The 56,929-nt window shown below is 69.5% G+C and carries 45 protein-coding genes and 3 pseudogenes; 33 read left to right on the top strand and 15 right to left on the bottom strand.

Features of this window, described 5'->3' with window-relative positions; all coding sequences use genetic code 11:
* Positions 1-182: 182 nt before the first annotated feature.
* The 5 genes and pseudogenes from KAK07_RS25340 to KAK07_RS13330 all read right to left on the bottom strand — a co-directional run.
* A pseudogene (locus tag KAK07_RS25340) lies at positions 183-407 on the bottom strand (IS5/IS1182 family transposase); the annotation flags it as partial.
* A gap of 413 nt (positions 408-820) precedes the next feature.
* On the bottom strand, positions 821-1,351 hold the full coding sequence (locus KAK07_RS13345; protein ID WP_210861310.1) for a hypothetical protein: 531 nt from the start codon (positions 1,349-1,351) through the stop codon (positions 821-823).
* Positions 1,348-2,118, bottom strand: a complete 771-nt coding sequence (locus tag KAK07_RS13340) for a DUF1353 domain-containing protein (protein ID WP_210861308.1) — start codon at positions 2,116-2,118, stop codon at positions 1,348-1,350. The genes KAK07_RS13345 and KAK07_RS13340 overlap by 4 nt, the downstream gene beginning before the upstream one ends.
* Before the next feature lie 188 nt (positions 2,119-2,306).
* Positions 2,307-3,228, bottom strand: a pseudogene (locus KAK07_RS13335) (IS5 family transposase).
* Between the two features lie 67 nt (positions 3,229-3,295).
* Positions 3,296-5,512 carry a hypothetical protein gene (locus tag KAK07_RS13330; protein WP_210861307.1) on the bottom strand — a complete coding sequence of 739 codons (2,217 nt, stop codon included), beginning with the start codon at positions 5,510-5,512 and terminating at the stop codon, positions 3,296-3,298.
* A 74-nt stretch (positions 5,513-5,586) separates the two neighbouring features.
* On the opposite strand from KAK07_RS13330, the gene KAK07_RS13325 reads away from it, so the two are divergent.
* Both KAK07_RS13325 and KAK07_RS13320 read left to right on the top strand, forming a co-directional pair.
* Positions 5,587-5,754, top strand: coding sequence for a hypothetical protein (locus tag KAK07_RS13325; protein WP_210861305.1), 168 nt, complete (start codon positions 5,587-5,589; stop codon positions 5,752-5,754).
* Between the two features lie 90 nt (positions 5,755-5,844).
* On the top strand, positions 5,845-6,210 hold the full coding sequence (locus tag KAK07_RS13320; RefSeq protein WP_210861303.1) for a hypothetical protein: 366 nt from the start codon (positions 5,845-5,847) through the stop codon (positions 6,208-6,210).
* A 107-nt stretch (positions 6,211-6,317) separates the two neighbouring features.
* On the opposite strand, the gene KAK07_RS13315 is transcribed toward KAK07_RS13320, so the two are convergent.
* Together KAK07_RS13315 and KAK07_RS13310 are read right to left on the bottom strand one after the other, a co-directional pair.
* The gene (locus tag KAK07_RS13315; RefSeq protein WP_210861302.1) at positions 6,318-7,022 is read right to left on the bottom strand and encodes a M15 family metallopeptidase; all 705 of its coding nucleotides are present in this window, start codon (positions 7,020-7,022) and stop codon (positions 6,318-6,320) included.
* A 259-nt stretch (positions 7,023-7,281) separates the two neighbouring features.
* A complete protein-coding gene (locus KAK07_RS13310; RefSeq protein ID WP_210861300.1) occupies positions 7,282-7,797 on the bottom strand; it encodes a DUF6933 domain-containing protein in 516 nt (171 codons plus the stop codon).
* A 146-nt stretch (positions 7,798-7,943) separates the two neighbouring features.
* Between KAK07_RS13310 and KAK07_RS25920 the strand changes: the two are divergent.
* The 4 genes and pseudogenes from KAK07_RS25920 to KAK07_RS13295 form a co-directional block, all read left to right on the top strand.
* Positions 7,944-8,249, top strand: a pseudogene (locus KAK07_RS25920) (nucleotide pyrophosphohydrolase); the annotation flags it as partial.
* Between the two features lie 36 nt (positions 8,250-8,285).
* Positions 8,286-9,479, top strand: coding sequence for a PIN domain-containing protein (locus KAK07_RS25785; protein ID WP_375141227.1), 1,194 nt, complete (start codon positions 8,286-8,288; stop codon positions 9,477-9,479).
* Between the two features lie 22 nt (positions 9,480-9,501).
* Positions 9,502-10,488, top strand: coding sequence for a helix-turn-helix transcriptional regulator (locus KAK07_RS13300; protein ID WP_210861298.1), 987 nt, complete (start codon positions 9,502-9,504; stop codon positions 10,486-10,488).
* Between the two features lie 78 nt (positions 10,489-10,566).
* Positions 10,567-12,531: an amidohydrolase gene (locus tag KAK07_RS13295; RefSeq protein WP_210861296.1), complete on the top strand. Its 1,965-nt coding sequence runs from the start codon at positions 10,567-10,569 to the stop codon at positions 12,529-12,531.
* Positions 12,532-12,564: 33 nt separating this feature from the next.
* Here the strand turns inward: KAK07_RS13295 and KAK07_RS13290 are convergent, their stop codons facing one another.
* Complete coding sequence (locus KAK07_RS13290) at positions 12,565-15,360, bottom strand: PhnD/SsuA/transferrin family substrate-binding protein (RefSeq protein ID WP_210861294.1); 2,796 nt, start codon at positions 15,358-15,360, stop codon at positions 12,565-12,567.
* A gap of 93 nt (positions 15,361-15,453) precedes the next feature.
* Positions 15,454-16,221: a peptidoglycan-binding domain-containing protein gene (locus tag KAK07_RS13285; RefSeq protein WP_210861292.1), complete on the bottom strand. Its 768-nt coding sequence runs from the start codon at positions 16,219-16,221 to the stop codon at positions 15,454-15,456.
* A 250-nt stretch (positions 16,222-16,471) separates the two neighbouring features.
* Between KAK07_RS13285 and KAK07_RS13280 the strand changes: the two genes are divergently transcribed.
* From KAK07_RS13280 to KAK07_RS13250, 7 genes are all read left to right on the top strand, one after another.
* Positions 16,472-18,574, top strand: a complete 2,103-nt coding sequence (locus KAK07_RS13280) for a hypothetical protein (RefSeq protein WP_210861291.1) — start codon at positions 16,472-16,474, stop codon at positions 18,572-18,574.
* 43 nt (positions 18,575-18,617) lie between these two features.
* Positions 18,618-21,989, top strand: coding sequence for a patatin-like phospholipase family protein (locus KAK07_RS13275; RefSeq protein WP_210861289.1), 3,372 nt, complete (start codon positions 18,618-18,620; stop codon positions 21,987-21,989).
* Positions 21,990-22,223: 234 nt separating this feature from the next.
* Complete coding sequence (locus KAK07_RS13270; RefSeq protein ID WP_210861287.1) at positions 22,224-22,967, top strand: DUF3348 family protein; 744 nt, start codon at positions 22,224-22,226, stop codon at positions 22,965-22,967.
* Positions 22,964-25,135: a DUF802 domain-containing protein gene (locus tag KAK07_RS13265; protein WP_210861285.1), complete on the top strand. Its 2,172-nt coding sequence runs from the start codon at positions 22,964-22,966 to the stop codon at positions 25,133-25,135. The genes KAK07_RS13270 and KAK07_RS13265 overlap by 4 nt, the downstream gene beginning before the upstream one ends.
* The gene (locus KAK07_RS13260; protein WP_210854140.1) at positions 25,135-25,776 is read left to right on the top strand and encodes an OmpA family protein; all 642 of its coding nucleotides are present in this window, start codon (positions 25,135-25,137) and stop codon (positions 25,774-25,776) included. The genes KAK07_RS13265 and KAK07_RS13260 overlap by 1 nt, the downstream gene beginning before the upstream one ends.
* Complete coding sequence (locus KAK07_RS13255) at positions 25,773-26,300, top strand: DUF2894 domain-containing protein (RefSeq protein ID WP_210861277.1); 528 nt, start codon at positions 25,773-25,775, stop codon at positions 26,298-26,300. Before KAK07_RS13260 ends, KAK07_RS13255 begins: the two co-directional genes overlap by 4 nt.
* Before the next feature lie 91 nt (positions 26,301-26,391).
* On the top strand, positions 26,392-26,826 hold the full coding sequence (locus KAK07_RS13250; protein WP_210861275.1) for a cupin domain-containing protein: 435 nt from the start codon (positions 26,392-26,394) through the stop codon (positions 26,824-26,826).
* A gap of 10 nt (positions 26,827-26,836) precedes the next feature.
* On the opposite strand, the gene KAK07_RS13245 is transcribed toward KAK07_RS13250, so the two are convergent.
* Positions 26,837-27,502 (bottom strand): glutathione S-transferase family protein, encoded by a 666-nt coding sequence (locus tag KAK07_RS13245; protein WP_210861273.1) that lies wholly within the window; start codon positions 27,500-27,502, stop codon positions 26,837-26,839.
* Positions 27,503-27,613: 111 nt separating this feature from the next.
* Between KAK07_RS13245 and KAK07_RS13240 the strand changes: the two genes are divergently transcribed.
* Positions 27,614-28,843 carry a polyhydroxyalkanoate depolymerase gene (locus tag KAK07_RS13240; protein ID WP_210861271.1) on the top strand — a complete coding sequence of 410 codons (1,230 nt, stop codon included), beginning with the start codon at positions 27,614-27,616 and terminating at the stop codon, positions 28,841-28,843.
* On the opposite strand, the gene KAK07_RS13235 is transcribed toward KAK07_RS13240, so the two are convergent.
* Positions 28,837-29,679 (bottom strand): class III extradiol dioxygenase family protein, encoded by an 843-nt coding sequence (locus KAK07_RS13235; RefSeq protein WP_210854135.1) that lies wholly within the window; start codon positions 29,677-29,679, stop codon positions 28,837-28,839. The genes KAK07_RS13240 and KAK07_RS13235 overlap by 7 nt on opposite strands.
* Before the next feature lie 19 nt (positions 29,680-29,698).
* Positions 29,699-30,043: a protocatechuate 4,5-dioxygenase subunit alpha gene (locus tag KAK07_RS13230; RefSeq protein ID WP_210804429.1), complete on the bottom strand. Its 345-nt coding sequence runs from the start codon at positions 30,041-30,043 to the stop codon at positions 29,699-29,701.
* An 84-nt stretch (positions 30,044-30,127) separates the two neighbouring features.
* Here KAK07_RS13230 and KAK07_RS13225 point away from each other — a divergent pair, with 84 nt between their 5' ends.
* Genes KAK07_RS13225 through KAK07_RS13215 form a run of 3 tightly spaced genes read left to right on the top strand, consistent with a single transcriptional unit; the run spans position 30,128 to position 32,179 of the window.
* The gene (locus KAK07_RS13225; protein ID WP_210861269.1) at positions 30,128-31,033 is read left to right on the top strand and encodes a LysR family transcriptional regulator; all 906 of its coding nucleotides are present in this window, start codon (positions 30,128-30,130) and stop codon (positions 31,031-31,033) included.
* Between the two features lie 50 nt (positions 31,034-31,083).
* A complete protein-coding gene (locus KAK07_RS13220) occupies positions 31,084-31,512 on the top strand; it encodes an MbcA/ParS/Xre antitoxin family protein (protein ID WP_210854133.1) in 429 nt (142 codons plus the stop codon).
* The gene (locus KAK07_RS13215; protein WP_210861267.1) at positions 31,472-32,179 is read left to right on the top strand and encodes an RES family NAD+ phosphorylase; all 708 of its coding nucleotides are present in this window, start codon (positions 31,472-31,474) and stop codon (positions 32,177-32,179) included. Before KAK07_RS13220 ends, KAK07_RS13215 begins: the two co-directional genes overlap by 41 nt.
* On the opposite strand, the gene KAK07_RS13210 is transcribed toward KAK07_RS13215, so the two are convergent.
* Positions 32,180-34,555, bottom strand: a complete 2,376-nt coding sequence (locus KAK07_RS13210; RefSeq protein WP_210861265.1) for a heavy metal translocating P-type ATPase — start codon at positions 34,553-34,555, stop codon at positions 32,180-32,182.
* A 100-nt stretch (positions 34,556-34,655) separates the two neighbouring features.
* On the opposite strand from KAK07_RS13210, the gene KAK07_RS13205 reads away from it, so the two are divergent.
* The 3 genes from KAK07_RS13205 (at position 34,656) to KAK07_RS13195 (ending at position 37,562) form a co-directional block, all read left to right on the top strand.
* Positions 34,656-34,850, top strand: coding sequence for a heavy-metal-associated domain-containing protein (locus tag KAK07_RS13205; RefSeq protein ID WP_210804424.1), 195 nt, complete (start codon positions 34,656-34,658; stop codon positions 34,848-34,850).
* Positions 34,851-34,949: 99 nt separating this feature from the next.
* Positions 34,950-36,527, top strand: coding sequence for an ABC transporter substrate-binding protein (locus tag KAK07_RS13200; RefSeq protein ID WP_210861262.1), 1,578 nt, complete (start codon positions 34,950-34,952; stop codon positions 36,525-36,527).
* Between the two features lie 105 nt (positions 36,528-36,632).
* Positions 36,633-37,562, top strand: a complete 930-nt coding sequence (locus tag KAK07_RS13195) for a hypothetical protein (RefSeq protein ID WP_210861254.1) — start codon at positions 36,633-36,635, stop codon at positions 37,560-37,562.
* Between the two features lie 18 nt (positions 37,563-37,580).
* On the opposite strand, the gene KAK07_RS13190 is transcribed toward KAK07_RS13195, so the two are convergent.
* The gene (locus KAK07_RS13190; RefSeq protein ID WP_210854128.1) at positions 37,581-40,124 is read right to left on the bottom strand and encodes an ABC transporter permease; all 2,544 of its coding nucleotides are present in this window, start codon (positions 40,122-40,124) and stop codon (positions 37,581-37,583) included.
* Between the two features lie 83 nt (positions 40,125-40,207).
* On the opposite strand from KAK07_RS13190, the gene KAK07_RS13185 reads away from it, so the two are divergent.
* From KAK07_RS13185 to KAK07_RS13160, 6 genes are all read left to right on the top strand, one after another.
* Positions 40,208-41,047 (top strand): dioxygenase family protein, encoded by an 840-nt coding sequence (locus tag KAK07_RS13185; protein WP_210861252.1) that lies wholly within the window; start codon positions 40,208-40,210, stop codon positions 41,045-41,047.
* Between the two features lie 77 nt (positions 41,048-41,124).
* Positions 41,125-42,579, top strand: a complete 1,455-nt coding sequence (locus KAK07_RS13180) for a PhoX family protein (RefSeq protein WP_210861251.1) — start codon at positions 41,125-41,127, stop codon at positions 42,577-42,579.
* 19 nt (positions 42,580-42,598) lie between these two features.
* On the top strand, positions 42,599-43,201 hold the full coding sequence (locus KAK07_RS13175; protein ID WP_210861249.1) for a GNAT family N-acetyltransferase: 603 nt from the start codon (positions 42,599-42,601) through the stop codon (positions 43,199-43,201).
* A gap of 61 nt (positions 43,202-43,262) precedes the next feature.
* Positions 43,263-44,288, top strand: a complete 1,026-nt coding sequence (locus KAK07_RS13170) for a GGDEF domain-containing protein (protein WP_210861247.1) — start codon at positions 43,263-43,265, stop codon at positions 44,286-44,288.
* Between the two features lie 89 nt (positions 44,289-44,377).
* Positions 44,378-45,088, top strand: coding sequence for a toll/interleukin-1 receptor domain-containing protein (locus tag KAK07_RS13165; protein ID WP_210861245.1), 711 nt, complete (start codon positions 44,378-44,380; stop codon positions 45,086-45,088).
* Positions 45,085-45,789, top strand: a complete 705-nt coding sequence (locus KAK07_RS13160) for a pYEATS domain-containing protein (protein WP_210861243.1) — start codon at positions 45,085-45,087, stop codon at positions 45,787-45,789. The genes KAK07_RS13165 and KAK07_RS13160 overlap by 4 nt, the downstream gene beginning before the upstream one ends.
* A gap of 9 nt (positions 45,790-45,798) precedes the next feature.
* On the opposite strand, the gene KAK07_RS13155 is transcribed toward KAK07_RS13160, so the two are convergent.
* A complete protein-coding gene (locus KAK07_RS13155) occupies positions 45,799-46,875 on the bottom strand; it encodes a BMP family ABC transporter substrate-binding protein (protein ID WP_210854121.1) in 1,077 nt (358 codons plus the stop codon).
* A 249-nt stretch (positions 46,876-47,124) separates the two neighbouring features.
* Between KAK07_RS13155 and KAK07_RS13150 the strand changes: the two genes are divergently transcribed.
* The 7 genes from KAK07_RS13150 to KAK07_RS13120 are packed head-to-tail and all read left to right on the top strand — an operon-like array spanning position 47,125 to position 56,819.
* Complete coding sequence (locus KAK07_RS13150) at positions 47,125-48,726, top strand: ABC transporter substrate-binding protein (RefSeq protein WP_210854120.1); 1,602 nt, start codon at positions 47,125-47,127, stop codon at positions 48,724-48,726.
* A gap of 59 nt (positions 48,727-48,785) precedes the next feature.
* Positions 48,786-49,796: an ABC transporter permease subunit gene (locus tag KAK07_RS13145; protein WP_210861241.1), complete on the top strand. Its 1,011-nt coding sequence runs from the start codon at positions 48,786-48,788 to the stop codon at positions 49,794-49,796.
* A 7-nt stretch (positions 49,797-49,803) separates the two neighbouring features.
* Complete coding sequence (locus tag KAK07_RS13140) at positions 49,804-50,685, top strand: ABC transporter permease subunit (protein ID WP_247664360.1); 882 nt, start codon at positions 49,804-49,806, stop codon at positions 50,683-50,685.
* Positions 50,682-51,653: an ABC transporter ATP-binding protein gene (locus tag KAK07_RS13135; protein ID WP_210854117.1), complete on the top strand. Its 972-nt coding sequence runs from the start codon at positions 50,682-50,684 to the stop codon at positions 51,651-51,653. The genes KAK07_RS13140 and KAK07_RS13135 overlap by 4 nt, the downstream gene beginning before the upstream one ends.
* On the top strand, positions 51,650-52,606 hold the full coding sequence (locus KAK07_RS13130) for a dipeptide ABC transporter ATP-binding protein (RefSeq protein WP_210854116.1): 957 nt from the start codon (positions 51,650-51,652) through the stop codon (positions 52,604-52,606). The genes KAK07_RS13135 and KAK07_RS13130 overlap by 4 nt, the downstream gene beginning before the upstream one ends.
* Complete coding sequence (locus KAK07_RS13125) at positions 52,606-54,765, top strand: S46 family peptidase (protein ID WP_210854115.1); 2,160 nt, start codon at positions 52,606-52,608, stop codon at positions 54,763-54,765. The genes KAK07_RS13130 and KAK07_RS13125 overlap by 1 nt, the downstream gene beginning before the upstream one ends.
* Positions 54,762-56,819: a S46 family peptidase gene (locus KAK07_RS13120; RefSeq protein ID WP_210854114.1), complete on the top strand. Its 2,058-nt coding sequence runs from the start codon at positions 54,762-54,764 to the stop codon at positions 56,817-56,819. Before KAK07_RS13125 ends, KAK07_RS13120 begins: the two co-directional genes overlap by 4 nt.
* Positions 56,820-56,929 lie beyond the last annotated feature (110 nt).

Genomic DNA, 56,929 nt, shown 5'->3' with positions numbered 1-56,929 from the left:
GCACTTTCACGAAGATTACATCCTCTATCGAGATGAGGGAGCCATGCGTATATACGTCGGGGCGAATCTCGTCGATCAGCGAATCGTGGGATTTGTCGAAGGCGTCGCAGATGACACGGGTGTAGTGGTCTGAGGCGTTGCGGCGCACCAAAGCTTCTTAGTCCGTCCTGACCAACTCGCTTTCAGCCGCCCGCGCCACGGGCACTCAGGCTGTCTGACGCGAGTACGTTGCGGGCGACGAATATGAGCCAGGCAACGAGGGCCAAGCAAAGCGCCCGCAGGTGCCGCAGGATCATCCTCAGGTTGTGCCCGGCGCCGCACAGCAGCGCATGAAGCGCGTCACCATCAGCGCCCTTGAGCCAGTTCTTGCCCAGCAGCCCGTCGGGCTTAATGTGGCCGATCGTCGGCTGCTGCTGCGGGCGATCGGCCGTCTCGGCTTGGCCGGCGTTTAATGCGCCTTGGCGTTGCTGGCATTCGTCGTACATCGGGTCACTGACGCCATGGCGATGGCGCTTGTGGCACCATCGCTGTCAACGCTGCGTCGGGGTTGGGGCTCCGTCGAGTTCGGCAACTGAAATTCGCAGGCCCGACTACATCAAGACCACAAACTCGAAGCTCAGCACCCGCTGATCGCAATCACTCGAATTGGTTTGTATGTCCAAATCGTTCCCCTCGGAAAGAGCCTCGAAAACCACATGGGCGACTGGTTGATAGTCAACCCAATGCGGGCGGAACCTCGCATTAATACTCGCCATCGTTGCTTGTGGTGGTGCGATTTATCAGATTTTGGTGGGCGAAATTGTTGGGGTGAAACGTTAGGCTATTTTCTCCTAACTTCGAGCGGTTTCGCTGACGGAATCTGAATTGCTGCACCTTGGCCCCTTAAGGCAGTCAATATATAGCCGGCCTCGTCAGGTCTGAGGTCTCTGATTGTTGAGCTTAGCGAGCCGTCGCTTGCATTATAACCGTACTGTTTTCGCAGGAAGGCGAGATACTTGACGTTGGCGTCAACCTCTTGATCAAGTTTGACTAGGATGCCTAAGTCATCACTACTGATGACTGCCTGTCGGATGATTTCTGAAATTTTTATCTTGGCTTCTTTGAATTGGCCGTTCAACATGTGTCCAAGTGCCACATTGTATGCGCCTTCAAAGCATTTACACTGTTCTTCCAGTTTTCGACTATGAAACAAGAACTTTCCATATTCTCCTAGTATCCAGGCGGAATCGGCTTTGGCCTCATGATCTTCCGGTTCTGCGTTCGCTATATTTGAAAAAGACGCAATTGAAAGTGTGAAAATAATCTCAGTAAGGATCAGTGAGATGCGCTTGATGTTTGAAAGTCCGCTCACTTTGTTTCATCCCTTATGTGCTCAAGGTCTTTGATGCTGAGATTTCTAATGTCCTCAGGTGTTAAACTTCTTGATTCTATAATTTTTCGCAGCTGATCAAAGTTGGATTCATCGAAGGTGCTCTTGGTTGGGTTGCCAATAATAATCAGATCCGCAATTTCTTGCTTTGTTCCATTGCTTGCTGTGCTGCCGGTGCGCTCTAGCCGAATATTTTCGATACTGGCTGAGTAAGTTATTGCCGCGGTGCTCATGCGCCTGTATTTTTCGGCGCGATCTATCGCTGAGGACACTGGGAGGCTGCTTTCCTTTCGCCTTAGAGCCCATCGGGGGCCGAAGTGATATACAGCCATATACATTAGTTTTGCCATATTTTCGCTCACTCCTGAAGTGAGCATTCCCTCATAAAATACCTCGTGTACGCGTTCCCAATTTTCAAGTCTAGCCTTGCATGCTGAGTCGTGTATAACTGATGAATCGCGATAATTTCCTTCGAAGGGTCCTCCGATGAGGCTCCAAGCAGGCTTAGGAATGGATGCGCCATCAACTATTAGTCCTGTCTTGGCCACCCAAACTTTTTCCTTTGAGTCGATATAGAAGAAGTCCTTTAGTAGTTTCATATTGCGGCCATCATCAAGCCACTCTGCTTGGACTGAGCCTATGAATCGCCCTTTGTCTTGAGCTCCTGCGGGTTTAATGATGCAGAGTAGGGTGAATAGGGTGACGACGGCAATGGTTAGGTTTCGGGCTAGTATTGATTGCTCGAACATTGAATTTCCCCGACTTGGCTTATGCTATAAGGTGAGCGAAGGTAGGTCTGCACAAAACCTACCAGAGCTTTGCAATGCGCTGAACCGATTGAAATGTAATATCGCCAGCCGCAGATTCGCACCATTCGACCGCTTAAGGGCTGCGCAATCTGCGGTGGCGAGGCCCAATTGCCGGACTTCATAGGCACTCAAGCCATCGCTGCCATGAGTTTTCGCCGCGCCAGCCAAGGGCTCGCAAGTCGAAACAGCATATACAACGGCGCTATGTACTTGGCGAGCCCGCGATAGCTTCCTTGGCATGCACGAACTGGCGTCGGACCGCTGGTGTTCGATCCTCGCCCTGATGCCGACCTTGACCCGCTCTAGTTGCTCATCGACTAGATCAATGGGATCGCTTGGGTCCAGCGTTCTGGTCAAGCCAGGTCGCACGTTGATGTGCCAGGTCACGCTTGCACGGGCGTCGGGCCGTTCGCCCGCCCCTTGGTCGCCCGAATTAGCGCCCGCCCCTTGGTCGCCCGAATTAGCAAAAACTTGTTGGCCGCTGCTTCTAAACAGGCACGGCTCGACCTCAACGCCGATGTGGTACTTCATGCCGAAGTACCACTGCTGGCCCTTGCGGCTTTGCTTCATCTCCGGGTCGCGCTCGCCGCTGCTGCTCTTCGTCGAACTTGGTGCGGCGATCAAGGTGGCGTCCACCACCGTACCGCTCTTGGGCATCACGCCCTTGGCTCTCAGCGGGTCGTTGACGGTCTGCAGGATCTTGGCGGCCAGCTTGTGTTTCTCCAGCACATGTCGGAAGCGCAGGATCGTGCTCTCGTCGGGTAGCCGCTCGTCCCAGCCTTCCAGGCCCGCGAACTCGCGAAACACCGGCATGTTGTGCAGCGCCTCATCCATCGCCGGGTCGCTCAGCGCGAACCACTGCTGCATGAAGTGAATGCGCAACATGGTCTCGGGCGAGAACGGCGGGCGACCACGCTTGCCTTCAGGGAGGTAAGGCGACACCAAGGCCACCAGATCAGCCCAGGGCACGACCTTCTCCATCTCGTCCATGAACTCCCTGCGTCGCGTTCTCTTGGCCATCACTCCCAGGCCCGGGCTGTGCTGCGTCATGGACCCTATCGTCTCAGGGCTTCACGTCGGTGCCAAGCACGGCGTGAGGCGATTTATGCCGCCCCCCCTAACTCCGCTTTGTTCCGACATCGAGTTCCGAGTCGTCACCTGCAGAAAAATACACGGACTTAGCTTCCTCGCTTATCGAGAAAACACGAATACCGTCGTCATTTTCGTCACGTGCCAAGAGGCCGCGGTTGGCTAGGATCTTGCCTCGCTTTCCAATCATTTGGTAAGAACAGTCCAACTCAGACGCAATAGCTCCAGCACGCATAGGTTCGCCTTCCTGCGCTAGAGTCTGCAGTATGCCCAATTCCATTCGGGGCAGTAGCAATGCCTCATCGACCGCTGCAATCGTCCCCGCGTACTTCTTCGATAAATTGGTGACGGTGCAGACGCCCTGCCCGCACTTTGGGCATCGCATACCGTAAAGTCTTAATGCTTCAAGCTGCTCAATTGGAAACTTTGTTCTGCAAGATTCACACTGAATCTCCTGGTTCTTGGCAAGGTAGGCAACTAGTAATGCGGTAAAGTCGAATATTCTTTCTACAAAATAGAGGCGGAATTCTCTTTCGCCAGCTGGTCTGCCGAAGGAGATGGTGTACTTGTCACATAGTCCAAAGTTGAGGGCAAAGACAGCGACTTTTCTGCCATCTCGATCGCTCATTTCAAAGTACTTCGTCAGAAAGAAGTTTAGTTCTAATGATGAGAGCAGCGCCTCTTGGGTCACCGGTACATGGAAGTGACTTGTCGGCGGGCGGCCCTTTATCTGTCGGATTACTGAAGAATCATGACTGCGAAGTTCGCGTGCCCTCTTTACGATGGATTCTAGCAGCTCCTTTAGTGAGTAGATTGACGATCTCTCGTTAAAGGATTCATGTAAGAATTTACCGATATAGAAATAGGATTCAACCTTCTCCTCGTAATATTTTCTGGCTGCCTCTGAGATTGCGCGGCGAGATAGTCTTTGTTTGTAGATCAGATGGCTTTCATACAGGAAGTGCATTAAGTAGCCAAGATTGCGCGGATTGCCCATCGTGGCGAAAAATAGAGTACGCCAGATCTCCTGCAGTTCGCCATCGAAATATTCCTCAGGAAGAGTCCCTCTGGCAAAGTGCGAGAGTCGCCCGCGAACTAGCCTTTCTGTAAAGTCTATGGCGCTCTCTTCCATCTTCGTGACATCGGCGAGTCCGTAGAGTCGATACAGATCTAAGTGGATCTCATCAATTTTTGTCTTATCGATTTCTCCATAGTAGACACGACCGGGGTAGGCGGCAATCTTTAGCTTGACAAACTCATCTGACCAGTTATTGAGTGGGGCGAGTAGAACATCAACGACAGTTTTCATCGCGTCGAAGGGGAGTTCGGAGAAGTCGTCTATAAGTAGATATAGATTGCGAATTCCCAAACGCTCCAGTAGTGATTTTAGTCTTGATATTAGTTCGTTGACATCCAGTGAATGCATCAATACATCGCCGAATTCAGTCTCGTTGGTTATATTGGTTGATTGTGATTGATTGTTTGTAGCTTTCGCTCTGAGTTCAGGGCTTGCCGATGCGGCCACATCAAGGCCGTCAATCATCTCCTTCTTTTGGGCGCTCGTGGAGGAGGTCTTTTGCTTAAGATTCTTGATTCCCAAGACGCTGATGAAGCGGCCCTCCGAAGCATCGTCCAATAGTTCATCCAGGGCCTCAAAGAGCTCACTGTGCGAGCGTGTCACCTTCTCCCGAACCCTGGACCACATCGTGCTTTTCACCCGTTTGCTTAGCTCATCCTTTATCGCAAGCACGAATTGCCTCAAGAATTCTCGATGAAGCAGGACACGATGTATGTACTCGCGCGGCATCGCGCCAACCGCCGCCTGTGCTCGTTCGGTAAGGGCTGCGTCAACCTGTGAAGACTCGTACAACGTCTTGATATCGATATACGCGCTGGTCTGGTGCTTGACCTTGCGTAGCTCGTACTGCAAGCGTTGGAAGATGGTCGACTTGCCGGTACCCTTTCGACCAATGAGGAAGGTCGTGTTGGGTCGAAGCATCGTTACGAAAATCTGTTGCTCGGGAAGTGGATCCACGTACAACGCCTCTATCAGTGAATTCCCCTTGTCAGGGTCAGTCAGATCGGCACGTCGATAGAGTCGGAGCGATTGAGCCGCGTCGTTAAAGCCCTTGAGGGCGTCTTTGGATAAGTTCGTCATGCGGTACGTTCCCTGATTGGTCGCAGCAGTATGGCTGACGCTTGGCGCGTTGCGCAACTTGCAAGCAGGGAGTTGCTGATTACTCATCCCACAGACCCCGGCTCACACCCGGGGTCTTTTCGTTTCATCCACCCACCCACCTCAAAGGAGCTACCCCGCCCATGCCCTTCCTCGTCTTCGTCCTGATCGTCGGCGCCGCCGCGGTCCTGCTGCGTCTCGGCGCGCTGTCCGCCGCGTTCGCCCTGGCCAAGGTCGGCCTGGTCGTCCTGACGCTGATCCTCGCGGCCCTGATCGCGTGGCTCGTCGTCCTTCGCGGGAGGCGACCGTGACCCGATCTAGACGACGCCCCCCGTCTCATCCACCGCCACCGGCCCCCGCGGAGAGATCCCCGGGGGTCCTTTCATTTGGAGGGTTCATTCATGCAAGTGATTCGATCGCGCGAGCGGATCGAGCAGGTCCATCCGCCGTCGCTGCGCGCGACGCTGCTGCTGCGGGCCGCCGAGGCCGAGGAGTTCGTCGACGACTTCTCGGAGCTGGTGAGCTTCATCCTGATCGAGCCCGGCGTCGCCCCGTCGGACCTGTCGGGTGAGTTGGGTCGGGAGGTCCACCTGATCACACCGGACGCATCGGAAATCGTCGGCGACCACCTGGCGCTGGTCTACGTGCTGAGCGACGACGGGGCCGGCGCGTCGGTGTTCGTTCGTATCGACCCAGCAGAAGCCGCTCAGCTCAACCCGATATCGCACAAGCCTTCGTGGGCGTTCCGAGAACGCCAAGATCGATAACAGCCAGCAAGAGCCGCAAGGCGACCGTCCGGGCTTAACCTGTAACAGCCTCGTGGCGACCCGCGGGCAGCGATCTGGCGATCGCACGGCTGGGGCTATGGCCCAGCCTATCCCTGCACGCGTGCCAATTCGAAGTGCCCGCCACTCGGCCTGGCAAAGTGGCCGCCCCAGAAGAAGCCGAACTCATGGGCCACCGGTACCAGCGGGTAGACGCAACCGGGCTGCTTCAGGGCGGCCGGTGCAGCGCCGTTGCGATTGAACACGGCGTTGATATCGAACGCTGTTCCAAAGGCGTGCCGTGACAGCACCTTTCGGTGGGCCTGACCTCGGGCAAAGCGTATGCGGTAGGCGCCGTCGAAGCTCAGGATCAGGTGCAGCAGCCCACGGTCCTCCCAGGCTTGCCAGAGTGCCTGCAAGGCCGTGGCGCCCCGCTGATGAAACCAGATGCCGGCACCCCTGGGTGCGCCGTGGACGCCAACCAACTGCGGGATGACGACCCTGACCAACTGATCATCGGTCCAGTCGTTGGTCACCTCGATGGCATCCGGGTAGCCGGGGGCTGGCGACGCCACGAACGCCATCGGGCCAAACAGTGCCTGCCGGACGGCGGTGGACACCAGTGGCGGAAAGCTGGGCCGCCCAGGGTAGTCAGGATCCAGCGTCGTCTGGCTCAGCATGTCCACATGCAGCATCGTGACGCGGTCGTCAGGTCGAGCCTCAGGCTGTTCGTCACGCGCGGGCGCGGTGTGCGGTTCAGCTGCGGCCGTGGCGGTGTCTGGCGCTCTGTCAGTCAGCCACTTGCGATCAGGCATGTCGTCTGCCTCCCTGGAGGTGGCGGGGCACTGGGTCACGATGGCGGGTGACCTGCCTTGACAGACCCACGGCCAACGTGTCCATCATGCGTCTGGCCCCGGCTGGGGCAATCCCGCAAGCCAGGGATGCAAGTACCAGCCAGTGCGTCAGTCCCAAACGCCACCTGGCAGCCAAGACCGGCTGTCGGATGTGCAGGGCTCGAACACCATCCACAGAACCGCCCCCAGGCAGCGCTCAACCGTTCGCCGTGTCGACAGATCACCTCCCGCGCGCAGCCTGCATGGCCCTGTGGGCCGCAAAGGCCGCCAGCGTGGCGCTGTCAGGTGAGCCGTAGTCGATGAACTTCAGCGGTGTCTTGGCCAACCAGAGCGAATGGTCCTGCAGTGTGCGCTCCGGCCAATAGGGCAGCGCGCCTTCCAGTTGGTAGACCAGATCGTTGAGTGAACCGATGACGCGGCGGTTCTCGGTCTTGCCGATGGTCCAGGTCTGCATGGCGCGGCACTCGGCCGCGGCATCTTCGGCGGGCACGCCCACGGCCTGCAGCATGGGTTCCACCGCGGTGACGATGCGCTGCACCAGCGTTTTGCCTTCACGTGCGGGGACCACCACCGGCAGCAGGCTGCGCTCGCTGACCGCCAGCACCACCTGAACGCGGCCAGCGCGAACGAGATGGGCGTACCAGGCGCCCAGGACGTTGTCCGTGGGTGCGGTCTCCACATCTGGTTTGGCGTTCAGGCGGCTGAGCAGCTTCTGGGTGCAGCGAAGGACAAACACGGTGACAGGGTGGGGTGAGGTCAGCGCACAGTATCCACGCAGCCCTCGGGGGCGGCGGTCTGGGCGGGCCTGGCCGCGGCACGGTGCATGGACTCCTCAGGCGCTCGCAGAGGGTGGCAAGATGCTCTCAACCACTGGAGACCGCCATGAACCTGGGTGAACTGCAGGCCGAACTGCGCCACTTCGCGGCCGAGCGCGATTGGCAGCCGTTTCATACGCCCAAGAACCTGGCGATGGCGCTGATGGTGGAGGCGGCTGAACTGGCCGAGATTTTCCAGTGGCAGACGCCGGAGCAGTCGCGTGGGGTGCCCGAGCAGGCCGAGCTGCGACAGCGGGTGGGCGAGGAGCTGGCCGATGTGCTGCTGTACCTGCTGCAGCTGGCCGACCATTGCCAGGTGGACCTGCCGCTGGCGGTGCGCGACAAGCTGGCGAAGAACGCGCAGAAGTACCCCGCGAAGCAACGCATCGCGCGGACGCTGGCGCCCCAGGTGGCCGCCGCCGGGGCGCATGTGCTGCTGGATTTCGAAAACGTCCAGCCCACCGACGCCGAGCTGCGGGACCTGGTGCCGCAGGCCAGCCAGGTCTGGGTGTTCCACGGACCGCATCAGCGCCAGGTGGCGAAGCGCTTTGCGTCGTTCGGCCAGCACGCCACGGCAGTGCCGATCAGCAAGACCGGCAAGAACGCGCTGGACTTTCATCTGTCGTTCTACATGGGCTACATCGCCTCGCGCAACCCCGAGGCGCCGATGATCGTGGTGGCCAACGACAAGGGCTACGAGCCGATGCTGGAGCACGCCCAGGCGATGGGCTTCGTGGTGCGCCGCCAGCCCTTCCCGCCGATCACGGCGCCGGCCGGGCAGCCTGCTGCCAAGAAGACGGCGGCGCGCAAGCGGCCCGCCGGGCAGGCCAGTGCGAAGACCAGCGCCGCCAGGAAGACCACGGCGAAGGCCACCCCCGCGACCAAGACCCCCACCGCCGCACCGGTTGCCCCTGCCGTGGCGCCCCAGGCCCGCACCCAGGCGGCTCGCCCGACCCGCGCTGCGCCGCGGGTGGCGCCGGCCCTTGCGCCCACGCCTGCGCCTGCACCCCAGCCCCAATCCGCGCCCGCGCCTGCGAAGCGCAGCGCCGCCACGCCGGCAGCGCCCGCCAAGGCGCCGAAGAAGACGCCGGCCCCGAAGCCGCAGCCCGCCCAAGCTGCACCTGCCAAGCCCGCACCTGCCAAGCCCGCACCCGCCAAGCCCGCACCCGCCAAGCCCGCACCTGCCAAGCCCGCACCTGCCAAGCCCGCACCTGCCAAGCCCGCACCTGCCAAGCCCACAGCCGCCAGAAAGGCCGCAACGCCGCGGCGCACGAACGCGGCCGCGGCCGCGCCCGTGGCCCCCGCCGCTTCGCCAAGACAGGCCAAGGCGCCCGCTGCCCAGCCGCCGTCTGCGCCGCGCGTGGCGGTGACCGCCCAGGACCTGCAGCGGATCACCGATCAATTGCTCAAAACCGGCGATAAGCGTCCCACCCGGATGGGCCGCCTGAGGGGTCTGCTGAAGTCGCTGCTGTCGGCGCAGACAGGGGATGCGGTGATCGAGGTGGCGATCAACGCGCTGGTGGCGGCGGGCACGGTGGCGGTGGGCCCCGACAACGCCGTGCGCTACCCGCGTTTCGAGGCTGGCGCGGCGGCCAAGCGCTAGGAGCGGGTCCTACACTGCCCCCATGCCCACCTCCCTGAAGACCCTCGAGTCGTTCAGCACCGCACTCCTCACCCTCGACGAGCTGCCCCCCACCGCCTCGCCCGCCCGGCTGATGTCCGACGGCATGGCCGCGCTGCGGGCGCTGGTGCCCTTTGATGCGGCCTGGTGGGGCGAATGCTCGGGCGGCATGGACGGCCTGGCGCCGCGCAACTGGTTGAGCGGGCGGCTGAACCTGGGGGCCGACTTCGCGCGCGAGTGGAACCGCATCGGGGCGGTGGACCGCTTTGCGGCGGCGTCGATGCAGCAGCTGGATGCGGCCGTGTGGTCCAGCGGCTATGCCGACCCCGAGCCGGCGGTGGAGGCCTTTGCCACGCGCCATGACCTGTTCCATGCGTTGGCGATCACGCGGGCGCTGCCGGGCAGCGGGCTGATGCACTTCATCGCGCTGTACCGCGGCCAGCAGGCGCCGGCCTTCGAGGCGGCGCAGCGGCGCCTGTTCGAGCTGTTCAGCGCGCACCTGATGCAGCGCTGGAGCCGGCGCGTGACCGCGCTGCTGGGCCAGGCCCGGGCGGGTGCTGACGCGCATGCGCTGGTGGACGCGGCGGGCGAGTTCGTCTACCTGGATGCGCGTCTGGGGTTGTGGCTGCGCGAGCGCTTTCCGGCCTGGCAGGGCACGCAGTTGCCGGCCGAGCTGACCGCGGGCTTGGGGGCAGGGGCCACGTCGCTGCGCGTGGGGCGCCGACGCCTGTCGCTGCAGCGCTGTGGCGAGCTGTGGCTGCTGGGCCTGGCGCCGCAGCGCCGGGCGCCGCTGCTGCCGCCGCGTGAGCTGGGGGTGGCGCTGCTCTACGCACATGGCCACACCCACAAGCAGATCGCCCGCGAACTGGGCCTGAGCCCCAGCACCGTGCGCACCTACCTGCGCGATGCCTACCAGCGCCTGGGCGTCAGCACCAAGGCCGCGCTGGCGCGGCGGCTGGAGGGGCAGGCGCTGCCTGCCAAGAAGCCTTGACCCTCCTCAATTGAGGAGGTTGGTGCACGCCCGTTCTGCCTACCGTTGCCAGGCCATGTCTGGAACAACGGAGGAGCAATGACATCGAGCAAGACGATCGCGGCGGTGGCCGCGCTGGCCCTGGTGGCCGCGCTGGCCGCCGGCTGCAGTGGTGGTGGCGGTGGCGGCGAGGCGCCGGCCGACCTGGTGCTGCGCAGCGGCAAGGTGGTGACCATGGACAACGGCCGGCGCATCGCCCAGGCGGTGGCGGTGCGCGAGGGGCGCATCGTCGTCGTCGGCAGCGATGCCGAGGTGATGCCCTACGTCGGCCAGAAGACCCAGGTGGTGGACCTGGGCGGGCGCATGCTGATGCCCGGCTTCATCGATGCCCACCTGCACGCGCTGGCCGGTGGCCGCGCGCTGCTGCTGTGCGACCTGGCCTATGCGCCACTCACGCGCAGCCAGCTGGCGGCCCGGCTGCAGGCCTGCGTGGACGCCACACCCGAGGCAGGTCCCGATGTCTGGCTGGAGGCGGTGAACTGGGACCGCCAGTCCACCTCGGCGCTGGACGCCGACCCCACGCGCGCCCTGCTCGATGGGCTGAACACCACGCGGCCGATCGCGGTGACCTCGTCCGACTTCCACACCGTGCTGGCCAACTCGCGCGCGCTGGCGCTGGCGGGTGTCAGCGCTGCCACCCCCGACCCGTCCGGCGGCAAGTTCCTGCGCGACGGCAGCGGTGTGCCCACCGGCATCTGCGAAGACGCGGCGGGCTTCCAGCTCAAGGCCGCCATCCCGCCCGACAGCGAGGCCGACCAGCTCAAGCAGGGCCGCGCCGCGCTGGCCGCGCTGCGCGAGCAGGGCATCACCAGCTTCATGGACGCCGCCGCGGGTGAGCCGCACCTGCGCGTCTTCCAGGCGCTGCGCGCCAGCGGGGAGCTCACCGCGCGCGTGCAGCTGGCGCTGAACCTGGACCCGGCCGAGGCCACGGCCCAGCCCGCGCAGGCAATCGCCGAGGCCCAGGCGCTGGCGCAGGGCACGGCGCGCAACGTGGACACGCCCGCGCCGGCGGTGCGTGCGCGCTGGGTGAAGGCCTTCGTCGATGGCGTGGTGAATGCACCGGCCGACACCGGCGCGCTGCTCAGCCCCTACCTGCAGAACGCGGGCACCGATGCCGCGCCGCGCTGGGTGCCGGGCAGCAACCTGGGCCAGCTCTACTACAGCAGCACCACGCTGCAGGCCCTGCTGGGCGCCGCCGCCGATGCCGGTATGGACCTGCATTTCCACGCCACCGGCGAGCGCGCGGTGCGCACCGCGCTGGACAGCGTGGCCGCGGTGCGCCGGGCCCGTCCGGGCGCCGACATGCGCCCGGCCATCGCCCACGACGAGACCGTGGCCGTGGCCGACTACCCGCGCTTCGCGGCGCTGGACGTGATGGCCACGATGTCCTTCCAGTGGGCGCAGCGCGCGCCGTACTCCATTGGTGACACCGAGAACCACCTGGGGCCTGACCGCTTCGCCCGCATGGAGCCCTCGGGCAGCCTGCGCCGCGCCGGTGCCCGCGTGGTGCACGGCAGCGACTGGCCGATCGACCCGTTCGACACCTTTCTGGCGCTGAAGATCGGCGTGACGCGCTCGGGCGACCCCACCAACCCGCACAGCGCCGCCTTCATTGCGCCGGTGTTCGAAGGGCCGATCAACGCCGACCCGGGCCTGTCGCGTGACGACGTGCTGGCCGCCATCACCCGCAACGCCGCGCACCAGCTGCGCATGGAGCAGCAGCTGGGCACGATCGAGGTGGGCAAGCTGGCCGACCTGATCGTGCTGGAAAAGGACTTCCTGAGCGTGCCCGACGAGGCGCTGGGCCGCAACCGCGTGCTGATGACGGTGGTGGGTGGCCAGCCGGTGCATGCGGTGGGTGCCTTCGACGGCCTGGTGGCCGGCCAGCGCCAGCAGCTCAACGCCCGCGCCAAGGTGCTCAGCGCGCGCGGCTCGGCCGGGCATGTGATCCCGTCCACCGTGCCCGGGGCGCCGCACGGCCACGGCGACGGTCACAACCACTGAGCACGTGCCGGGGGGCCGCTGGGCTGTGAAGCTTCAGCGCCCCGCCGCGCGCCGCAGCTCGGCCAGCAGCACGCGGTACAGCGCCGGCGGATCCACCGGCTTGGCGATGTAGGCATTCATGCCGGCCTGCAGGCAGGCCTCGCGGTCGCCCGACAGGGCGCTGGCCGTCATCGCGATGATCGGTGTGCGTGCCAGGCCGGGCTGGGCGCGCAGCTGGCGCGCCAGCACGATGCCGTCCATGCGCGGCATCTGCACGTCGGTGACGATGGCGGCAAAGGCCTGCGTGCGGGCCAGCGCCAGCGCTTCGGCACCGTCGCCGGCCAGGCTGACCTGCAGGCCGGCGGCCTGCAGCAGCTCGCGCGCGATCAGCTGGTTGACCGGGTCGTCCTCGACCAGCAGCACCGGCGCGCCGGCGTGCTCCGTGCGCAGCGGGGCCAGAGCGTCGTTGCCCGCGGCAGGCTCGCCGGCCGTCTGCTCAGGCGCCAGCGCCAGCCAGGCCGTGAACCAGAAGCAGCTGCCTTCGCCAGCGCGGCTGTGCACGCCGGCCTCGCCGCCCATCAGCGTGGCCAGGTGGCGGGTGATGGCCAGGCCCAGGCCAGTGCCGCCGTAGCGCCGCGTGGCCGACACGTCCGACTGCTCGAAGGGGCGGAACAGCCGCGCCTGCTCGTCCGTGCTGAGGCCGATGCCGGTGTCGCTGACCTCGAAGCGCAGCAGCACCCGGCCGTCCTGCCGGTCCTGCTGGCTCACGCGCAGGTCGATGTGGCCCTGGCTGGTGAACTTGACGGCATTGCCCAGGTAGTTGATCAGGGCCTGGCTCAGGCGCACCGGGTCGCCGCGCAGCGTGGCGGGCAGACCCTCGGCCTGCACCTGCAGTGGCAGGCCCTTGGCCTGGGCCTGTGGCAGCACCATGTCGCAGGCCTGGCGCAGCAGCTCGGGCAGCGAGAAGGGATCGTCGGCCAGCGTCAGCCGGCCGGCCTCGATGCGTGAGATGTCCAGCACGTTGTCGATCAGCGCCATCAGGTGCCGCGTGGCCACCTGGATCTGCGCCAGGCGCTCGCGCTGGGGTTCGCCCGCCGACGCCATCTGCGACAGCGAGTGGCTCAGCCCGACGATGGCATTGATCGGCGTGCGGATCTCGTGGCTCATGTTGGCCAGGAAGGCGCTCTTGGCGCGGCTGGCCTGCTCGGCGGCCAGACGGGCCTCCTCGGCCTCGGCGGTGCGGGTGCGCACCAGCTGCTCCAGGTGGTCGCGGTGCTGGGCCAGTTCGTCGGCCACGCGCAGGTGCTCGGTGATGTCGTCGAAGGTCACCACCGCGCCGCGCGAGCCATCGCGCTGGGGTGAGGGGCTCACGCTCAGGCGCACCGCGAAGCCGCTGCCGTCCTGGCGCCAGAACCAGTCCTGCACCTGGCGCGGCTGGCCATCGGCCAGGGTCAGGCTGATCGGGCACTCGCTGGCCGGGTAGGGGCGGCCGTCGGCATGGTGGTGGTGGAAGACCTCGTGCTGGGGCCGCCCCAGCACCTGCGGCGCCTGCAACTGCAGCATGGCCAGTGCCGAGGGGTTGATGAAGGTGCACAGGCCCCGCTGGTCCACGCCGTAGAGGCCCTGGCCGATCGAGTCGAGGATGCTGCGCTGGCGCAGGCCGGCGTCTTCCAGGGCGCGCAGCGCGTCGGCGGCCTGGCGGTGCTCGCGCCGCAGCTGGCGGTTGGTCTGGGCGATCTGCAGCAGCAGGGCGGCCAGCAACGCCGCCAAGCCCAGGCTGCCCGACAGGATCAGCAGGCCGTGCTGCTGCAGCAGGTCCTGCAGGCGGATCGGGGCCTGCCGGTCGAAGGGAGGCACGCGCAGCGTGCGCATCATCTCGGCCACCGGGGTGTAGTCGCCGGGAATGGTGAAGCCGACGATCTGCAGCTGGCGGGCCACCACACCGTCGTGCGGCAAGCCCAGGATGGCTGCCGCCAGCTGGCGCGCCAGGGCCTCGGGGCACCAGGGCATCACGGCCAGCGGCCACTGCGGGTAGAGCTCGGTGGAGCGCACGTAGGGGTAGTCGCCCTGGGTCTGCGGGTGCAGCACCTTCAGGCGGCTCGGGGGCACCCGGCCCTCGGCCTGCAGCGCCTCCAGCACGCCGGTGCGCACGAAGGCCACGTCGGCGCGGCCCTGCAGCAGCGCCTGCACCGCGGCGTCCTGCTCACCGCCCAGGGCCATCACCTGGGCGTCGGCCGGCAGGCTGATGCCCTCGCGCGCCAGCACCCGCGCCTGGGCCAGGTAGGCGCCCAGGGATTCGGTGCTGCTGGTGGCGATGCGCTGTCCGCGCAGATCGGCCAGCGTGCGCAGGTCCTGGCGCGTGGCATCGGCCAGGATCACGCCGCCGAACTCGGCCAGCGCGTGCGTGCCGTCGCGCTCGACCAGCGTGGCCAGCGGCGCGCGCAGGCCGGCGTCGTGGGTCAGGCGGATGTAGTGGGCCGGCTGGGTGAGCACGATGTCCACCTCGTGCTGGTCCACGGCCGCGTTCAGCTCGGCGTAGCTCAGCGCCCTGAGCCGCACGGGCCGGCCGCCCTGCAGGCTGGCGTTGAGGTGGTCGACCAGCGGCTGCCAGCGGGCCAGGGTCTCGGGCTTGGGGCGAAAGGCCAGCACGCCCAGGGTCAGCGTGGGCGACGCGGACGGGTTGGTGGCGGGTTCAGCGCTGGCCTGCGGTGCGGGCTCTGTGGGGGCGGCCAGCGCTGGCGCGGCCAGCAGCGCCAGCAGCCACAGCAGCGCGGCAGCCAGCACGCGCCGGGCCTGCCCCATGCGGGCGGCCAGGTGAACAGGCGCCAGCGCAAGGGGGATGTCCGCCACGCCGGCGATGGTAGCGCCCGGTCCGGCGGCCGCTGGCGGCTGCAACCGGTTGCGGCGCGCCGCCGTGTCCCCTGGATAAGGGGGGCGGTGCGCTCAGCAGGTGATCGGTGTCAAGCGGTCCAGGCCGGCCAGGTCGCGGCAGAAGAAATCGTCGGCCAGGTAGGCACGTTCGTACTGGCGCACGTCGTAGTGCACCCAGGTGGGCGCGATGTCGGGGGGCTCCAGCGACTTGCGGTTGCGCGCCGCCCAGCCCACCTGGGCGTTGGACAGCTCGACGATGCGGCCGCGCACCGCGTTGCACTTGTCGGCATCGTCGCGCTTGCTCTCGCCGGGCTTGAGCGCGATGTCCAGGTCCACCGCCTTGCCGCGGTGGTTGGTGGTGGTGCGGCCGTGCTGCTGGTTGTCCACGCTGCAGCGGTAGCCCGAGCTGAAGCTGAAGCGGTGCTCCGGCAGGTAGTGGTAGACCGCGCGCACCGCCCACAGCAGCAGGCGGTGGATGCCGGGGTACTCGTAGTGGTTGAACTGCTCCTGGCCTTCGCCGCCGGGCACATAGGTGTCCCGGAAGCGCCCGTTGCCGAAGCCGCTGCAATGGCCGCAGGGGCAGCGCAGCGTCTTGAAGTCGATGGGGTACTTCTGCGCGAAGGCATCGATCGCCTCGAAGGTGGCGCGGTCGACCACCCGGGTGGGGCTGGCCATGCCCATCACGTCCTGCTGGAACTTCTGCACCTGCAGCTCGGTGCCCGAGCCGAAGTCGCCATCGGGGATCGTGCCTCGAAAGCCCGCCAGGCGGATCTGCAGCTCCACCACGTCGGGGCCCTTCATGTCCTTGCGCAGCACGCGGCTGCCGTAGGCATCGGCCATCGTCACCTCCCAGGGGTGTGGAAGCGGCCCGCGCAGGCGTCGGTCGGCTGGAACGACCGGGTCCGGGGCATGCCGGGAAGTGTGCACCGGCCAGACCGGCCTGGTGGGCGCTGCGCCCATGCAGGCTAGGGGTGCGTGCCGCCCGCCGGGCCCCGGCGCTAATCCAGGCTAATCACCGGGCGGGCGGACGCCGCCCTACACTCGTTCGCCGGTATTCAGCCGCGCAGCATCCACAGCCCGGGAGACCCCGATGAAGAAGAGCAGCAGCTTCCAGCTTTCCGCGTCCTGGTGGCGCGCCGAGGGCCCCGAGTGCCTGGGCAGCGGCAAGGACCTGGAAAAGGCCCTGGCGGCCTACGAGGCCGCGCAGAAGCAGCTGGACAAGTCGCCCGACGCCAAGGCGCTGGACGCCGTCGAGCGGCAGCTCGACGAGATTGATGCGCTGGCGCGCAAACTGGTGGGCGAGGCCGAGAAGCTGCTGAAGTCGCCGCCCAAGGACCCCAAGAAGGCCAAGTTCGACGCCGACGAGGTGCAGTTCACCATCGACGCGCTGAAGAAGGCCGGCAAGCTGACGGACGCCGCGCGGCAGTCCGCCCAGAAGCTGGCCGAGGCCGAAGCCGACGAGGACGAGTCCGACGACGAGGAGGACAAGTCGGTCCTGGGCGACGAGAAGGCCTACCGCGCCTACCTGACCCGCCTGCTGAAGATGGCCGCCAAGGACACGATGTTCTACGCCATCGCCCTGGCCAAGAAGCCCGGCGAGAGCCGCATGCTGCTGCACCGCACCCGCAGCGGCAAGAGCCTGGCCGCCACGCTGCGCAAGCAGACCGATCTGAAGAAGATCGCCTTCGGCGAATGCGTGGCCGATGCCGACGACCCGACCACGCTGCAGATGCTGATCGAGGGCACGCCGGTCTCCGGTCTGGGCCGCAGCACCGAGCGCCTGTTCCACGCCTTCAAGCCGCAGCCCTTCAAGAAGGTGGTGCTGTTCGCCGGTGGCGAGGTGATCGAGGACGCCATCGACCCCGACGACCTGCCGGACGAGTACCAGGCGATCAAGGCTGAGCTGTACCCGGCGCTGAGCGCCGCGGTGCGCCAGCCGGTGCACTTCAAGGACGAGATCGTCGAGAAGATGGGCCTGGCCGACAAGGCCGCCAACGCCAAGGACTTTGCCGAGGGCATCCGCCTGTACGAAGAACTGCGCGAGTTGCTCGAGAACCCGCCACCCGCGCCGACCCAGCCCACCCAGACCTCGGCCAGGACGCCGCTGCAGAGCAACGAGGACAAGCTGCTGGCCTTCAATGAGCGTCTGAAGGCGCTGATGCCGCAGCTCAAGTCGGTGGCCGGCACGCCGGCCGGCGATGCGGCCCGCCTGAAGCTCAGCGAGGGCGGCGTCTTTGCCCGCAAGCAGGACTTCGACACCGCCAACGCGTTGCTCGACGAGGCTGAGCAACTGCTGAAGTCCGCCCCGGTGGGCGACACCCCGCAGGACGCACCCAAGGTGGACGCCTCGGCCGCGTTCAACGAACGCCTGAAGGCGCTGCTGCCCAGGATCAAGGACGCTGCCGGACAGCCCGGTGGCGAGGATGCCCGGCTGAAGGCCAGCGAGGCCGGCGTGTTCGCCCGCAAGCAGGACTTTGACCAGGCCCATGCGCTGCTCGACGAGGTCGAACAGCTGCTGGCCGCGCCGGTGGAACCGCCGGCGCCCGAGACCCGTCAGCGCACCGATGCCGGCGTTGAGATCACCGAGCGACTCAAGGGCTTGATGCCGCGCCTGAAGGAGCTGGCCGGCACGCCGCAGGGCGACGAGCTGCGCCTGATGCTCTCCGAGGCCGGCGTGTTCGCCCGCAAGAAGGAGTTCGACCAGGCAGGGGCCCTGCTGGACCGGGCCGAGCAGCTGCTGGCGGGTGAATCCACCGCGACCCCGGAGGAATCGAAGACCACGGCCCCCACCGGCGAGGTCGATCCCGACGAACTGCGCCAACGCTGGGATGCGGCGCGCAAGGACCTGTCGGTGGCCGTCGAGCGATCGATCGGCCAACTCGAGGCGCTGGCCCGGGTACTGCTGGCCACCGAAGACCAGAACCTGCAGTGGGTGGCTGAAGAAGGCATCAGCCAGGTGGCGGGCCTGCTGCGCGCAGGCCTGAGCGATGTCGAGCGGGCCACCAGCAAGAGCCCGGCCACGCTGGCCGAGCGGGCGGGCCCGGCGGTGGCAGGCTTTCGTCGCCAGCTGAACGATGCACGCGTCAAGGCCTGTGACGACAACGAGTTCGGCGTCACGGTGGCGGTCGCCAGCACAGTCGGCGGCGCGCTGACGGCGCTGGAGTCCGTGCTCGACAGCCTGGCCACCGCCTGACCCGCGCCGGCCCATCTACCCCTATTCAGTCCGAGGAACCACCATGGCTGACGACGGCACCAATCTCCCGACCCTGGCCGAGCTCAAGGGCGAGGCCCTGATGACAGCCTTCGGGCTGACCCCTCCCGACCGACTGGACCGAGACCAGCGGCGCTGGGTCGATCTTCACACGCTGCTGGACCGGGTCGATGTCGCCCTGGAAGAGGCGGGCGTGAAGGCCACCGAGGGCAAGGATGACAAGCTCACCAAGCGGCTGGAAAAGTACCGCCAGGCGCACACCAAGCTGACGGAAGAGTTCGTCAAGGTCGAGGTGGGCGATCGGCCCGGCAGGGTCGACGAGCTCGCCAAGAAGGCCCGCACCTTGTACGACCAGGTGAATGCTGAAGCCTACGAAGGCGCCCGCATCACCGGTATCCAGAAGGCCCTTGGCAAGTTCATGGAACACCAGGGGGTGGAATCGATCAAGCTGGGCAAGACCTACACGGAGAAGATCCAGAAGATTGCCAAGATCGAGGACCCGGTCGAACGCATCGACCAGTACTACGAACTTGAGAAGAGGATCATCGCCTCCGACCTGGCCGCCCGAGAGCAGGACGAGCCGGGCTCCACCTGGCAGCTGCGGGTGGACCAGTCGCTCAGCGACGCCAATCCGAAGAACAAGAAGGCCCACAAGATCAAGGTGGACAGCGGCGACCTGACGGATGCCGAGATCGGCTTCCTCAATGCCGGCAACAAGAAGATCGAGGAGGCCATGTTCTCGGTGCCGGCGCGCTTCCAGGACGAGTTCCGGCGGCGTGCCGGTGACGCGCTGCGGAACTTGATCGACTCCTTGTTCCATGGCGATCACCCGCCCACCAACCGCCAGCAGCTGGGCCAGCTGATGGTCGAGGCCAACACGCGCCTGCTGCAACTGCTGGTGGGCCTGAAGCGCGAGTACCCGCCTGAGGCGCCACCCAGCGCGCGCGTGCGCAACGGCAAGCTGGTGCTCACCAAGGCGGCCCCCAAGGTGCAGAGCCTGGTCATGCAGGGCGGTGGCGGCAAGGGGGTGGGCTACCCCCCGATGCTGGAAGAGATGAACAAGGCCGGCACGCTGAAGAAGGTCGACCTGCTGGTGGGCACGTCCATTGGCGCGCTGAACGCCACCTGCCTGGCCTGCGGCGGCCTGAATGACGAGCGCCAGTTGCTGGATCTGGACCCGCTTGAGCAGGCCCTGGATCCACGCCACAAGAAGAAGGAGCGCTATCCGGGCGTCAGCTTCAAGGGTGATGTGTGGCCATCGTGTGCCGGGCAGATGGCCAAGATGGACGAGCTGACGGCGATGTCGATCGCCGATGGCGTCAAGGACTACTCCGAGGGGCAACTGGGCGCGGCGCTGCTCGACAAGCTGGCCGAGCTGGACGATGACACCCTCCAGCGCCTGGGCCTGTCCAATCCGGACCCGGCGGAGATCGAGGCCGAGGTGGCCAAGCTGGCCAAGAAGGTCAAGAACCAGGACCTCAACGCCAGCGACCGCACCAGCCAGATGATCACCTTCAAGGACCTGGCCATCCTGCACCAGCTGGACCCGGTCAACTTCAAGGAGCTCACGATCACCGGCTGGGAAGGCACGGGCGCCCAGGGGCACACGGTCTACTTCAACGCCAAGGACTTTCCCGACATGCCGGTGGCCCTGGCCGCGCGCATATCCATGGGTCTGCCGATCATCTCGCCGCTGTACTGGAAGGGGCGCGGGCCGTTCTACGACGGTGGGCTGGGCTCCAACGCGCCGGTTGAAGCCACCCCCGGTCTGGACAAGTTCTACGAGGGCAAGGACCCGGCCGATGCCGAGCTGGAGCTGCACAGTGACGACATCCCGATTGACGTGCAGAAGGCGATGGCGCAGACCATGCTGATGACCTTCGACGACGAAGGCAAGGGCAGCCGCAACCTGTACGGCGACGGTCGCGAGACCACGAACCCGAGCACGGGGGAGAAGGTCACCGTGATGGGCAAGGGGGGCGTGTTTGACGATGCCAACCCCGAGTACGACGAGACCCTGCGCAAGGACGCCAGCAAGGTCTACAACGGCGGCGTCAACACGCTGCAGGTCTACCACGCCGACCAGGGCACGCTGTCGCTGGGGCCGCTTGGCGGCAACCCCGACGAGGTGGAGTACGCCGAGAACATGTCGCGCATGAGGGGCCTGGAACAGCTCGACCAGCGCTCGGACCAGGCGGTGGAGATGAACTGCGGCGGCGTGCTGGACGCGCTTGAGGCGATGACCCCGGCCGAGATTCGCCGCATGCTGGCCGAGGGGCCGCCTGACCCCAACGCCGACCCGCTGCTGCTGGCGCTGCACGAGGGGTGCGAAAGCTACGTCCTGGTGACCGAGGCGCTGGGCCAGTTTGTTGACGACGCCGGGCCGGCCCTGGAACTCCTGCGCGAGTCGCCGCTGTGTGTGGATTGTGTTGGTGCGGTGGACCTGCTGATCGAGGTCTGGGCCAGCTATGACGATATCGACACGCCGGAACTGCAGCCGCGTATCGAACTGATCAGCCAGGCCAGCGGGGCGATCGCCCGACTGCCCAGCTGCCTGCGGGCCATCGTCACCAAGACCGTGCTGCTGCCGCTGCAGAAGGACCTGCGCCAGGCCCGTGCCGACCTGCGCGAGGCGACGCAGGGCGATGAGGACGACCAGGACAACCCGGGCGGTGAAGGCCAGGGCGGCGACGACGTCGCCCCCCAGGGCTTCGTCTGGTCGAGGATGTTTGTGGCCAAGGAGTTCATCGACAGCATCCGGCAGGGCGCACGGCAGGGCTTGTTCAACGTGGAGGCGGCCGCGAACAAGGCGCGTGACGCCCTGAAGGACGCCTGCAAGGCGATCGAGAAGGCCGAGGCCGAGTCCCGGCCCGACAAGCGGGTCGAGGCCGCGCGCAAGGCCATGGACAAGCTCGAGGAACTGCTGCGCCGCCTGCAGACCATGGCCGAGGTGCCCAGCTATGCCCAGGTCCCGACCATGGTCGAGATGATCCGCTGGTTCCGCCAACAGGCGCAGTCAGAACACGACAACCTGCAGAAGGTGGTGCAGGGCGAGGGCAGCGACGGCTTCGGGGCACGCGACTTCCTGCCCTGGGACGGCAAGGACTGGAAGCGGCAGAAGAAGGCGGCGATCCGTGCCGGCGCGCTGGAGGACACCGGCGCGTCGGGCCTGTCCGGGGCCATGGAGGACGCGCTCAAGGCGGTCAAGGCCATCGCCAAGGCCAAGCCCAAGCGGGCCGCGCAGGCGCGCAACCAGGCCTGGGTGGGTTGGGACCGCGTCTACCGCATTGCCCACCAGCTCCACGCCCGCACCCGTGACGCCAACCTGCAGAACTACCTGCAGCAGTGCCAGGACGCGGCCGTCATCGAACGCGACAAGTACGCCGAGGGCGGCTGACGCGGGTTCGGGGGCAGGCCGGCGGCGCTGTACGCCGTTCCATGAGCACGCGGCGGTGCAGTGGCCGCGACGGTGCCGCTGGCTTCGGGTCCTGCGTGGACGGCGTGCAGGACGTGACCTGTGCAACATCGCGCCCGGGCCCTGGGCCCGCCAGGGCGGGCTGAGTCCGGCGGTGGGTGCCCTCGGGCGGGTAGACTGCGCGGTTTTTCCTCGCCGACACCGTCGCCCCCGGGCATGGCCCACGCCGCATCCCTTGCTCACCCCGCCGCTGCGCCCGACGCACCGTCCGGCGCCGCGCTCACGTCCCTGCTGGAGCAGCTGGACCTGATCCGGGCACCGGCGCGCGCGCCGTCGGTGATCGAGGGCCTGGGCCGTTGGCTGGGCTGGGCCGAGGCGGGCCCGCTGTTCGAGGCGCTGAACACCCCGGTGCCGGTGGCCGCGGCCTTGCCCGGCGACGCGCTGACCCTGGCCGAACAGGACCTGGCCCAGGTCCGGCAGTGGCTGTCACGCGCCGTGGCCGCCGAACCCCTGACCCGCCGCGGTGCACCGCTGCCCGACGTGGCCGAGTGCCGCCAGCGCTACGCGGCGCTGCAGCACCAGATGGCGCAGGCGCTGTCGGCGCTGCGCCAGCGGCTGCGCGCGCACCTCGCGGCCGCCGGGGGCGATGCGGCGCGCCTGGCCGCGGTCGACGCCTTGCTGGCCCGTGTGGTGGAAGCGCGCGAATCGCTGATCCTGGCGGCCCTGCCGGCGCTGCTGGAGCGCCGCGCCGAGCAGCGCTGCCCCAGCGGTGCCGACCCGGACCTGCCGGGCCTGCACGCCGACATGCGCGAGCTGCTGCAGGCCGAGCTGGCGCTGCGCCTGCAACCGCTGCTGGGCCTGCTCGAAGCCCTGCGCGCCCGCGCGCCCGAACCGCAGCCCGCCCGCGCCCCTGAACCGCAGCGCGCCCGCGCGCCCGACACCGAATCCCCGACCCGATGACCCGTCTGCTCTACCCCGCGGCCCTGCTGGCCGGCCTGCTGGCGATCGCCTGGATCGCCGTGGGTTACCTGTCCACCAGCCTGCCGGCGCTGCTGATGATGGCCCTGATCGCGGCTTTCTACGCGCTGGGCGCGCTGGAGCTGCGCCGACTGCGTGCCGACAGCGCCGCCTTGCGCGCGTCGCTGACCGAGGCGCCGCCGGCGTCGCCCGGCGACTGGCTGGCCGCGCTGCCCGCGGCCTGGCGGCCGGCGCTGCAGGCGCGGCTGGACGGCCAGCGCCTGCTGCTGCCCGGCGCCGCGCTGACGCCCTATCTGGTGGGCCTGCTGGTGCTGCTGGGCATGCTGGGCACCTTTCTGGGCATGGTGGCCACGCTGGCCGGTACCGGCCAGGCGCTGGAACGCGCGGGCGATCTGGCGCTGCTGCGCGACGCGCTGGCGGCGCCGGTCAAGGGGCTGGGCCTGGCCTTTGGCACCTCGGTGGCGGGTGTCGCGGCATCGGCCGCGCTGGGCCTGATGTCGGCGCTGGCGCGGCTGGAGCAGTCCAGCGCGCTGGCGCTGCTCGATGAGCGCCTGGCCGGCCCCTGGCGCGCGCTGAGTGCGGCCCAGCGCGCTGACGAGGCCCGTGCCGAACAGCGCCGCCAGGCCGAACTGCTGCCCGCGCTGGTGCAGGGCGTGCAGGCGCTGCTGGCCAGTCAGCAGGCCGAGCAGCGCGCCTTCCACGACGCCACCTCGGCCTCCTACCGCGCCCTGGCCGAGCAGGTGGCCGGTTCGCTGGACCGCACGGTGCGTGACAGCGTGGCCGGCAGCCTGCAGCAGGCGGCGCTGGGCATCCAGCCGGTGGTCGAGGCCACGATGGCCGGCCTGACCCGCGAGGCCCAGGCCATGCACGGCCGTGTGGCCGACACGCTGGCGCAGCAGCTGCAGGCCCTGGGCCGTGACCTGGCAGCCAGCAGCGACGCCGCGGTGCAGGCCTGGCAGGCCGCGCAGGCGCGCCAGCAGGCCGACGGCGAGGCCCAGGCCGCGCGCCTGCAGGGTCTGATGGACACGCTGGCGCAGGGCTTCGAGCAGCGCAGCGCCAGCCTGCTGGCGCAGATCAGTGAACGCCATGGCGCACTGCAGACCGCGCTGGCCGGTGCGGCGCAGCAGGTGGCGCGCGACGGCGCAGCGCTGCATGAACGCAGCGCTGCCACGCTGGCCGAGCAGCTGGGCGCGGTGTCGGCGCAGCTGGAGGCGGCGGTGGCCGGGGTGTCGGACCGCTGGCAGGCCGCGCTGGACGCCCAGACCGCCGCGGCCGCGCAGCTCAACGAGCAGCAGCGGGCCCAGGCCGTGCTGGCCGCCCAGCAGTTCGAGCGCCAGGCCGACGCCTTGCTGCAGGCGCTGCAACAGGCCCAGTCCGGCCTGCAGGCCGAACTGGCCGCGCGCGACGAGGCCCGCCTGGGCGCCTGGACCCAGGCCCTGAATGCCCAGGCTGCCGCGTTGCAGCTGGAATGGCGCGAGGCCGGCGCGCAGGCGCTGGCCCAGCAGCAGCAGATCTGCGCCACGCTGGAGGGCACGGCCGGCCGCATGGCCGCCCAGGCCGAGGCCCATGCCCAGGGCACGATCGACGAGATCGCCCGCCTGGTGCAGGCGGCCTCCGAGGCGCCCCGCGCCGCCGCCGAGCTGGTGGCCCAGCTGCGCGACAAGCTCAGCGACAGCCTGGCCCGCGACACCGCGATGCTGGCCGAGCGCGAGCGCCTGCTGGCCACGCTGCAGACCCTGCTGGGCGCGGTGGAGCATGCCGCGGGTGGCCAGCGCCAGGTGCTGGACACGCTGCTGGCCAGCACCGCCGACTGGCAGGCCCGCACCGAGGCGCGCATCGGCCAGCAGATCGACGCCGAATCGGCACGGCTGCAGGACCTGTCGGCGCGCGTGGGCGCCGGCGCCGCCGAGCTGGGCAGCCTGGGCGAGGCCTTTGGCGCCGCGGTGCAGGGCTTCCAGCTCAGCACCCAGCAACTGGCGGCGCAGATGCAACGCATCGAGGAGGCGCTGGAGCGGTCGATGGCGCGCAGCGACGAGCAACTGGGCTACTACGTCGCCCAGGCGCGCGAGGTGATCGACCTCAGCCTGCTGGCGCACAAGCGCATCGTCGATGACCTGCAGCGCCTGGCCGCGGGCCGCGCGGAGGCCTGATGCACGAGGCTGACATTGCGCAGGAAGGCACCGCGCCGGTCTGGGCCGTCTTTGGCGACCTGATGGCCGGCCTGCTGGGCGCCTTTGTGCTGATCCTGGTGCTGGTGCTGGGCATGCAGCTCGACCTGTCGGCGCGCCTGCAGGCCGAGGTGGAACGCCGCCAGCAGGAAGAGCAGCGCCGCAGCGCGCTGGAGAAGGCGCTGGCGATTCCGCTGGCCGAGGGCCGGGTGACGCTGAACAACGGCCGCATCGGCATCGCCGGCAGCGTGCTGTTCGACCTGGGCTCGGACAAGCTGCACCCCGATGGCCGCGCGCTGGTCCGGAGCCTGGGCGCGCCGCTGGCCGCCTACCTGGGCGCGCGCGACGAGATCCTGATGGTCAGCGGCTTCACCGACGACCGTGGCGTGCGCGGCGGCAGCACCGCCTTCGCGGACAACTGGGAGCTGTCGGCGCAGCGCTCGCTGACGGTGACACGCGCCCTGATTGAGGCCGGCGTGCCGCGCTCGGCGGTGTTTGCCGCGGCCTTCGGCGCCGAGCAGCCGGTGGCCTCGAACGCCGATGCCCAGGGCCGGGCGCAGAACCGCCGCGTCGAGATCACGCCGGTGCCGCGCTCGCGCGCCGCAGCGGCCAGCGCCCCATGAGCGAGGGCGCGCTTGATCCGGTGCGCCAGCGCCTGATCGACGGCCTGCTGCGCCGCGCCGAGCGGCTGGATCCGGCGGCCCGCGCGCTGGTCGAGGCGCGCATCGCGGCGCTGCGCGCGGCGCCGCCGCTGCCGGCCCTGCCACCGCGCTCGCCCACGCTGCGCAGCCCAGGTCCACTGGCGGCGCTGCGGGCCCGGCTGGATGGCGACGAGGCCGCTTCGGCCGTGGCGCCTGGCGCGGCCAGCGCGCCGGCCGAGCTGAAGACCGTTCGCCGCTACCGCCGCACCTGGACGCGGCTGGGCGCCGAACAGCGCCTTGTCCAGGCCCTGGCCGAGGTGCCGCCGCAGGCCGGCCCGCTGAACACGCCGCGCCTGCTGCACCAGGCGCTGTGCCTGATGCGCGACACCGCGCCCGAGTACCTGCAGCACCTGGCCACCCAGCTGGAGGCCCTGCTGTGGCTGGAGCAGGCCGGCGGCCTGGGCAGCACGCCGCGCCCGCGCGGCAGCGGCGCGTTGCGGCGCTGAACCGACACCCTTGAGCGCACCCCGCGGGTGCAGTCGGCATGGCACGGCGCATGCATCCGGCCGCAGGACCACCCACCCCACGGAGGTCCCCATGCTCGACAAGGTCCAGGACACGCTGTTCTCGCACGTCAAGCCCGCTGACACGGTGTTCCGAGGCGACGGCCTGCGCGATTTCTTCCTCTACCGCGACCTCGGCGTGGCCGAGGCCACCCGCGGCAAGGTCATCGCCCAACTGGTGATCGCGCACAACGCACCGGAGAAGGGAACCGGCTGGCACCGCCACGAGGCGGACTTCCACATCGTCATCATGCTGCGCGGCTGGGCCAAGTTCATGTACGAGGACCAGGAGACCCTGGTCAGCGCCGGCGACTGCGTTCACCAGCGCCCCGGCGTGCGCCACTACCTGTTCGACTACTCGCCGGACATGGAGTACCTGGAGATCGTCGGCCCGGCCGATTTCAAGACCATCGATGTCGAGCCGGTGTGCTCGGTGCCCGCGGCGCAGGGCTGGGGGCTGGAGCCCTGAGCAGACACGCTCAGAACTCGACCTCCAGCTCGTCGATCGCCTCGGGTTCCTTGCGGGCCTCGGCGATCCAGCGCTGCAGGTCGGGCAGGGCCAGGATCGTGGCGCAGTAGGCCTGGCACTCTGCCTGCGGCTGCGTGACGTCGTAGGTCTGGAAGCGGGTCACCACCGGCGCGTACATCGCATCGGCCATGGTGGGCTGGGCGCCGAACAGGTAGGGGCCTCCGTACTGCTGCAGGCATTCCTGCCAGATCTGCAGCACGCGGTCGATGTCGGTCTGCGCGCGGCTCCAGACCTTGTAGCCGGGAAAGCGCGCCTTCAGGTTCATCGGCAGCGCCGAGCGCAGCGACGCGAAGCCCGAATGCATCTCGCCACAGATCGCGCGGCAGTGGGCGCGCGCCGCGCGGTCGGCGGGCAGCAGACCGGCCTTGGGCTTGATCTCGTGCAGGTACTCGGCGATGGCCAGCGTGTCCCACACGGTCACCCCCTGGTGGCGCAGGCAGGGCACCAGGATGGACGGTGCCAGCAGCAGCATCTCGGCCTTGGCCGCGGCGTCGTCGGCGCTGACCATCACCTCCTTGAACTCCAGGCCGGCCAGCCGGCACAGCAGCCAGCCGCGCAGCGACCAGGACGAGTAGTTCTTGCTGCTGAGCGTGAGGGTGGTGGGGGGCGTGGCCATGGCGTCTCCTGCGGGCGTGCACCGGGGTGCCGCAAGCCGCGTGCCAAGACCGTGCACGCCCAATGGCCCGCAACTTGCGGAGGTGGTGCACCCGGCTCACCCACACCCCCCATGCTCTACGCCACCTACCAGGCCCTCTGCGATGGCCTCGGCCCCTGGCAGGACGCTGCCCACTGGGGCGCTGCCGCGCTGCGGCCCTGGGCACGCGGGCCGCTGGCGGTGCCCGGCTGGCGCGAGGCGTCGGCGGCGCTGGACCTGTTCTCGCGCCTGCGCATGACGCACCTGCGGCCGCCCTTCGGCATCGAATCGGTGCAAACGCCCTCCGGCACGGTGCAGGTGCGCGAGCAGGTGGTGCAGCGCACGCCCTTCGCCTCGCTGCTGCGCTTCGAGCGGGCCGATGTGGCCGACGGCAGCCAGGACCTGCCCAAGGTGCTGATCGTGGCGCCGCTGTCCGGCCACTTCGCGACGCTGCTGACCGACACCGCGCGCACCATGCTGGCCGACCACGATGTCTACATCACCGACTGGCACAACGCGCGCCACGTGCCGCTGTCGGCCGGCCGCTTCGGGCTGGCCGAGTATGTCGAGCACGTGATCGGCTTCATCGAGGCGCTGGGCCCCCACACCCACCTGCTGGCGGTCTGCCAGCCCTGCGTGCCCACGCTGGCCGCGGTGGCGCTGATGGCGCAGCGCGGCCACATCGCCCAGCCCCGCAGCATGACGCTGATGGCCGGCCCGATCGACACCCGCATCAACCCCACCGCGGTCAACGAGCTGGCCACCAGCCAGCCGATCGAGTGGTTCGAGAAGCATCTGATCTCGCTGGTGCCCTGGCGCTACCCCGGCGCCTTTCGCCGGGTCTACCCCGGTTTCCTGCAGCTGACGGCCTTCATGTCGATGAACCCCGAGCGCCACCGCGAGGCGCTCAAGGGCCTGTACGACAAGCAGGTGCGCGGTGACGACGAGGGCGCCGCCCGCACGGCGGAGTTCTACGCCGAGTACTTCGCGGTCAATGACCTGCCGGCGGAGTTCTACCTCGAGACCGTGGCCCAGGTCTTCCAGCAGCACCTGCTGGCGCGCGGCGAGCTGGTGCTGGACGGCACGCCGGTGGACACCGGCGCGATCCGCCGCACCGCGCTGTTCACCGTGGAAGGCGAGCGCGACGACATCTGCGCGATCGGCCAGACCGTGGCCGCCCACGACCTGTGCCCGCGCATCCCGCCCTACATGAAGTCACACCATGTGCAGACGGGGGTGGGCCATTACGGCGTGTTCAGCGGCAAGCGCTGGCAGCACCAGATCTACCCGCGGGTGCGGGAGATGATCCACAGCTTTCACTGAGCTGCCGGCTCCAGCACCATCACGCCGCTGGCGGTGTTGCTGATGGGGATGTGGTAGTTGCGGTGCACCTCGCGGGCGCCGTTGCCCAGGGCGGCGCGGGTGGCCAGCCACATCAGCAGCTCGATGCCCTGGGTGCCGGCCTTCTCCACCAGTTCGGCCGAGTTCCACTGCGTGGCCCACTGCGGGTTCGTGGTCAGGCTGTCCATGAAGGCCAGATCGAAGGCCTTGTTGATGAAGCCGGCGCGCTCGCCCTCGAGCTGGTGGCTCAGGCCGCCGGTGCCCAGGAACATCACGCGGGCGTCGCTCTTCCAGGCGCGCACGGCCTGGCCGATCTGCTCGCCCAGCTTCCAGCAGCGCCTGGCCGAAGGCACCGGGAACTGCACGGTGTTGATGCACACCGGCACCACCTTCACCGGCCAGTTCTGCTCGGGCCACAGCAGCGCCATCGGCAGCGTGAAGGCGTGGTCGACCAGCATCTCCTGGCAGGTGGTGAGGTCGAACTCCTGTTCCACCAGGTGCTCGATCAGGTGCCAGGACAGGTCCTGCTCACCGGTGAAGGCCGGGATCGTGGGAATGCCCCAGCCCTCGTCGGCATTGGTGTAGGTGGGCGCGGCACCCACCGAGAAGGTGGGCATCTTGTCGAGAAAGAAGTTCAGGCCGTGGTCGTTGTAGAGCACGACCACCACGTCCGGGCGGGCGTCCTTGAGCCATTCGCGCACATTGATGAAGCCGTCGAAGAAGGGCTTCCAGTAGGGTTCGTTCTGCAGGCCCTTGGCGATGGCCTTGCCGATGGCCGGAACGTGCGAGGTGGTGACGGCGCCGACGATGTGTGCCATGTGAATTCTCCGGGTGGGGTTACTCGGCCGCGTAGGCGTTGAGCTTGGCCTGGAACTCGGCCTTGGTCAGGCCGGTCTGCTGGGCCCCGATGTCCTGCATGTCCAGCCCGAAGATGCCGGCGAACTTGGCCAGGTAGTAGGCGTTGCCACCGGCCTCCAGCAGCTGCAGCACGTTCTTCGCGCGGATCGCGGCGGCCTGCTGCTCGTTGAGGCCGTAGCGGCGCATGTAGCCCTCCTCGTCGGCCAGGAAGGCCTGGCGGTTGGCGGCCTCGTTGAACGAGAAGCACATCTTGTTCAGTGCATAGCCCTTGACGGCCATGGTCTTGTCGAACAGCTGGGTGCCGGGGATGTTGATGCCGCACATGGCGTGTCTCCTGCGGGGTGGGCGATGGGCGGGATTCTGGGCAAGACCACAATTTCGATAAAGCGATGCATACTCATTGAATTCATGAGCCATTTCGATCATTTGGACCTCGACGGCCACGCCCTCACGCTGCTGCTGGCGGTGGTGGAGGAGGGTTCGGTCACCCGCGCCGCGCAGCGCCTGGGCGTGACCCAGTCGGCGGTCAGCCACGGACTGGACAAGCTGCGCGCCATCGTCGGCGACCCGCTGTTCGTCAAGTCGGGTCGCGGCATCGTGGCCACTGCGCACGCCGCCGAGCTGGCACGGCGCGCGCGCGGGCTGCTCGATGAACTTCGCGCGTTCAGCCATGCCGCGGGCTTCGATCCGGCGCGGCTGGACGCCGAGTTCACGATCGCCGCCAACGACCTGCAGCGCGACCTGCTGCTGCCCGGCCTGCTGCGCACGCTGCGCGCCCAGGCGCCGGGGGTACGCCTGCATGTGATCGCCTCGGGCGCACCCAGCGCCGAGCTGCTGCGCGACCAGGCCTGCCACCTGGTGATCACGCCACGCCCGCCCGAGGCCACCGACATCCTGCAAAAGCGCCTGTTCCAGGACCGCTACGCCGTCTTCTTCGACCCGGCGCTGCGCAGTGCGCCGGTCAGCCGCGCCGAGTACCTGGCCGCCGACCATGTGACGGTGCTCTACGAGCCGCGGCGTTGGCTGGACATCGACGAGTGGCTGCTGGCCCAGGGCGTGCAGCGGCGCTTCGTGGCCACGGTGCCGGGCCTGGCGGCGCTGGGCGCGATGCTGCGCGGCAGCCCCTGGCTGGCCACCGCGCCCTCGCTGATGGCACGCACCGCACTGGCGGGCCTGGGCGTCATGCCCGTGCCGCTGAAGACGCCGGCGATGCCGATGTACCTGGTCTGGCACCAGCGCCACCAGAGCGACCCGGTGCAACGCTGGCTGCGTGAACAGCTGCAGGCGCAGGTGGGGCCTGCGCTGGTCGGTTGATTGCCGTGGAAATCGAAGTGGTATAAGATTTCCATTGAAAGGACGTCGCCATGCCTGCCCTCGGACCCACCGCCACGTCGGCCGCCGAAGCCACCGCGCCCTACGCCTTGTCACCCCGTGCACTGAACGGAGACGATGCCCAGGCCGTGCTGGGCAAGGCCGCCACGCGTGCCGCCGAGCGCCTGGGCCAGTCGCGCAGCTGGCTGGCGCAGGTGCTGGGCGTCAGCCCGGCCACCATCACACGCCTGTACGCCGGCAGCTACCAGCTGCAGCCACAGCGCAAGGAGTGGGAGTTCGCGCTGCTGTTCGTGCGCGCCTTCCGCTCGCTCGATTCCATCGTCGGCGACGAGGCCTCGGCGCGCCGCTGGCTGGCCAGCCCCAACCTGGCGCTGGGCGGCGTGCCCGCCGTGCTGATGACCACCACCGAGGGCCTGGTGCGTGTTGTCCACTACCTGGACGCCAGCCGCGCTGTGGTCTGAGCGGTTCCGCTGGCGCGAACGCGCCTGGCGCATGGTCGAGGCCCAGCACATCGCCTCGACGATGAAGCTGGTCGACGACGCCGCCGAGCAGGACCTGCTGGAACAACTGCTCGACGGCCACAAGCCCGCGATGCCGCCGGCCGCTGCCCCGCTGCACTACCTGCTGGCGGCGCCGTTTCGCTACCCGCCGCTGCCTGGCGGCTCACGCTTTCGGGCCGGCACCGATCCGGGCGTGTTCTACGCCGCCCAGGACGTGGCCACCGCTGCCGCCGAGCTGGGCTGGTGGCGTTGGCGCTTTTTGCAGGATGCGCCGGACCTGCAGCGGCTGGAGCCGGTGGCCCACACCGCCTTCGCGGTGGACCTGGACACGCTGGCGGTGGACCTGCGCCAGCCGCCCTTGGACCGGGATGCGGCGGCCTGGACCGCGCGCGACGACTACAGCGCCACCCAGGCGTTGGGTCGCGTGGCGCGCGAGGCGGGTCTGGGCGCGCTGGTCTACACCTCGGTGCGCGCGCCGCAGCCGGCCTGGTGCGTGGCGGTGCTGCAGCCCGCCGCCTTTGCCCAGCCGCGGCCCGATCCGGCCACCCAGACCTGGTGGCTGGCGGTGCAGCCCGACGGCGTGCTGTGGCGGCGCGAGGCGCAGGCCCTCCGCCTGGCCATGCCCTGATCAGGGCCGCGGCGGCCGCCAGCGCCCCAGCCGCAGCGCATTGCCCACCACGCAGACGCTGGACAGCGCCATCGCTGCGCCAGCCACCATCGGGCTGAGCTGGCCGGCCGCGGCCAGCGGCAGGCCGATGATGTTGTAGGCAAAGGCCCAGAACAGGTTCTGGCGGATCGTGCGGCCGGTGGCGCGGGCCAGCGCCAGCGCCTCGACCACGCTCCACGGATCGCCGCGCAGCAGCGTCAGGCCGGCGGTGTGCATCGCCACGTCGGTGCCGCCGTCGGCGTGGGTCATCGCCATGCCGACATCGGCGGCGGCCAGTGCGGGCGCGTCATTGATGCCGTCGCCCACCATGGCCACCGCAGCGCCAGTCGGCAGGCCCTGGCGCAGCTGCTCGATGAGCGCGGCCTTGGCCTCGGGGCGCACCTCGGCGTGGAACTCGGACAGGCCCACCTCGCGTGCCAGTCGGCCAGCGGCGCCCGGGTTGTCACCACTGATCAGCACGCTGCGCACGCCCTCGCGCGCCAGCGCAGCCACGGTGGCGCCGGCCTGCGGCCGGGCATCGTCGCCAAAGGCCAGTGCGCCCAGCAGGCGCGGTGCGGGGGTGGTCTCGGCCAGCCAGGACACGGTGCGACCCTCGGCCTGCCAGGCGGCGGCGCGTTCGGCCAGCGCCGCGGTGTCCACGCCGAGCTCGGCCATCCAGCGGCCATGGCCCAGGGCCAGCGTGCAGCCATCGACCTGGCCAGTCACGCCCTGGCCGGGCACCGCGCGCAGGCCGCTGGCGGCCGGTGCGTCGGCGCCGGCGGCATCCAGCACCGCGCGGGCCAGCGGGTGTTCGCTGCCCTGCTGCAGCGCGGCGGCCCGCCGCAGCACGTCGCGGCTGTCGCCGCCACGGACCGCCTCGCAGCCGGCCAGCCGCGGCCGGCCCTCGGTCAGCGTGCCGGTCTTGTCGAAGGCCACCACCTGCACCTCGCGCAGGCGCTCCAGCGCGCTGGCATCGCGCACCAGGATGCCGCGCCGCGCCGCCAGGCCGCTGGCCACCATCAGGGTGGCCGGCGTGGCCAGGCCCAGCGCGCAGGGGCAGGCGATCACCAGCACCGACACCGCATGGATCAGCGCGGTGGGCGTGTCGGCGCCGGCCCACCACCAGCCCAGCAGCGTCAGCAGCGCGATCACCAGCACCACTGGCACGAAGACCGCGGCCACCCGGTCCACCTGCTGCTGGATCGGCGCCTTCTTCGCCTGCGCCGACGCCACCAGGCGCACGATGCGCTCGATCTGGCTCTCCGCGCCCAGCGACGTGGCGCGCAGCACCAGCAGGCCCTCGGCATTCACCGCACCGCCGGTGACCGCATCGCCCGGGCCGCGCGCCACCGGCAGGCTCTCGCCGGTGATCAGCGATTCGTCGACATGGCTCTGGCCGTCGACCACCACGCCGTCCACCGCGATGCGCTGGCCCGGCTTGACCTGCACCAGGTCGCCCGCCTGCAGCTGCGCCACCGGCAGCTCCACCCAGGCACCATCGCGCTGCACCGTGGCGCTGGACGGACGCAGCGCCTGCAGCGCCTTGAGCGCGTCCAGCGTGTGGCGCTTGGCGCGGCTCTCCAGCCACTTGCCCAGTCGCACCAGGGTGATCACCATGGCGGCGCTCTCGAAATACAGGTGCGGCATGCCGCTGTCGTCACGCGCCCACAGCACCAGCGACAGGCCATAGGCCGCGGCCGTGCCCAGCGCCACCAGCACGTCCATGTTGGCGCTGCCGGCGCGCAATGCCTTCCAGCCGGCCACGAAGAAGCGCGCACCGAAGACGAACTGCACCGGCGTGGCCAGCAGACACTGCCACAGCGGCGACAGCATCCAGTGGCGGCCGGCCAGGTCGCCCAGCATCGGCAGCACCAGCGGCAGGCTCAGCAGCGCTGACAGCAGCACCTGGGTGCCCTCGCTGCGCCAGGCGGGCACCGCTTCGGCCTGCGGGGCGTCGGCCGCGCGCGCGCCGTAGCCAGCCGCCTGCACCGCGGCCACCAGGCGCTCGGTCATCAACGGGTCGGCCACGTGGCGGACCAGGGCCTCGTTGGTGGCCAGGTTGACGCTGGCCTCCAGCACGCCGGGCTGCTTCTTCAGCGCCCGCTCCACACGGCCGGAACAGCTGGCGCAGGTCATGCCCTCGATCGCCAGCGCGGTGCTGGCCAGCGGCACCTGGTAGCCCGCACGCTGCACCGCGGCCACGGTCTCGGGCAACAGGGCGGCCGGCGCCTCCACCAGCGCCAGCTCGGCCGCCAGGTTCACGCTGGCGCTGCTGACGCCCGCCACTTTCTGCAGGGCACGCTCGACACGGCCGGCGCAGGACGCGCAGGTCATGCCCTCGACAGGCAGGGTGATCATGTCGACACTCTACCCCGTACTGGATTGATCGATCTCAATTCCCGGCCGCCCCCCCTGTCGACGCATCGGCATACTGGGAAGCCTGATTGGAGCCTGCCCCATGAGCCTCACCCTGACCCTTCCCGACATGACCTGCGGCCACTGCGCCCGCACCGTGACCAGCACGGTTCAGAAGCTCGACGCCACCGCCCAGGTGCAGATCGACCTGCCCAGCCACACCGTGGTGATCGAGACCACCCAGCCAGCCGACGCGGTCAAGCAGGCGCTGGCCGAGGAAGGCTACCCGGCCGCCTGAGCCCCGGCCACCGTGCCCCGGCGACCAGCCCGGGAAACCCCGTCGCCGAAACTGGCACGGCCTGTGCCTACACTGTGGTCATCCATCCAAGGAGGACCCATGCCCAAGCGCACCCTGCTGTCGCTCGTCCTGGCCGCGGCCCTGGCCGGCGCGGCCGCCCAGGCCCAGACCCTGCGTTACGCCAGCTCCGGCGACCTGCTGACGCTGGACCCGCACTCGCAGAACGAGAGCCTGACCAACATGATGAACGGCCAGGTCTACGAGCGCCTGGTGATGCGCGACAAGCAGCTGGGCATCGCGCCCCAGCTGGCGCAGTCCTGGCAGCAGCTCTCGCCCACCAAGTGGCGCTTCAAGCTGCGCCCGGGCGTCAAGTTCCATGACGGCGCCGCCTTCACCGCCGACGACGTGGTGTTCTCGGTCGAGCGCGCGCGCCAGCCCAGCTCGCAGATCGCCAACTACGCCGCTGCGCTGGGCGAGGTGAAGAAGATCGACGACCTGACGGTCGAGTTCACGCAGAAGGCGCCCAACCCGATCTTCCTGCAGCACCTGGACACCGTGTTCATCATGAACAAGGCCTGGTGCGAGAAGTACAAGGTGGTGCGCCCGCAGAGCTTCAAGGACAAGGAAGAGACCTACGCCGCCACCAATGCCAACGGCACCGGGCCGTTCCAGGCGGTGGCGCGCACGCCGGGCGTGAAGACCAGCTACAAGCGCTTCCCGGGCTGGTGGGGCAAGTTCGACGGCAACCTGCAGGAGGCGGTCTACCACCAGATCGCCAACGACGCCACGCGCACCGCGGCGCTGATCTCGGGCGAGATCGACTTCGTGCTCGACCCGCCGCCGCGCGATGTGGCCCGCCTGCGCGGCACCAGCGGCGTCAAGGTGATCGATGGCCCCGAGAACCGCATCATCTACATCGGCCTTGACCAGGCCCGTGACAGCCTGCTCTACGGCAAGTCGCCCGATGGCAAGAACCCGTTCAAGGACGTGCGCGTGCGACGCGCGATGTACCAGGCCATCGACATCGAAACCATCAAGTCCAAGCTGATGAACAACCAGTCGGCGCCCACCGGCGTGGTGGTGCCCTCGCCGCTGGCCAGCTTCAACGACCCCGAGATCGAGAAGCGCCTGCCCTACGACCAGGCCAAGGCCCGGGCGCTGATGGCCGAAGCCGGCTACGGCAGCGGCTTCGAGGTCACGCTGGACTGCCCCAACAACCGCTACATCAACGACGAGGAGATCTGCGTCGCGCTGGCGGCAATGTGGGACAAGATCGGCATCAAGGTGCGCGTCAACGCGATGCCCAAGGTCACCTACTTCCCCAAGACCGAGAAGCTCGACACCAGCCTCTACCTGTTCGGCTGGGGCGGCGCGATCACCGACGCCGAGACCACCTTCACGCCGCTCTACCGCACCCGCGGCGCCAACGGCGTGGGCGAGTACAACCGCGGCAACTTCAGCAACGACAAGCTCGACACGCTGGCCGCGGCCTCATCGATCGAGGGCGACCCGGCCAAGCGCAAGGAGCTGATCAAGCAGGTCTTCATGGAGATGAAGGAGCAGGTGCACTACATCCCGCTGCACCGCCAGTTCATCCCCTGGGCGGCGCGCCAGAACGTCGACGTGGTGCACCGCGCCGACAACTGGCTGGAGCTGGCCTGGACCAGCGTGAAGTGAGACTCCGCACGCGCCTGAGTCACATGGGCGCACAATCCTTCATGGTTGCCGCGGCTGCCAGCGCGGATCCGGGGATGCGACCGCGACAGGCCTGAGGAAGCGTGCGTGGACAGCACACCGAAACAGCGTCCTGCGGCGGTCCTTGCGTCGCTGCGAGAGGCCCCATGGGTGTCGTTTCTCCAGCAGTGCCTGGGTGGCGTGCTCCTCAGCGGCCTGGTGCTGGTCTGGATTCCGCGGGTTGAGACCCGCTCCAGCGTCAAGCTGATACTGATGCTCGCCTTGCTGGCGTGCGTCGCCTTGAAGTACGCCCTTGAGTGGCCCCAGACCCTGAGCCGGGTGCGATCTTCACGGGTTGCCGGACAGGGTGTCATCGCTGGACTGGGGCAATTGGCGCCCCCCGAGCTGGCAGGCCTCGCCCGTTTCCAATGGCGGGTGTTGCTGGCCTGTTTGCGATGTCGGCGGACCGCGCGGTCCGATGACACGCCTACTGACGGGGAGGTCGATGTCCTGGCCAGAAGCTCCTACCCGACCGTGCTCGCCATCGTCTTCCTGATGCTGGCCACGGAAGTCCCGGTGTCTTTTCTGGTACTGCAGGGGCTGCCGATGGATCCGTCGGCCAGGCTGCGCCTGCACCTGGTTCTGATGCTGGTGGCCGCAGCTTCAGCCATGATGTTGCTCGGCGACCGATGCATGCTTCGGCAGCGCAGGCATCGCCTGGACACCAAAGGGCTTCGCATCCAGCTCGGTGCCAGAACCTCAGGCTGTGTGGCCTACGACGCCATCGCTGAGGTCAAGGTACTCAGTCGTCAGCAGCGACGGGACTTGAAGCGTCCTCCGATGATGGTCGGCAGCGAGCTCTGGATATCGCCGTTGGATCGGCCGAACCTGAGCATCACGCTGCGGCCGGGGGGCGTGTTGGCGATCACGCACCTGACGATGCAACGCACAGGGCTGTCAACGCTGTACCTGTACGTCAGCGATCCGGATGCCGTCAAGCGTTTGCTGGACGCTCGTCTGACGCATCAGACTGGCTGAGGTGGGCGAACCCCTGGCTTACTCCGGCGCGCGCCGCAGCGTCTCCACCACCGGGCGGCGCAGCACTTCGCGCAGGCCCCACCAGCCGGCCGCCAGCGCCAGCAGGGCGCCCACCGCGGTGCCGATCAGCGGCACCTCGGGGCCGGCGGTCCAGCGGAACTCGAACGCATAGCGCGCCAGCAGCGCGCCCACGCCCATGGCCGCCAGCGTGGCCAGCAGGCCAGCCAGCGCGCCCACGCCCAGCAGTTCCACCCGCTGCACCTGGGCCAGCAGGCGGCTGCTGGCGCCGCAGGCGCGCATCACCGCGTACTCGCGGGCGCGCGATTCACGGGTGGCGGTCACCGCGGCCAGCAGCACCGCCAGGCCGGCGGCCAGGGTAAAGGCGAAGAGCGTCTCGATCGCGCCGATCACCTGGGCCAGCACGCTCTGCAACTGGTTGATCGACGCGGTCACGTCGACATTGGTGAGGTTGGGAAAGCGCTGCACCAGGCGGTTGTCGAAGCCGCGCTCGGCGGGCGCGCGGTAGGCCGCCATCCAGGTGGCCGGCAGCTCGGGCAGCTGCGAGACCGGGAACATGACGAAGAAGTTGGCCCGCATCGAGCCCCACTCCACCTTGCGCAGGCTGGTCACGCGGCCCTCGCGCTCGATACCGGCGATGTCGAAGCGCAGGCGGTCGCCCAGCTTCAGGCCCAGCGTCTGCGCCAGACCTTCCTCCACGCTCAGCGCGTCGGCTTCTTCCGGTGTCCAGGCGCCGGCGGTGACGCGGTTGTGGCCGGGCAGGGCGGCGGCGTGGCTGAGGTTGAACTCGCGCTCGACCAGCCGGCGCGCGCGCTCGTCGGCCTCGATCGCCGCGCCGGGCGGCGCGCCGTTGATCGTCAGCAGGCGGCCGCGGATCATCGGGTACAGGTCGTGCGCGCCAACGCCCGCGTTCTTCAGCACCGCCTCGAAATCGGCCACCTGGTCGGGTTGCAGGTTGATCACGAAACGGTCCGGCGCGTCGGGCGGCGTGGCGCGACGCCAGCTGTCGACCAGGTCGGTGCGCAGCAGCACCAGCAGCACCAGCGCCATCAGGCCCACCGCCAGCGACGAGACCTGCAGCACCGCATAGGCCGGCCGCGCCACCAGCTGCCGGGTGGCCAGGCGCAGTGCGCGCGGCGCGCCGGCCTCGGGCACCAGCCAGCCCAGCAGCTTCACCGCACCCCAGGCCAGCAGTGCGAACAGCAGCGTGGCCGCGGCGAAGCCGCCCACCGCGATCAGGCCCAGCACCGGGTCGCGCGCCACCGCCACCAGCAGCGCGGCGAAGGCCAGGGTGCCGCCGGCCAGCACGCCCAGCGAGGCCGGGCGCAGCCCGCCCACGTCGCGGCGCATCACGCGCAGCGGCGGCACCTGGGCCAGCTGCAGCACCGGCGGCAGCCCGAAGCCCAGCAGCAGCACGCCGCCCACACCCAGGCCCAGCAGCGCGGGCCACAGGCCAGCCGGCGGCAGCTCGGCCGGCACCAGCGTGCCCAGCAGGCCCAGGAAGGCCAGGTGCGTCACCCAGCCCAGCAACACCCCGGCACCGCCCGCCACCAGCGCCAGTGCAGCGAACTGCATCGTGTAGGCCAGCGCGATATGCCGGCGCGACACGCCCAGCACGCGCAGCATCGCGCAGTCGTCCAGATGGGCCTCGGCAAAACCGCGCGCGGCGATCGCCACCGCCACCGCGGCCAGCAAGGCCGAGAGCAGCGCCACCAGGCTGAGGAACTTGCCGGCGCGGTCCAGCGTCTGGCGCATCTCGGGGCGGCCGCTTTCCAGCGATTCGACGCGGATGCCCTTGAGGCTGCCGGATTCGATCGCCGCACGCGCCCAGCGCGACCAGGCCACCGCGGCATCGCGCTGCTGCGCGCTGCCGGCCACCGCCAGCCGGTGGTTGATGCGGCTGGCCGGCTGCACCAGGCCGGTGGCCGGCAGGTCGTCCAGGTGGATCATCGCGCGCGGCGCGAAGGCCAGGAACCCGGCGCCGCGGTCGGGCTCCAGCACGATCAGGCGGGTGATGCGCAGCTCGGCGTCGCCCAGGCCCAGCGGGTCGCCCACGGTCACGCCCAGCGCGCCGGCCAGGGATTCGTCGATCCAGACCGTGCCGGGTTCGGGCCGGCCGGCGACCAGCTCGGTCGGGCCGTCGGCGCTGCGCCGCAGGGTCAGCTGGCCGCGCAGCGGGTACTGCGCGTCCACGGCCTTCAGCGCCACCAGCCGCGTGGCCCCACCCTGGGCGGGCAGGGCGCGGGCCATGCTGGGAAAGCTGGCACTGCGGCTGACCGCCAGGCCGCCGGCGCGGGCCTGTTCGGCGAACGAGGGTGGCGTGGGCTGGTCGGAGCTGACCACCGCGTCGCCGCCGATCAGCGCGGCCGCGTCGCGCACCAGGCCGGCCTGCAGCCGGTCGGCGAAGAAGCCCACCGCGCTCAGCGCGGCCACGGCCAGCAGCACCGCCAGCAGCACCAGGCGCAGCTGGCCGGCGCGCAGGTCGCGCAGGGTCTGGTTCAGGGCCAGCCGCCAGACGGGCAGGCGCACGGGAGAGTCAGGCATGCCGCCACGGTACCCGAAACCACGAATGCCGCGTTCAAGCCAGGCGAACGACCGCCCGCGGCACCGGTGTTTCAATGCCGGTCATGGACACCCGCCTCCCCACCCTGTATGTCTCGCACGGCTCGCCGATGACGGCGCTGGAAGAGGGCGCCACCACCGCGTTCTGGCGCCGCCTGGGCCCGGCCATCGACGCCGCCTTCGGCCGCCCGAAGGCGGTGCTGGCCATCTCCGGCCACTCGCTGACCCGCGAGCCGGTGCTGCTGGCCGCCGCCCGCCACCCCACGGTGCATGACTTCTACGGCTTTCCGGAGCCGCTCTACGCGCTGCGCTACGACGCCGACGGTGCGCCCGCGCTGGCCCTCGAGGTGGCCGGCCTGCTGCGCGCCGCCGGCCTGAACGCCCAGCTGTCGCCCGAGGGCGGCCTGGACCACGGCATCTGGACGCCGCTGCGCTCGATGTACCCCGACGCCGACATCCCGGTGCTGCCGCTGGGCTGGCCGCCGAACTGGGCCCCGGAGAAGCTGTTCGCGCTGGGCCGCGCGCTGGCGCCGCTGGCGGCGCAGGGCGTGCTGGTGATGGGCACCGGCGCCATCACCCACAACCTGCGCCTGTTCGCCGGCGGCCGGGGCGACCCGGCGCAGCCCGAGTACCCCGAGAGCGCGGCCTTCCGCGGCTGGATCGCCGACAAGGCCGCCGCCGCCGACTGGTCCGCGCTGAACGACTACCGCCGCCAGGCGCCGCACGCCGCCCTGATGCACCCCACCGACGAACACCTGCTGCCGCTGCACGTGGCCGCCGGCGCCGCGGGCGACGATGCGCCCGGCCGGCGCCTGTTCGCCGAGGTGCAGTGGGGCCACCTGGGCATGGACGCCTATGCCTTCGGTGCCGGCGCGCAGGCGCTGGTCACGCAGCTGTCATCGTGATGAGACGCGCCTGTCACAGGCGCTGACCACACTGCAGCCCCGAGATCGGCCCTCCGGCCGACACCTTGGAGTTGACGATGACCCGCACCCTGATCGCCCTGGCCGCCTCGCTGGCCTGCTTCTCCGCCCTGGCCGCGACCGGCCCGAGCACCACCACCACGCCTTACCTCGTGCCCAGCGCGGCGGGCGTCGAGCTGACCTCGGTCCTGACCGTCGGCGACACCGCCGACAACGGCTACCAGATGGTCGGCATCCCCGACGGCATGGGCGTGGTCGACAACCGCGACGGCACCTTCACGCTGTTCATGAACCATGAGCTGGGCAACACCCTGGGCAGCGTGCGCGCCCATGGCAGCGTCGGCGCCTTCGTCTCGCAGTGGCGCATCCGCGCCAGCGACCTGAAGGTGCTGGAAGGCCGCGACATGGTCCAGTCGGGCGCCGATGTGATGATGTTCGACGGCAGCACCTGGGTGTCGGGCACTGCCGCCTTCGGCCGCCTGTGCTCGGCGAACCTGGCGCCGGTCAGCGCCTTCTACAACCCGGCCAGCGGCAAGGGCTACAAGGGTTCCATCTTCATGAATGGCGAGGAAGCCGGCGCCGAAGGCCGCGCCTTCGCCTGGGTGGGTGCCAAGGGCAAGAGCCCGGCGCAGGTGTGGCAGCTGCCCGACCTGGGCCGCGCCTCCTGGGAGAACCAGGTGGCCAATCCGGTGGCGCAGGACAAGACCGTCGTCGTCGGCACCGACGACACCTCGACCAACGGCCAGGTCTACGTCTACGTCGGTGACAAGCAGTCCAGCGGCAGCGCGATCGAGCGCGCCGGTCTGGTGGGCGGCAAGCTCTACGCGGTCAAGGCCAACGGCAACCAGAGCGAGGACGCCAGCGACCTGCCCTTCGGCGCCAGCGCCGACGGCCGCTTCACGCTGGTCGAGGTCACCGCCTCGGCGCGCGGCACCGGCGCCGCGCTGAACAGCGCCACCATCGCCGCCGGCGGCACCAACTTCATGCGTCCCGAGGACGCCGCCTGGAACCCGCGCGACCCGCAGGCCCTGTTCCTGGCCACCACCGCCAGCATCACCGGCCGCTCGCGGATCTGGGAACTGCGCTTCGACGACCTGTCGCAGCCCGAGCTGGGCGGCACGATCCGCGTGGCCGGCGACGGCAACAACGGCTTCAAGATGGCCGACAACCTCACCGTCGACCAGCGCAGCGGCCATGTGATCTTCCAGGAAGACGTGGGCAATGACGCCCGCCTGGGCAAGGTCTGGGGCCTGAACCCGGCCACCGGCGCCCTGGTCGAGCTGGCGGCGCACGACGCCGACCGCTTTGTCACCGGCGGCTCCAACTTCCTGACCCAGGACGAGGAGTCCTCCGGCGTCATCGACGTCAGTGACGTGCTGAAGAAGAACGGCTACGACACCAAGGCCCACCGCTATTACCTGCTGGTCACCCAGGCCCACTACGGCATCCCGGGTGAGCTGGTCGAGGGTGGCCAGCTGCAGCTGATGAAGGTGCCCAGCGCGCTGGTGAAGTGAGGCCCGCTACAGTGGCGGCATGACCGCCGCTGAGCGCCTTGACACCCCCCGCCTGCGGCTGCAGGCCCCCAGCGCCGGGCTCGCCCCGGCGCTGCTGTCTTTTCATCAGCGCAATGCCGCCCACCTGGCGCCCTGGGACCCGCCAGCGCCACCGGGCTTCCTGACGCTGAGCACCCAGGCCCTGCGCATCGAGCAGGCCCGGCTGGCCTTCGACCGCGGCGAGGCCCTGCGCTGGTGGCTGCAGCCGGCGGACGATCCGCTGCGCATCATCGGCGTCGTCGGTCTCAGCCAGATCGCCCGTGGCGCCTTCCACAGCGCGGTGCTGGGCTATGCGATCGACGCCGCCCACCAGGGCCGGGGCCTGATGACCGAGGCGCTGCAGGCGGTGCTGGCCGAGGCCTTCGCCGAGCGCGTCCACCTGCACCGGGTGCAGGCCGCGGTGCGGCCCGAGAACCAGCGCAGCGTGGCGGTGCTGCAGCGCCTGGGCTTCGAGGCCATTGGCCTGGCGCGCGACTACCTGTTCATCGACGGCGCCTGGCGCGATCACGGCCTGTGGCAGCGACTGAATCCCGTTTTTTCGGTGCCGCTTGACTGGCGTCAAGCTTCAGATTCAGCCGGCTGAGCCGACAACCCTCTGGTCTGCTCCCGCACCCCGGGGGCCTGGATTGTTGTCGCCACCCACCATGCTGTCCGTTCAACCCACGTTCGACGCCACGCCCTCACCTCAGCAGGTGGCGCGTTGTCTGGCCGAGCTGACCAGCCTGCGCGACCGCGAGCAATTGCAGCAGCGCCTGGCCGGTCACCTCGTGGCGCACTTCCGGCCCCGCGGCGCGCAGGTCTGCCGCCGCCGCCACGACCGGCTGGAGGACTGGGATGTGCTGGCGCTGCAAGGCGCTCCCGCCGAGCCCGGCGAGGACGAACGCCGCGCGCTGCTCGAGGCCCTGGGCCGCGAACACCCGCTGCACCTGGACGGCGTGCCCGGCCGCGCCTTCTACCCCCTGCTGGGCAGCCACGGCGCCGAGGCGGTGCTGGCACTGCAGCTGGACGGCTCGCCCAGTGAGGCCCACCAGCAGGTGGCCGACGAGATCCTGCGCGTCTACCGCAACGTCATCGGTCTGCTCGACTATGGCGAACGCGACAGCCTGACCGGCCTGCTCAACCGCAAGAGCTTCGACGAAACCTTCATGCGCCTGGCGGGCCTGTCGGCGCAGGCGGAGCCGGCCCTGTCGGGCTGCGATGGCCGGCGCCACTGGCACAGCGGCGACCCGTGCTTCCTGGCGGTGATCGACATCGACCACTTCAAGCGCGTCAACGACGGCTTCGGCCACCTGGTGGGCGACGAGGTGCTGCTGCTGGTGGCCCGCCTGATGGGCGAGACCCTGCGCCAGCACGATCGGCTCTACCGCTTCGGCGGCGAGGAGTTCGTGGTGCTGCTCAGCTGCAGCCAGGACGAGGGCGCGCGTGCCGCGCTGGAGCGCCTGCGCGAACGCGTGGCCGGCTACCCGTTCCCGCAGGTGCAGGCGCTGACGATCAGCGCCGGTTTCACCCGCATCGACGCCGACGACACGCCCGAGCAGGCCTTCGGCCGCGCCGACAAGGCGGTCTACGCCGCGAAGGAGGGCGGTCGCGACCAGGTCCGCTGCTTCGACGAGCTGCTGGCCGTGGGCGCGGTGAGCGAGACGGCCACCGGCGGCGTCGACTTCTTCTGAGCCGGCGCGTCCCTCGCCCGGGGGACGCGGCCGCCAGCGCGGTCTTGTGGCGCCTGCGCGATGCACGCATACTGCGGCGGCCAGCAGCCATGAACAGCGTCTTCCTGTCCTACACCTACCGGCCTCATCCCGACCACGAGGACGAGCTGGAGCGCCTGCGCCGCTACGTGGTGCGCGTGCTCGAGGCCATGGGCCTGCGCGTGCTGGATGGCGTGGACCTGGGCGGCCGGCCGCTGGATGACGCGCTGCGGGCCCGCATCGAGGAGGCGGACGCCCTGGTGGCCCTGGTCACGCCGCAGGCCGACGCCGCCGGACAGATGGTCCAGCCGGCCTTCGTGCTCAGCGAGTTCGCCCATGCCGATGGCCTCAAGAAGCCCACCTTCCGGGTGCTGCACACCGCGCTCAAGGCCGTGGGCCTGGGGGCGGGCAACGAATACTTCGAGTACCAGCCGGGCCACGAGGCCGACCTGATCGTCAAGCTGATGAACACCGTGGCCGTGTGGCGGCGCGAGCATGGCCGCGCCGCCCGCGTGCGCATCGAGCCCGACACGCTGGCCTCGCAGTACGACGAGACCGAGGGTGACCGCTGCGAATACCAGGTCATCTCGCAGACCGGCAACTACCAGGACTTCGAGCGCGGCCGGCTGGTGCTGCAACCCGGCGCCGCCTATGCCGTGCTGCCCAAGATGCGTGATGGCGAGACGGTCCGGCTGCGCCTGAAGCAAGGCGGCAAAATCTGGCAATCCAAGCATGCGATCGACCCCTTCGTGGGCGGCGTGCGGCTGGAGGAGAAGTCATGACGCTGCGCATCGCCCAGGATGCCCGGTACGTCGGCAACGACTACTGGAACTGGCGCGCCTGGATCGAGGGCAGCGACGAGGAACTGGGCGAGGTGGAGCAGGTGGTCTGGATCCTGCACCCGAGCTTCTCGCAGCCGCGCGTGACGGTGAAGAACCGCGCCAACGGCTTCCGGCTCGAGACCTCCGGCTGGGGCACCTTCCTGCTGCGGGCCGAGCTGAGCCTGCAGGGCGGCCGCACCCAGGCGCTGCGCCACAACCTGACGCTCGAGTACCCCGACGAGGAGGTCGCGCCGCTGCGTTCGGCCTCGGCAGCCCGCCCGCGCGGGGCCTCGGTCTTTCTCTCGTACAGCTCGATCGACGCACGCGCTGCGGCGCGCCTGCGTGACGGTCTGACACAGGCCGGCGTGCAGGTGCTGGACCAGTCCGGCGTGACACCGGGCGAGCCCTGGCAGGAGGCGCTGGCCAACATGATGGCCCGCGCCGACGCGGTGGTCACGCTGGTCGGCGACGACGACATGAGCCCCTGGGTCAGCGCCGAGTTGAGCCATGCGCTGGCCGCCGACAAGCCGACACTGGCCCTGTTCAACGAGCGCGCCGCCACGCCCCGCCTGCCCGAGGGGGTGCAGGCCCGCCCGTTCAACCCGCGCGAGCCCGACGCCCAGGGCGTGCGCGAGTGGCTGGACCAGGTGGTGTCGCGCTGAGGCGCGGGCTCAGCGTCCGGGCAGCGTGCCCACCACACCCTCGACCAGCCAGTCCATGCGGGCGATCTGCCCGTCGCTCATCGCACCCGAGGCCTGGCGCACCTGCCCCGTGCTGTCGAGCAGGCGGCCAGTGAAGGGTTGGAAGCGGCCGGCGATGATGTCGGCCTCGCGGCGGGCCACCGACTGGCGGACGGCGGCAGGCAGGGCGTCGGACAGCGCCGAGAGCTTCACCAGCCCGTCCTTCATGCCACCCCAGACCGGGGTGTTGGACCAGCGGTCGGCCATCACGTCCTGCGCCACCCGGGTGTAGAAGCCGCCCCAGTGGTGGGTCACCGCGGCCAGCTGGGCCTTGGGCGCGAAGGCGCGCATGTCGCTCTGGTAGGCCAGCAGCTTGACACCCTTCTCCTCGGCCACCTGCGGCACCGCGGGCGAGCCCGAGTGGTTGGTCAGCACGTCGGCGCCCTGGGCCACCAGCGACAGCGCGGCGTCGCGCTCGCGCGCCGGGTCGAACCAGGCATTGAGCCAGACCACCTTGACCTGCGCCGCCGGGTTGACCGCGCGCATGCCCAGCGTGAAGGCATTGATGCCTTGCACCACCTCGGGCACCGGAAAGCCCGCCACGTAGCCGGCCACGCCGCTGCGGCTGCTGTGGCCCGCGAGCATGCCGGCCAGGTAGCGGGCCTCGTAGTAGCGGGCGTTGTAGGTGCCCAGGTTGGCGGCGGTCTTGTAGCCGCCGGCGTGCTCGAAACGCACCTGCGGAAATTCGCCGGCCACGCGCAGCGCGGGCTCCAGGTAGCCGAAGCTGGTGGCGAACACCAGGCGGTGGCCCTGGGCGGCCAGGTCGCGCATCACCCGCTCCGAGTCAGCGCCCTCGGGCACCGCCTCGACCACGGTGGTCTTGACGGCGCTGCCCAGCGCCTGTTCCATCTCGCGCCGACCCAGGTCGTGCTGGTAGGTCCAGCCGGCCTGGCCCACCGGGCTGACGTAGACGAAGGCCACCTTCAGCGGTTCGGCAGCCTGGGACGAGAGGGAAGCGATCAACGCGGCGCCGGCCCACAGGGCGGCGCGCACGAGGTTTTTGTACATGGTTGTCCTCGACATGGCCCCGGAGTTGGTTGGCGCAGCCGGCGGACGGGGCGTGACCGGCAGCGAACCCGCGATTCTCGCCGATTGGCGCCGACAGGCCCGTGCAAGTCCGGATGCCCGGCGCGCAGGAGTGCCGGCTTTTCCACAGTAGCATCGGGCCTCGCCGCCACGAACCCGGCAGCGAACCCGGCCACGACGGCGCCTGCACCACCCCCGCAGCCCGCCCGCCCCGCACACAGGAGGATCCCGATGACCACCCCGATCGGCCGCCATCCGCGGCTTGCCCTGCTCAGCCTGGCCCTGCTGGCCGCCACCGGCGCCGGTGCCAAGACGCTGGTCTACTGTGCCGAGGGCTCGCCCGAGAACTTCACGCCGGCCATCAACACCACCGGCACCAGCTTCGACGCCGCCCGCCCGGTCTACGACCGCCTGGTGCATTTCCGCCGCGGCAGCACCGAGGTCGAGCCCGGCCTGGCCGAGAGCTGGACCATCAGCCCTGATGGCAAGACCTACACCTTCCGCCTGCGCGCCGGCGTGAAGTTCCACAGCGTGCCCGGCTTCACGCCCACGCGCGACTTCAACGCCGACGACGTGGTCTGGAGCTTCGAGCGCCAGTGGAAGGCCGAGCACCCGTATGCCAAGGTCTCGGGCGGCAAGTACGACTACTTCGCCGACATGGGCTTCAAGGACGACCTGGTGGCGGTGGAGAAGGTCGACCCGCTGACCGTGCGCATCGTGCTGAAGAAGCCCAATGTCACGATGATCCCGAACCTGGCGATGGACTTCGCCGCCATCCACTCGGCCGAGTACGCCGATGTGCTGGCCAAGGCCGGCAAGCTGGCCCAGTTCGACCAGGTGCCGGTGGGCACCGGCCCGTTCAGCTTCGTCACCTACCAGAAGGACGCGGTGATCCGCTACAAGGCCCACAAGGCCTACTGGGGCGCCGAGAAGGCCCTGGTCGATGACCTGGTCTACGCGATCACGCCTGATGCCACCGCCCGCACCGCCAAGCTGCGTGCCGGCGAATGCCACCTGACCGGCTACCCGCGGCCGGCCGACCTGCCCGAGCTGCAGAAGGACCCCAAGCTGAAGGTGGTCAGCCTGCCCGGCCTGAACATCGCCTACTGGTCCTTCAACACGCAGAAGCCGCCGTTCGACAAGAAGGAGGTCCGCCAGGCCTTCACGATGGCGATCGACAAGGCGGCGATCCTGAAGGACGTCTACCTGGGCGCCGGCACCTCGGCCAAGAACCTGATTCCGCCCACGATGTGGGGCTACAACAACCAGGTCCAGGAGTGGCCGCACGACCCGGCCAAGGCCAAGGACCTGCTGGCCAAGGCGGGCGTGAAGACGCCGCTGGACGTGGACCTCTGGTACATGCCGGTGCAGCGCCCCTACAACCCCAACGCCAAGCGCATGGCCGAGATGATGCAGGCCGACCTGGCCAAGATCGGCGTCAACGCCAAGCTGGTCACCTACGAGTGGGGCGAGTACCGCAAGCGCCTGCAGCAGGGCGAACACATGACCGGCATGCTGGGCTGGAACGGCGACAACGGCGACCCCGACAACTTCTTCTTCCTGCACGGCTGCGACGCCGCCCGCCCGGGTGGCCAGAACCTCAGCAAGTGGTGCCACAAGGGCTTTGACGAGAAGCTGGAGAAGGCCCGCACGCTGACCGACACTAAGGCCCGCGCCAAGCTCTACGAGGAGATGCAGGTCATCGAGCGCGAGGAGGCGCCCGACTTCAAGATCGCCCATTCGGTGGTGTTTGAGGTGATGCGCCAGGAGGTGACGGGCTACAAGCAGAGCCCGTTCAACTCGCACCAGTTCAACGGCGTGGACCTGAAGTAAACGCCTCGGTGCACTGCAACCTCGGCCATGGCGCCCCTGGGTGCCGTGGCGGCTGATCCATGCTGCGATACCTGCTGCGCCGTCTGGCGCTGACCATTCCCACCTTCATCGCCCTGATGGCGCTGACCTTCGTCGCCATCCGGCTGGTGCCGGGCGACCCGGTGGAGGTGCGCGTGGGCGAGCGCGGCATCTCGCCCGAGCGCCTGGCGCAGTTCCGCCATGAGCTGGGGCTGGACCAGCCGCTGTGGAAGCAGTTCCTGGACTATGCCGGGCAGCTGCTGCACGGTGACTTCGGCACCTCGCTGGCCACCAGCCAGCCGGTGCTGAGCGAGTTCCTGACGCTGTTCCCGGCCACGCTGGAGCTGAGCCTGGCGGCCATGCTGTTTGCCGCGCTGATCGGCCTGCCGGCCGGCACCATCGCCGCGGCACGGCGCGGCACCATCTTCGACCAGGCGCTGATGGGCCTGTCGGTCACCGGCTACTCGATGCCGATCTTCTGGTGGGGCCTGCTGCTGATCATGTTCGTCGGCGAGCGCTGGGGGCTGACGCCGGTGTCGGGCCGGATCGACCTGATCCAGTACTACTTCGAGCCGGTCACCGGCTTCATGACGATCGACGCCTGGCTGTCGGGCCAGCCCGGCGCCTTCAAGGACGCGCTGCACCACCTGCTGCTGCCGGCCATCGTGCTGGGCACGGTGCCGCTGGCGGTGGTGGCGCGCATGACCCGCTCGGCGATGCTGGAGGTGCTGGGCGAAGACTACGTGCGCACCGCCCGCGCCAAGGGCCTGCCGGCCTGGCGCGTGGTGGGCCTGCATGCGCTGCGCAATGCGCTGATCCCGGTGGTCACGGTGATCGGCCTGCAGGTGGGCGCGCTGATGGCTGGCGCGGTGCTGACCGAGACCATCTTCTCCTGGCCCGGCATCGGCAAGTGGCTGATCGAGTCCATCGCGCGGCGCGACTACCCGGCGCTGCAGGGCGGCGTGATGCTGGTCTCGACGATCGTCATCGGGGTCAATTTGGCAGTCGATCTCACCTACGGCCTGATCAACCCCCGCATCCGCCATGGCTGAGACCTCGATGCTCCCCACCGTGGCGCCGCCCTCGCCGCTGGCGGCGTTCTGGGCCGCCTTCAAGGAGAACCGCGGCGCGGTGATCGGCCTGGCCGTGGTGCTGCTGGTGGTGCTGTTGGCGCTGGGTGCCGATGTGATCGCGCCGTACTCGCCCACCGAGCAGTTCCGCGATGCGGTGCGCCTGCCACCCGCCTGGGCCGAGGGTGGCCGCGCCGGCTTCTGGCTGGGCACCGACAGCCTGGGCCGCGACCAGCTCTCGCGCCTGATCCACGGTGCGCGCATCTCGCTGTTCATCGGCCTGACGGTGATGGGCGCGTCCTTTGTGGTGGGTGTGGCGCTGGGCCTGGCCTGTGCCTCGCTGGGCACCGCGGTGGACGTGGCGATCACCCGGCTGATGGACCTGATCATGGCCGTGCCCTCGCTGGTGCTGGCGATCCTGGTGGTGGCGGTGCTGGGACCCAGCCTGACCAACACCATCGTCGCGGTCAGTCTGGTCACGCTGCCGCGCTATGTGCGGCTGCTGCGCGCCTCGGCGCTGGCTGAACTGCAGAAGGACTACGTCACCGCCGCCCGCGTGGCCGGTGTGGGCCGCTGGCGACTGATGACGCGCACCGTGCTGCCCAACTGCCTGGCGCCGCTGATCGTGCAGGCCGCGCTGGGCGTGTCCGACGCCATCCTGGAAGCCGCCGCGCTGGGCTTCCTGGGCCTGGGCGCGCAGCCGCCCACGGCCGAGTGGGGCACGATGCTGGCCGATGCGAGAGAGTTCATCCGCTCCGACCCCTGGCTGGTCACGCTGCCGGGCCTGGCCATCCTGGTGACGGTGGTGTCGATCAACCTGATGGGCGACGGGCTGCGCGATGCGCTGGACCCGAAGATGCGCAAGACATGAAGCCGTTGCTGGATATCCAGGACCTGTCGGTCAGCTTCGCCACCCGTGGCGGTCCGCTGCGCGCGGTCGATGGCGTCTCGCTGCAGGTCGCACCGGACGAGGTGCTGGCCATCGTCGGCGAATCGGGCTCGGGCAAGTCGGTGGCGATGCTGGCGGTGATGGGCCTGCTGCCCTGGACCGCCACCGTCAGCGCCGCCCGCCTGGCCTTCGACGGCCAGGACCTGCGCGCGCTCACGGCGCGGCAGCGCCGCGCGCTGATCGGCAAGGACATCGCGATGGTGTTCCAGGAGCCGATGAGCAGCCTCAACCCCTGCTTCACCGTGGGCTGGCAGATCGACGAGGCCCTGGCCGCGCACACGCCGCTGACGCGCGCGCAGCGCCGCACGCGGGTGGTGGAACTGCTGGACCTGGTCGGCATCCCCGACCCGGCGCGCCGTGCACGCGCGTTTCCGCACCAGCTCTCGGGTGGCATGAGCCAGCGGGTGATGATCGCCATGGCGTTGGCCGGCGAGCCGCGGCTGCTGATCGCCGACGAGCCCACCACCGCGCTGGACGTGACGATCCAGGCGCAGATCATGGACCTGCTGGCGCGGCTGCGGCGCGAGCGCGGCACCTCGATGGTGCTGATCACTCATGACCTGGGCGTGGTGGCCGAAAGCGCCGACCGTGTGCTGGTGCAGTACGCCGGCCGCGCGGTCGAGCAGCAGCCGGCCGCCACGCTGTTCGCCCAGCCGCACCATCCCTACACCGCGGCGCTGCTGGACGCGCTGCCCGAGCGCAGCCGCCCCGGCCAGGCGCTGGCCTCGATCGACGGCGTCGTGCCCGGTCTGCACGACCGCCCCGCGGGCTGCCTGTTCGCGCCACGCTGCCGCCTGGCCACTGCGCGCTGCCATGCCGAGCGTCCGGTCGCGGCGCCGGCCGCGCTGGGCCAGGCGCTGTGTCACACGCCGCTGGAGACTGCCCGATGACGGCCCTGCTCGAAGCGCGCGATCTGCGCCGCCACTACCACGTGCGCCGCGGCTGGTTCCAGTCCGAGGCCACGGTGCATGCGCTCGACGGCGTGGGCTTCTCGCTGCAGGCCGGCCGCACGCTGGCGGTGGTGGGCGAGAGCGGCTGCGGCAAGTCCACGCTGGCGCGGCTGCTGACGATGATCGAGACGCCCACCGCCGGCCAGTTGCTGATCGACGGCGAGGACGTGGCCCACGCCGATGCCGCCACGCGCACCCGGCTGCGCCGCCAGGTGCAGATCGTCTTCCAGAACCCGTACGGCTCGCTGAACCCGCGCCAGACCGTGGGCGACGCGCTGATGGAGCCGCTGGAGGTCAACGCCGTCGGCGCCAACCGCGCCGAGCGCGAGGCCCAGGCGCGCGCGATGCTGGCCCGCGTGGGCCTGCGGCCCGAGCACTTCGAGCGTTGGCCGCACATGTTCTCGGGCGGGCAGCGCCAGCGCATCGCCATTGCCCGCGCGCTGATGCTGCGCCCGCGCGTGCTGGTGCTGGACGAGCCGGTGTCGGCGCTGGACGTGTCGATCCGCGCCCAGGTGCTGAACCTGCTGGCCGAGCTGCAGCGCGAGCTGGGCGTGGCCTACCTGTTCATCAGCCACGACCTGGGCGTGGTGCGCCACGTGGCCGACGAGGTGCTGGTGATGTACCTGGGTCGCTGTGTGGAGCAGGGCACCGCGGCCGAGGTGTTTGAGTCGCCGCGCCACCCCTACACCCAGGCGCTGCTGTCGGCCACGCCCACGGTCGACCCGGCGCGTCGGCGCCAGCGCATCCTGCTGCAGGGCGAGCTGCCTTCACCGCTGGAGCGGCCGCAGGGCTGCGCCTTCCGGGCGCGCTGTCCGCAGGCCTTTGATCGCTGCGGCGAGGCGCCCGCGCTGCGCGGCGAGGCTCACCGCAGCGCCTGCTGGCTGGATCCCTGATGCGCCCGGCCTGCCGCGGCCGCGCCAGTCGCGCTGCCCGCGCGGGCCGCGCCCGGGCGCTGGCGGCGCTGCTGGTGCTGCTGCCGTGGGCCGCAGGCACGGTGCGGGGCGCGGAGGGCCTGTGGCCCTGGGAGCAGGTGCCCGCGGATGCGCTGCAGCAGAGCCTGGGTGTGCGTCCATCACCGGCCCTGCTGGCGCGACTGCAGGCGGCCACGGTCTCGCTGGACGGCAGCGGGGCCGTGGTCTCGGCAGCCGGCCTGGTCCTGACCAACTACCACGTGGTGCAGGAGTGCATCGCCGCGCTGTCGGGTCCGCGCCGGGACCTGGCACGCAGTGGCTTCACCGCCGCCCGGATGAGCGACGAGCGCCGTTGTCCGGGCCTGGTGGTGCGCCAATGGGTGCACACCCAGGACCTGGGGGCCGAGCTGCAACGCGCGCTGGCCGCCGCCGGCCCCGGCGACGATCCCCAGCGCGTGCGCGCCGCCGAGCTGACCCGGCTGGAAGCCGCCTGCCAGCAGGCCCATCCGGACGAGGTCTGCGAACTCGCCACGCTGTACGCCGGCGCCCGCACGGTATTGCGGCGCTACCGCGTCTGGGACGATGTGCGTCTGGTCTGGGCACCCGAAGCGGCCGCAGCCCTGTTCGGCGGCGACGCCGACAACCTGACCTACCCCCGCTTCGCGTTGGACGCAGCGCTGCTGCGCGTGCGTGACCGCCACGGACGGCCGCCCGCCGGCCTGCGTCCGCTGGCGCTGGCCACCCGGCCGCTGCGCGAGGACGAGCCGCTGTTCGTGGCCGGTTTTCCGGCGTCGACCGAGCGCCTGCGCACCCAGGCGCAGCTGGAGATGGCGCGCGACGTCACCCTGTCCCGGGCCGTGGCCGACACGCGGCAGCGGCTGGACGAAATGCAGCGCCAGCTCGCCGCCTCGCCCGATCTGCAGCGGGCGTCCCGCAGCCTGGTCTATGACCTGGAGAACGCCGCCAAGCAGCAGGCGCTGGAGGCGCAGGCCCTGCACCAGCCAGGGCTGCTGGCCGGCCGCGCGCAGGTGGAGCAGCGCCTGCGTGCCGCCTGGTCCCGCAGCGGGCGGCCCGGCGACCCCTGGGCCGACATCGCCCAGGCCACGGCGCTGCAGCGCGAGCTGGCGCCGCAGACCGAGGCCATGGCGCTGGGCGGCTCGACCTTGTTTGCCCGCGCCACCACCCTGGTGGCCTTGGCCAGCGAGGCGGTCCGACCCGAGCTGCAGCGCCTGCCCGACTACCGCGCCAGCACCCGGCCGGCCCATGAGCGCGCGCTGCGCGACGAGAGCGCGATCGACCTGGTGCGCGAACGCGCCGATCTGACGCAGGCCCTGCAGGAGGCCCTGGCGCGCCTGGGGCCCGGGCATGCCTTCGTGCAGGCCGCCCTGGCCGGGCGCCCGCCCGCGCAGGCTGCCGAGGCGCTGGTCGCCGGCAGCCGCCTGGCCGAGTCCGCCACCCGGCGGCGTCTGCTCGACGGTGGCCTGCCCGCCTTGATGGCCTCCACCGATCCCCTGCTGGCCCTGGCCCGCGACACCTGGGGAGTGCGGCGCGAGCTGCTCTGGCGCCAGGCGCAGGAGGTCGACGCGGTGATCGAGCGCGCCACGCGGGCCATTGGCGAAGTGGCGGCGCTGCCTGAGCTGGCGCTGGCGCCCGATGCCGACGGCAGCCTGCGCCTGAGCGCGGGCCGGGCCCGGGGCGTTGTCACCGGTGGCCGCCGCCTGCCCTGGACCACCACCTGGGGCGGCTGGTGGGACCGCGCCGACAGCTTTGACCAGGCCGAACCCTTCCGCCTGCCGCCGCGGCTGCAACGCGCCCGCGCCCGGCTGGATCCCCGGGCCCGCTTGTGCCTGGCGCTGGACGCCGATGTGGCGCCAGGCCATTCGGGCTCGCCGGTGGTCAATGCCCAGGGCGAGCTGGTCGGCCTGCTGTTCGACGGCAACGGCGGCTCGCTGGGCTACGCCTGGGGCTTCGACGCCAACCAGGCCCGCGGCGTGGCGTTGCACGCGCAGGCGCTGCAGGTGGCGCTGTCGCAGGTCTATCCTGGCCGCCACCTGCTGCGAGAAATGGGATGGCCGGCCACCGCCGCATCCACGAAGATCCAACCCGCGCCACGAGCGCGTCACCCCAGGGAGAAGCGATGACCACCCCCACCATCCGCCAACTTGTTGTCAGCGCCGCGGCGGCGCTGTCCGTCCTGCCGGCCGGGGCCGACGAGGGCATGTGGACCTTTGAACACGCCCCGTTGGCAGCCATCGCCAAGCGCCACGGTGTGCAGATCGACCCGCAGATGCTGGCGCGGCTGCAGGCCGCCTCGGTGCATGTGGGCGCGTCGGCCTCGTTCGTGTCGGCCGATGGCCTGATGCTGACCAACCACCACGTGGTGGAGGGCTGCGTGGCCCGGCTGTCCAGTGCCACCAGGAACCTGGCCGCCACCGGTTTCGTGGCCGCACGGCGCCAGGACGAGCTGCGCTGCCCCGGCTTCACCGCGCGCGTGCTGCTGCGCACCGAGGACGTCAGCGCGCGCATCCAGGCCGCTGCCGCATCGGCCGGCGACGACGCCGCCCGCAACACCGCCCGCAAGGCCGAGATCGCCCGCATCGAAAAGGCCTGCACCGACGATCGCCAGGGCCAGCGCTGCAACGTGGTCTCGTTCTACAGCGGCGCGCGCTATGCGCTGTACCACTACCGCGAATGGGACGACGTGCGCCTGGCCTGGGCGCCGGAGTCCGACGCCGGCTTCTACGGCGGTGACCCGGACAACTTCGTCTACCCGCGCTTCGCGCTGGACGCGGCGCTGATGCGCGTCTATGAGCGCAACGGCCAGCCACACCGCCCCGCGCAGCACCTGCGCCTGGCGGCGCGCATGCCGCGCGAGGGGGAACTGCTGTTCGTCTCGGGCCATCCCGGCCACACCGAGCGCCTGCGCACGGTGGCCCAGCTCGAATCCGCCCGCGATGTGGAGATGCCGATTGCATTGGCCACGGCGCGCGCCGAGATCGCCGCGCTGCATGCCTATGCCGCCACCTCGCCCGAGGCGGCGCGCCAGGCGCAGTCGGGCATCTTCGGCACCGAGAACTGGTTCAAGTCCATGGACGGCGAATACCAGGCCCTGAAGGACGCGGCACTGCTGAAGGCCAAGCGCCAGGACGAGCAGACGCTGCGCGACGCCTACCGGCAACGCGGCCTGGCTGGCGATCCCTGGGCCGACATCGCACGGGCCAACGCGGTGCAGGACGCGCTGACGCCGCAGCTGTGGGGTCTGAACTTCGGCTACCGCACGGCCCTGGCGCGCGCGGTCGACCTGGTGGCCATCGCCCATGAGCGCGGCCTGCCCGAGGACCAGCGCCTGGCCGACTTCGGCGATGCCTCGCTGCCCGACAAGGAGCGTGGCCTGCGCGCCGAGTCGCCGTTCTACCCGGCGCTGGAGACGGTGCGCCTGACCACGGCGCTGGAGCGCTCGCTGGCCCTGCTGGGTGCCGAGCATCCCTACATGCGCCTGGTCCTGCAAGGCCGCAGCCCGCGCCAGGCGGCCGAGGCCCTGGTCGCCGCCACGCGCGTGGGCGAGCGCGCCGAGCGCGAACGGCTGCTCAGCGGCGGCGCGGCCGCGATCGCCGCCTCGACCGATCCGCTGATCGTGCTGGCCCGCGAGGCCTGGCCGATGCGCCGGGCCCTGCGCCTGCGCGCCGAGAACGAGGTCGACACCCCGATCCGCCGCGCCGCCGAGGCGATCGACCAGGCCCGCTTCGCGCTGTACGGCCACGATGTGCCGCCGGACGCCACCAACACGCTGCGCCTGTCCTTCGGTCCTGCCAAGGGCTATGTGTCGAACGGCCTGACCCACCCCTGGAAGACCACCTGGGGCGGCTGGTGGGACCGCGCCGACAGCTTTGACCAGCAAGAGCCCTTCAAGTTGCCGGCCCGCATCGACCGGGCCCGCGGCAAGGTCCCGGCCTCGACGCCGCTGGACTTCGTGCTGACCGCCGACATCATCGGCGGCAACTCCGGCTCACCGGTGGTCAACGCCAAGGGCGAACTGGTCGGCCTGATCTTCGACGGCAACCTCGAAGGCCTGGGCGGCAACTACGCCTACCAGGACCACACGGCCCGCGCGATCGCCGTGCACGCCGACGCCATCATGGCGGCGCTGGAGAAGGTGTACGGGGCCGGCCATCTGGCGCGGGAAATGCGGCAGTAGGTAGGGTCAGCTTTTCGCCCTAGGCAGTCATTGCCCGCAGATGTGGTTGAGGCGAGGTGGGGGAAAGGGGTCTCTCTCATGTCCCCCGGCCTGCGGCCTCCTCCTTGACT

Origin of the sequence: Ideonella alba (assembly GCF_018069875.1) — a bacterium.
Taxonomy (GTDB): domain Bacteria; phylum Pseudomonadota; class Gammaproteobacteria; order Burkholderiales; family Burkholderiaceae_C; genus Ideonella; species Ideonella alba.
This window is presented reverse-complemented; position numbering and strand designations above follow the sequence as displayed.

What these genes read in the sequence shown, in the direction of transcription:
- KAK07_RS13340 (WP_210861308.1), bottom strand. Translation starts at nt 2,118, where the DNA reads ATGTTCGAGCAATCAATACTAGCCCGAAACCTAACCATTGCCGTCGTC.
- KAK07_RS13330 (WP_210861307.1), bottom strand. Translation starts at nt 5,512, where the DNA reads ATGAGTAATCAGCAACTCCCTGCTTGCAAGTTGCGCAACGCGCCAAGC.
- KAK07_RS13325 (WP_210861305.1), top strand. Translation starts at nt 5,587, where the DNA reads ATGCCCTTCCTCGTCTTCGTCCTGATCGTCGGCGCCGCCGCGGTCCTG.
- KAK07_RS13320 (WP_210861303.1), top strand. Translation starts at nt 5,845, where the DNA reads ATGCAAGTGATTCGATCGCGCGAGCGGATCGAGCAGGTCCATCCGCCG.
- KAK07_RS13315 (WP_210861302.1), bottom strand. Translation starts at nt 7,022, where the DNA reads ATGCCTGATCGCAAGTGGCTGACTGACAGAGCGCCAGACACCGCCACG.
- KAK07_RS13300 (WP_210861298.1), top strand. Translation starts at nt 9,502, where the DNA reads ATGCCCACCTCCCTGAAGACCCTCGAGTCGTTCAGCACCGCACTCCTC.
- KAK07_RS13295 (WP_210861296.1), top strand. Translation starts at nt 10,567, where the DNA reads ATGACATCGAGCAAGACGATCGCGGCGGTGGCCGCGCTGGCCCTGGTG.
- KAK07_RS13285 (WP_210861292.1), bottom strand. Translation starts at nt 16,221, where the DNA reads ATGGCCGATGCCTACGGCAGCCGCGTGCTGCGCAAGGACATGAAGGGC.
- KAK07_RS13280 (WP_210861291.1), top strand. Translation starts at nt 16,472, where the DNA reads ATGAAGAAGAGCAGCAGCTTCCAGCTTTCCGCGTCCTGGTGGCGCGCC.
- KAK07_RS13275 (WP_210861289.1), top strand. Translation starts at nt 18,618, where the DNA reads ATGGCTGACGACGGCACCAATCTCCCGACCCTGGCCGAGCTCAAGGGC.
- KAK07_RS13270 (WP_210861287.1), top strand. Translation starts at nt 22,224, where the DNA reads ATGGCCCACGCCGCATCCCTTGCTCACCCCGCCGCTGCGCCCGACGCA.
- KAK07_RS13265 (WP_210861285.1), top strand. Translation starts at nt 22,964, where the DNA reads ATGACCCGTCTGCTCTACCCCGCGGCCCTGCTGGCCGGCCTGCTGGCG.
- KAK07_RS13260 (WP_210854140.1), top strand. Translation starts at nt 25,135, where the DNA reads ATGCACGAGGCTGACATTGCGCAGGAAGGCACCGCGCCGGTCTGGGCC.
- KAK07_RS13255 (WP_210861277.1), top strand. Translation starts at nt 25,773, where the DNA reads ATGAGCGAGGGCGCGCTTGATCCGGTGCGCCAGCGCCTGATCGACGGC.
- KAK07_RS13250 (WP_210861275.1), top strand. Translation starts at nt 26,392, where the DNA reads ATGCTCGACAAGGTCCAGGACACGCTGTTCTCGCACGTCAAGCCCGCT.
- KAK07_RS13245 (WP_210861273.1), bottom strand. Translation starts at nt 27,502, where the DNA reads ATGGCCACGCCCCCCACCACCCTCACGCTCAGCAGCAAGAACTACTCG.
- KAK07_RS13240 (WP_210861271.1), top strand. Translation starts at nt 27,614, where the DNA reads ATGCTCTACGCCACCTACCAGGCCCTCTGCGATGGCCTCGGCCCCTGG.
- KAK07_RS13235 (WP_210854135.1), bottom strand. Translation starts at nt 29,679, where the DNA reads ATGGCACACATCGTCGGCGCCGTCACCACCTCGCACGTTCCGGCCATC.
- KAK07_RS13230 (WP_210804429.1), bottom strand. Translation starts at nt 30,043, where the DNA reads ATGTGCGGCATCAACATCCCCGGCACCCAGCTGTTCGACAAGACCATG.
- KAK07_RS13225 (WP_210861269.1), top strand. Translation starts at nt 30,128, where the DNA reads ATGAGCCATTTCGATCATTTGGACCTCGACGGCCACGCCCTCACGCTG.
- KAK07_RS13220 (WP_210854133.1), top strand. Translation starts at nt 31,084, where the DNA reads ATGCCTGCCCTCGGACCCACCGCCACGTCGGCCGCCGAAGCCACCGCG.
- KAK07_RS13210 (WP_210861265.1), bottom strand. Translation starts at nt 34,555, where the DNA reads ATGATCACCCTGCCTGTCGAGGGCATGACCTGCGCGTCCTGCGCCGGC.
- KAK07_RS13205 (WP_210804424.1), top strand. Translation starts at nt 34,656, where the DNA reads ATGAGCCTCACCCTGACCCTTCCCGACATGACCTGCGGCCACTGCGCC.
- KAK07_RS13200 (WP_210861262.1), top strand. Translation starts at nt 34,950, where the DNA reads ATGCCCAAGCGCACCCTGCTGTCGCTCGTCCTGGCCGCGGCCCTGGCC.
- KAK07_RS13190 (WP_210854128.1), bottom strand. Translation starts at nt 40,124, where the DNA reads ATGCCTGACTCTCCCGTGCGCCTGCCCGTCTGGCGGCTGGCCCTGAAC.
- KAK07_RS13185 (WP_210861252.1), top strand. Translation starts at nt 40,208, where the DNA reads ATGGACACCCGCCTCCCCACCCTGTATGTCTCGCACGGCTCGCCGATG.
- KAK07_RS13180 (WP_210861251.1), top strand. Translation starts at nt 41,125, where the DNA reads ATGACCCGCACCCTGATCGCCCTGGCCGCCTCGCTGGCCTGCTTCTCC.
- KAK07_RS13175 (WP_210861249.1), top strand. Translation starts at nt 42,599, where the DNA reads ATGACCGCCGCTGAGCGCCTTGACACCCCCCGCCTGCGGCTGCAGGCC.
- KAK07_RS13170 (WP_210861247.1), top strand. Translation starts at nt 43,263, where the DNA reads ATGCTGTCCGTTCAACCCACGTTCGACGCCACGCCCTCACCTCAGCAG.
- KAK07_RS13165 (WP_210861245.1), top strand. Translation starts at nt 44,378, where the DNA reads ATGAACAGCGTCTTCCTGTCCTACACCTACCGGCCTCATCCCGACCAC.
- KAK07_RS13160 (WP_210861243.1), top strand. Translation starts at nt 45,085, where the DNA reads ATGACGCTGCGCATCGCCCAGGATGCCCGGTACGTCGGCAACGACTAC.
- KAK07_RS13155 (WP_210854121.1), bottom strand. Translation starts at nt 46,875, where the DNA reads ATGTACAAAAACCTCGTGCGCGCCGCCCTGTGGGCCGGCGCCGCGTTG.
- KAK07_RS13150 (WP_210854120.1), top strand. Translation starts at nt 47,125, where the DNA reads ATGACCACCCCGATCGGCCGCCATCCGCGGCTTGCCCTGCTCAGCCTG.
- KAK07_RS13145 (WP_210861241.1), top strand. Translation starts at nt 48,786, where the DNA reads ATGCTGCGATACCTGCTGCGCCGTCTGGCGCTGACCATTCCCACCTTC.
- KAK07_RS13140 (WP_247664360.1), top strand. Translation starts at nt 49,804, where the DNA reads ATGCTCCCCACCGTGGCGCCGCCCTCGCCGCTGGCGGCGTTCTGGGCC.
- KAK07_RS13135 (WP_210854117.1), top strand. Translation starts at nt 50,682, where the DNA reads ATGAAGCCGTTGCTGGATATCCAGGACCTGTCGGTCAGCTTCGCCACC.
- KAK07_RS13130 (WP_210854116.1), top strand. Translation starts at nt 51,650, where the DNA reads ATGACGGCCCTGCTCGAAGCGCGCGATCTGCGCCGCCACTACCACGTG.
- KAK07_RS13125 (WP_210854115.1), top strand. Translation starts at nt 52,606, where the DNA reads ATGCGCCCGGCCTGCCGCGGCCGCGCCAGTCGCGCTGCCCGCGCGGGC.
- KAK07_RS13120 (WP_210854114.1), top strand. Translation starts at nt 54,762, where the DNA reads ATGACCACCCCCACCATCCGCCAACTTGTTGTCAGCGCCGCGGCGGCG.